The sequence below is a fragment of the Kitasatospora sp. NPDC048365 genome (genome assembly GCF_043200835.1).
Taxonomy (GTDB): Bacteria; Actinomycetota; Actinomycetes; order Streptomycetales; family Streptomycetaceae; genus Kitasatospora; species Kitasatospora terrestris.
Genome location: NZ_JBICYJ010000058.1, coordinates 1 through 50,324 on the forward strand (window position 1 = coordinate 1; position 50,324 = coordinate 50,324).

At 74.1% G+C, this 50,324-nt stretch carries 43 protein-coding genes; 18 read left to right on the forward strand and 25 right to left on the reverse strand.

The window, feature by feature from the left end; translation table 11 throughout:
• Positions 1 to 293 precede the first annotated feature (293 nt).
• Positions 294 to 1,073 carry an HAD-IA family hydrolase gene (locus ACGFX4_RS36690; RefSeq protein WP_393084482.1) on the reverse strand — a complete coding sequence of 260 codons (780 nt, stop codon included), beginning with the start codon at positions 1,071 to 1,073 and terminating at the stop codon, positions 294 to 296.
• Positions 1,073 to 1,618 (reverse strand): GNAT family N-acetyltransferase, encoded by a 546-nt coding sequence (locus tag ACGFX4_RS36695; protein ID WP_393084371.1) that lies wholly within the window; start codon positions 1,616 to 1,618, stop codon positions 1,073 to 1,075. The genes ACGFX4_RS36690 and ACGFX4_RS36695 overlap by 1 nt, the downstream gene beginning before the upstream one ends.
• Positions 1,619 to 1,705: 87 nt before the next feature.
• Between ACGFX4_RS36695 and ACGFX4_RS36700 the strand changes: the two genes are divergently transcribed.
• The gene (locus ACGFX4_RS36700) at positions 1,706 to 2,881 is read left to right on the forward strand and encodes an alpha-hydroxy-acid oxidizing protein (RefSeq protein ID WP_393084374.1); all 1,176 of its coding nucleotides are present in this window, start codon (positions 1,706 to 1,708) and stop codon (positions 2,879 to 2,881) included.
• A gap of 379 nt (positions 2,882 to 3,260) precedes the next feature.
• Here ACGFX4_RS36700 and ACGFX4_RS36705 read toward each other — a convergent pair whose 3' ends face one another.
• The gene (locus tag ACGFX4_RS36705) at positions 3,261 to 3,695 is read right to left on the reverse strand and encodes an ATP-binding protein (protein ID WP_393084377.1); all 435 of its coding nucleotides are present in this window, start codon (positions 3,693 to 3,695) and stop codon (positions 3,261 to 3,263) included.
• Positions 3,696 to 3,896: 201 nt separating this feature from the next.
• Here ACGFX4_RS36705 and ACGFX4_RS36710 point away from each other — a divergent pair, with 201 nt between their 5' ends.
• Positions 3,897 to 4,859, forward strand: coding sequence for a helix-turn-helix domain-containing protein (locus tag ACGFX4_RS36710; protein ID WP_393084380.1), 963 nt, complete (start codon positions 3,897 to 3,899; stop codon positions 4,857 to 4,859).
• Between the two features lie 65 nt (positions 4,860 to 4,924).
• Here ACGFX4_RS36710 and ACGFX4_RS36715 read toward each other — a convergent pair whose 3' ends face one another.
• The 5 genes from ACGFX4_RS36715 to ACGFX4_RS36735 form a co-directional block, all read right to left on the reverse strand.
• On the reverse strand, positions 4,925 to 5,734 hold the full coding sequence (locus ACGFX4_RS36715) for a DUF1028 domain-containing protein (protein ID WP_393084383.1): 810 nt from the start codon (positions 5,732 to 5,734) through the stop codon (positions 4,925 to 4,927).
• A gap of 361 nt (positions 5,735 to 6,095) precedes the next feature.
• A complete protein-coding gene (locus tag ACGFX4_RS36720; RefSeq protein WP_393084386.1) occupies positions 6,096 to 6,401 on the reverse strand; it encodes a GNAT family N-acetyltransferase in 306 nt (101 codons plus the stop codon).
• Between the two features lie 72 nt (positions 6,402 to 6,473).
• Positions 6,474 to 7,097, reverse strand: a complete 624-nt coding sequence (locus ACGFX4_RS36725) for an FMN reductase (protein ID WP_393084389.1) — start codon at positions 7,095 to 7,097, stop codon at positions 6,474 to 6,476.
• Positions 7,094 to 8,254, reverse strand: coding sequence for an LLM class flavin-dependent oxidoreductase (locus tag ACGFX4_RS36730; protein ID WP_393084485.1), 1,161 nt, complete (start codon positions 8,252 to 8,254; stop codon positions 7,094 to 7,096). The genes ACGFX4_RS36725 and ACGFX4_RS36730 overlap by 4 nt, the downstream gene beginning before the upstream one ends.
• 68 nt (positions 8,255 to 8,322) lie before the next feature.
• Positions 8,323 to 8,949 carry a PadR family transcriptional regulator gene (locus tag ACGFX4_RS36735; RefSeq protein ID WP_393084392.1) on the reverse strand — a complete coding sequence of 209 codons (627 nt, stop codon included), beginning with the start codon at positions 8,947 to 8,949 and terminating at the stop codon, positions 8,323 to 8,325.
• 67 nt (positions 8,950 to 9,016) lie between these two features.
• On the opposite strand from ACGFX4_RS36735, the gene ACGFX4_RS36740 reads away from it, so the two are divergent.
• Entirely contained in the window at positions 9,017 to 9,403 is a 387-nt protein-coding gene (locus tag ACGFX4_RS36740) for an RNA-binding S4 domain-containing protein (protein WP_393084395.1), read from the forward strand.
• Positions 9,404 to 9,511: 108 nt separating this feature from the next.
• The gene (locus ACGFX4_RS36745) at positions 9,512 to 9,973 is read left to right on the forward strand and encodes a YchJ family protein (protein ID WP_393084398.1); all 462 of its coding nucleotides are present in this window, start codon (positions 9,512 to 9,514) and stop codon (positions 9,971 to 9,973) included.
• On the opposite strand, the gene ACGFX4_RS36750 is transcribed toward ACGFX4_RS36745, so the two are convergent.
• The 5 genes from ACGFX4_RS36750 to ACGFX4_RS36770 all read right to left on the reverse strand — a co-directional run bounded on the left by ACGFX4_RS36750 (position 9,949) and on the right by ACGFX4_RS36770 (position 15,653).
• A complete protein-coding gene (locus ACGFX4_RS36750; protein ID WP_393084401.1) occupies positions 9,949 to 11,025 on the reverse strand; it encodes a GNAT family N-acetyltransferase in 1,077 nt (358 codons plus the stop codon). The genes ACGFX4_RS36745 and ACGFX4_RS36750 overlap by 25 nt on opposite strands.
• Before the next feature lie 170 nt (positions 11,026 to 11,195).
• A complete protein-coding gene (locus ACGFX4_RS36755) occupies positions 11,196 to 12,113 on the reverse strand; it encodes a polysaccharide deacetylase family protein (RefSeq protein WP_393084404.1) in 918 nt (305 codons plus the stop codon).
• 186 nt (positions 12,114 to 12,299) lie between these two features.
• Positions 12,300 to 13,637 (reverse strand): DUF2252 domain-containing protein, encoded by a 1,338-nt coding sequence (locus tag ACGFX4_RS36760; protein ID WP_393084407.1) that lies wholly within the window; start codon positions 13,635 to 13,637, stop codon positions 12,300 to 12,302.
• Positions 13,638 to 13,870: 233 nt separating this feature from the next.
• Complete coding sequence (gene lpdA / locus ACGFX4_RS36765; protein ID WP_393084410.1) at positions 13,871 to 15,280, reverse strand: dihydrolipoyl dehydrogenase; 1,410 nt, start codon at positions 15,278 to 15,280, stop codon at positions 13,871 to 13,873.
• A gap of 109 nt (positions 15,281 to 15,389) precedes the next feature.
• Positions 15,390 to 15,653 carry a dsRBD fold-containing protein gene (locus ACGFX4_RS36770; protein ID WP_393084413.1) on the reverse strand — a complete coding sequence of 88 codons (264 nt, stop codon included), beginning with the start codon at positions 15,651 to 15,653 and terminating at the stop codon, positions 15,390 to 15,392.
• Between the two features lie 341 nt (positions 15,654 to 15,994).
• On the opposite strand from ACGFX4_RS36770, the gene ACGFX4_RS36775 reads away from it, so the two are divergent.
• The 4 genes from ACGFX4_RS36775 (at position 15,995) to ACGFX4_RS36790 (ending at position 23,913) form a co-directional block, all read left to right on the forward strand.
• Positions 15,995 to 17,323 carry a protoporphyrinogen/coproporphyrinogen oxidase gene (locus ACGFX4_RS36775; RefSeq protein ID WP_393084416.1) on the forward strand — a complete coding sequence of 443 codons (1,329 nt, stop codon included), beginning with the start codon at positions 15,995 to 15,997 and terminating at the stop codon, positions 17,321 to 17,323.
• Positions 17,320 to 18,579 (forward strand): peptidase M20, encoded by a 1,260-nt coding sequence (locus ACGFX4_RS36780; protein ID WP_393084419.1) that lies wholly within the window; start codon positions 17,320 to 17,322, stop codon positions 18,577 to 18,579. Before ACGFX4_RS36775 ends, ACGFX4_RS36780 begins: the two co-directional genes overlap by 4 nt.
• 189 nt (positions 18,580 to 18,768) lie before the next feature.
• Entirely contained in the window at positions 18,769 to 19,584 is an 816-nt protein-coding gene (locus ACGFX4_RS36785) for a hypothetical protein (RefSeq protein ID WP_393084422.1), read from the forward strand.
• A gap of 168 nt (positions 19,585 to 19,752) precedes the next feature.
• The gene (locus ACGFX4_RS36790; RefSeq protein ID WP_393084424.1) at positions 19,753 to 23,913 is read left to right on the forward strand and encodes a molybdopterin-dependent oxidoreductase; all 4,161 of its coding nucleotides are present in this window, start codon (positions 19,753 to 19,755) and stop codon (positions 23,911 to 23,913) included.
• 22 nt (positions 23,914 to 23,935) lie between these two features.
• Here ACGFX4_RS36790 and ACGFX4_RS36795 read toward each other — a convergent pair whose 3' ends face one another.
• The 7 genes from ACGFX4_RS36795 to ACGFX4_RS36825 form a co-directional block, all read right to left on the reverse strand.
• A complete protein-coding gene (locus ACGFX4_RS36795; RefSeq protein ID WP_393084427.1) occupies positions 23,936 to 24,811 on the reverse strand; it encodes a DUF1963 domain-containing protein in 876 nt (291 codons plus the stop codon).
• Between the two features lie 68 nt (positions 24,812 to 24,879).
• Positions 24,880 to 26,241 carry a M1 family metallopeptidase gene (locus tag ACGFX4_RS36800; protein WP_393084430.1) on the reverse strand — a complete coding sequence of 454 codons (1,362 nt, stop codon included), beginning with the start codon at positions 26,239 to 26,241 and terminating at the stop codon, positions 24,880 to 24,882.
• Positions 26,242 to 26,248: 7 nt separating this feature from the next.
• Positions 26,249 to 30,067, reverse strand: coding sequence for a Pls/PosA family non-ribosomal peptide synthetase (locus ACGFX4_RS36805; RefSeq protein WP_393084488.1), 3,819 nt, complete (start codon positions 30,065 to 30,067; stop codon positions 26,249 to 26,251).
• A 209-nt stretch (positions 30,068 to 30,276) separates the two neighbouring features.
• The gene (locus tag ACGFX4_RS36810) at positions 30,277 to 30,753 is read right to left on the reverse strand and encodes a (2Fe-2S)-binding protein (RefSeq protein ID WP_393084434.1); all 477 of its coding nucleotides are present in this window, start codon (positions 30,751 to 30,753) and stop codon (positions 30,277 to 30,279) included.
• Positions 30,754 to 30,779: 26 nt separating this feature from the next.
• Positions 30,780 to 33,074: a molybdopterin cofactor-binding domain-containing protein gene (locus ACGFX4_RS36815; RefSeq protein ID WP_393084437.1), complete on the reverse strand. Its 2,295-nt coding sequence runs from the start codon at positions 33,072 to 33,074 to the stop codon at positions 30,780 to 30,782.
• Positions 33,075 to 33,232: 158 nt separating this feature from the next.
• Entirely contained in the window at positions 33,233 to 35,113 is a 1,881-nt protein-coding gene (locus tag ACGFX4_RS36820; RefSeq protein ID WP_393084439.1) for an amino acid transporter, read from the reverse strand.
• Positions 35,114 to 35,296: 183 nt separating this feature from the next.
• On the reverse strand, positions 35,297 to 37,198 hold the full coding sequence (locus ACGFX4_RS36825) for a serine/threonine protein kinase (protein ID WP_393084442.1): 1,902 nt from the start codon (positions 37,196 to 37,198) through the stop codon (positions 35,297 to 35,299).
• A 135-nt stretch (positions 37,199 to 37,333) separates the two neighbouring features.
• On the opposite strand from ACGFX4_RS36825, the gene ACGFX4_RS36830 reads away from it, so the two are divergent.
• Positions 37,334 to 37,537, forward strand: coding sequence for a hypothetical protein (locus ACGFX4_RS36830; RefSeq protein WP_393084446.1), 204 nt, complete (start codon positions 37,334 to 37,336; stop codon positions 37,535 to 37,537).
• Here ACGFX4_RS36830 and ACGFX4_RS36835 read toward each other — a convergent pair.
• Positions 37,528 to 38,913, reverse strand: a complete 1,386-nt coding sequence (locus ACGFX4_RS36835; protein ID WP_393084449.1) for a threonine/serine exporter ThrE family protein — start codon at positions 38,911 to 38,913, stop codon at positions 37,528 to 37,530. The genes ACGFX4_RS36830 and ACGFX4_RS36835 overlap by 10 nt on opposite strands.
• A gap of 110 nt (positions 38,914 to 39,023) precedes the next feature.
• On the opposite strand from ACGFX4_RS36835, the gene ACGFX4_RS36840 reads away from it, so the two are divergent.
• Genes ACGFX4_RS36840 through ACGFX4_RS36860 form a run of 5 tightly spaced genes read left to right on the forward strand, consistent with a single transcriptional unit; the run spans position 39,024 to position 42,208 of the window.
• Entirely contained in the window at positions 39,024 to 39,917 is an 894-nt protein-coding gene (locus tag ACGFX4_RS36840; RefSeq protein ID WP_393084452.1) for a LysR family transcriptional regulator, read from the forward strand.
• 26 nt (positions 39,918 to 39,943) lie between these two features.
• Positions 39,944 to 40,669, forward strand: coding sequence for a (2Fe-2S)-binding protein (locus ACGFX4_RS36845; protein WP_393084454.1), 726 nt, complete (start codon positions 39,944 to 39,946; stop codon positions 40,667 to 40,669).
• A gap of 51 nt (positions 40,670 to 40,720) precedes the next feature.
• Positions 40,721 to 41,107, forward strand: coding sequence for an ArsR/SmtB family transcription factor (locus ACGFX4_RS36850; protein WP_393084457.1), 387 nt, complete (start codon positions 40,721 to 40,723; stop codon positions 41,105 to 41,107).
• Complete coding sequence (locus tag ACGFX4_RS36855) at positions 41,067 to 41,543, forward strand: SRPBCC domain-containing protein (RefSeq protein WP_393084460.1); 477 nt, start codon at positions 41,067 to 41,069, stop codon at positions 41,541 to 41,543. Before ACGFX4_RS36850 ends, ACGFX4_RS36855 begins: the two co-directional genes overlap by 41 nt.
• Positions 41,544 to 41,587: 44 nt before the next feature.
• Positions 41,588 to 42,208 carry a TIGR03086 family metal-binding protein gene (locus tag ACGFX4_RS36860; RefSeq protein ID WP_393084462.1) on the forward strand — a complete coding sequence of 207 codons (621 nt, stop codon included), beginning with the start codon at positions 41,588 to 41,590 and terminating at the stop codon, positions 42,206 to 42,208.
• A gap of 16 nt (positions 42,209 to 42,224) precedes the next feature.
• Here ACGFX4_RS36860 and ACGFX4_RS36865 read toward each other — a convergent pair whose 3' ends face one another.
• On the reverse strand, positions 42,225 to 42,959 hold the full coding sequence (locus ACGFX4_RS36865; RefSeq protein ID WP_393084464.1) for a helix-turn-helix domain-containing protein: 735 nt from the start codon (positions 42,957 to 42,959) through the stop codon (positions 42,225 to 42,227).
• 229 nt (positions 42,960 to 43,188) lie between these two features.
• On the opposite strand from ACGFX4_RS36865, the gene ACGFX4_RS36870 reads away from it, so the two are divergent.
• Together ACGFX4_RS36870 and ACGFX4_RS36875 are read left to right on the forward strand one after the other, a co-directional pair.
• Positions 43,189 to 43,854 carry a DUF4097 family beta strand repeat-containing protein gene (locus ACGFX4_RS36870; protein ID WP_393084467.1) on the forward strand — a complete coding sequence of 222 codons (666 nt, stop codon included), beginning with the start codon at positions 43,189 to 43,191 and terminating at the stop codon, positions 43,852 to 43,854.
• A 50-nt stretch (positions 43,855 to 43,904) separates the two neighbouring features.
• On the forward strand, positions 43,905 to 44,708 hold the full coding sequence (locus tag ACGFX4_RS36875; RefSeq protein WP_393084470.1) for an alpha/beta fold hydrolase: 804 nt from the start codon (positions 43,905 to 43,907) through the stop codon (positions 44,706 to 44,708).
• Between the two features lie 34 nt (positions 44,709 to 44,742).
• Here the strand turns inward: ACGFX4_RS36875 and ACGFX4_RS36880 are convergent, their stop codons facing one another.
• Positions 44,743 to 45,510: a helical backbone metal receptor gene (locus ACGFX4_RS36880; protein WP_393084491.1), complete on the reverse strand. Its 768-nt coding sequence runs from the start codon at positions 45,508 to 45,510 to the stop codon at positions 44,743 to 44,745.
• A gap of 220 nt (positions 45,511 to 45,730) precedes the next feature.
• Here ACGFX4_RS36880 and ACGFX4_RS36885 point away from each other — a divergent pair, with 220 nt between their 5' ends.
• Positions 45,731 to 46,426 carry a type 1 glutamine amidotransferase domain-containing protein gene (locus ACGFX4_RS36885; RefSeq protein WP_393084473.1) on the forward strand — a complete coding sequence of 232 codons (696 nt, stop codon included), beginning with the start codon at positions 45,731 to 45,733 and terminating at the stop codon, positions 46,424 to 46,426.
• A 96-nt stretch (positions 46,427 to 46,522) separates the two neighbouring features.
• Here ACGFX4_RS36885 and ACGFX4_RS36890 read toward each other — a convergent pair whose 3' ends face one another.
• Both ACGFX4_RS36890 and ACGFX4_RS36895 read right to left on the reverse strand, forming a co-directional pair.
• Positions 46,523 to 46,699 carry an antitoxin gene (locus ACGFX4_RS36890; RefSeq protein WP_393084476.1) on the reverse strand — a complete coding sequence of 59 codons (177 nt, stop codon included), beginning with the start codon at positions 46,697 to 46,699 and terminating at the stop codon, positions 46,523 to 46,525.
• 108 nt (positions 46,700 to 46,807) lie between these two features.
• Positions 46,808 to 48,253, reverse strand: coding sequence for a glyceraldehyde-3-phosphate dehydrogenase (locus ACGFX4_RS36895; protein WP_393084479.1), 1,446 nt, complete (start codon positions 48,251 to 48,253; stop codon positions 46,808 to 46,810).
• Between the two features lie 871 nt (positions 48,254 to 49,124).
• Here ACGFX4_RS36895 and chvE point away from each other — a divergent pair.
• The gene (gene chvE / locus ACGFX4_RS36900) at positions 49,125 to 50,216 is read left to right on the forward strand and encodes a multiple monosaccharide ABC transporter substrate-binding protein (protein ID WP_393084495.1); all 1,092 of its coding nucleotides are present in this window, start codon (positions 49,125 to 49,127) and stop codon (positions 50,214 to 50,216) included.
• The last annotated feature ends 108 nt before the right edge of the window (positions 50,217 to 50,324 follow it).

Sequence of the window (50,324 nt, forward strand, 5' to 3'; positions counted from 1 at the left end):
TCATCGCCCGCGAGATCTACAAACACCTCGCCAGCCCACGCACCACAGCGCCACCACTCCTTCAGACCACTTGACGATCTATAGGAGCTTCCGGCACCCCCGCCCGGCAGGCACCACCGATCGATCGGAACCCCGGACCGCTCGGCGCCGCGGACCGACCCGCATCACCACCGTCCGACCGCTATCGCCGCCCTACGCGCCGCACCGCAGCACGCCCCCGCTCCCCGGCTGCAGCTCCAGCCCTGTCCTCCCCGGCTCCGGCCCGCGCTGTGACCGCACAACGCGGCAGCCGGTCAGCCGAGGAGGTCGAGCACCGGGCGCAGCCCGTCCGGTCGCTGGTCGACAGGCAGGTGGTCGACCCGGTGGAAGGCGCAGCCGAGGGCGGCGGCCGCACCGTCGGCGGGGACGTCGTCGCCGACCATCAGGACATCGCTGGGAGCCAGGCCGAGGCGGTCGCACGCCTCCTGGAAGATCGTCGGCTCGGGCTTCTGCGTCCCGAACTCGAAGGAGAGAAGGTACACGTCCACGAACTCGTCGAGCCCGTGGCGGTGGAAGATCGGACGCAGGTCCCAGCCAATGTTGCTGACCACGGCAATCGGGATGCCGCGGCGACGGAGTTCGCTCAGGACGGGTCCGGCGTCCGCGTAGGGCTGCCAGGCGTCCGGGTTCATGTGCCGGTCGTAGAGCGCGTCCGCGTCGACGGCTGCCACATCGATGGCAGCCACATCAGAGGCGGCCGCATCGACGGCAGTCACGGCGGAGGCGTCCGCGCCCACGGCGGTGGGCGGCTCCGCGGCCCGGGCGAGCGCGGCGCGGGCCAACCCGGCGTAGGCGGCGCGGTGTTCGGCGGCGCCGAGGTCCCGGATCGCCCACGCGTCGGCCAGCTCGGCGGGCAGGGTGCGCGGCGGGACACCACCCGGAAGCGCACCGAACTCCTCCAGCCGGGCGACCAGTTCGTCGCGCTCGGCGGCATCGAGGACGAGGCCCGTCGCGGCGAGGTAGCCGTCCAGCCAGCGCGCGGTCGAGTCGATCCTGAACAGCGTGCCGGAGAAGTCGAACATCACACCTTTGATCACGCCGTCGAGCCTACCGTCGTGCCGTTCCACCCCTCGCGGTCGAGGGCGTGAACGGTGACCGGCTTGCCGGACAACGTGTCCTCGCGGAGCGGGGAGAACCCGAGTCGCGCCGCCACGGCGGCGGAGGGCGTGTTACCGGGAGCGATCATGGCGGTGATCCGCGCCAGGCCGAGGGTGTCGAAGCCCCAGCCGAGCACGGCGCTCGCCGCCTCGGTCGCGTAGCCGCGGCCCCAGTGGGCGCGGGCGAAGGTCCAGCCTGCCTCGGTCTCCTGGTACTGCACCCACCAGTTGAGTCCGCAGCGCCCGATCGCCTCGCCGGTGTCGCGGAGTTCCACCGCGCAGAGGCCGTGGCCGCGCTCCGTCCACTGCTGCTCGATGGCCCGCAGCCGGTCTGCGGCCTGCTCCTCGGTGTAGGCACCGACGAAGCGGTTGACCTCCGGGTCGGCGTGCAGGCGGACCCACCACTCGGTGTCGGCGCTGGTCAGCGGGCGCAGCCGGAGCCGTTCGGTGGTCAGGACAGGATGGTTGACGATCTCCCTCATGCTCCGACCGTACGCGAACGCCGTCCGCTACTTGACGGTAGGTTCGCGGCGGGGGACGGTGGGCGTCCGCAAGCGGAAGGAGCGGCGATGGGGCCGCAGTTCGGCGATTTTCAGAACGAGATCTACTTCGAGGGCCTGTTCGGCGTTCAGCCGAAGTATCCGATGGCCTTCGCCGAGCTGGCGGAGCGGGCCGCGGCCGCGCTGCCGCCTTCGGTGTGGTCGTACGTGGCGGGCGGCGCCGGCGACGAGCACACCCAGCGGGCCAACGCAGCGGCGTTCGAGCGCTGGGGGCTGGTCCCCCGGATGATGGTCGGCGCGGCGCAGCGCGACCTGGGCGTGGAGCTGTTCGGGCTGTCGCTGCCGACGCCGCTGCTGCTGGCACCCGTCGGGGTGCTCGGGCTGTGCGCGCCGGACGGTCACGGCGACCTGGCGACGGCCCGCGCCGCCGCCCGCACCGGCGTGCCGATGATCGCCTCCACCCTCTCGGTGGACCCGCTGGAGCAGGTGGCCGTGGAGTTCGGCGACACTCCCGGGTTCTTCCAGCTGTACCCGCCGAACGACCGGGCGCTGGCCGAGAGCCTGGTGCACCGGGCCGAGCAAGCCGGCTACCGGGGCATCGTGGTCACCCTGGACACCTGGGTGACCGGCTGGCGTCCGCGCGACCTGGCCACCGGCAACTTCCCGCAGCTGCGCGGGCACTGCCTGGCCAACTACACCTCCGACCCGGTGTTCCGGGCCCGGCTGGCCGCCGCCGGCGTCGACCCGGACGGCGATCCGCGGCAGGCGGTCATGGAGTGGACCCAGGTCTTCCCGAGCCCGTTGACCTGGGACGACCTGGCGTGGCTGCGGTCGCTGACCTCGTTGCCGCTGATCCTCAAGGGCATCTGTCACCCGGAGGACGTCCGGCGGGCGCGGGACGGCGGCATGGACGGCATCTACTGCTCCAACCACGGCGGCCGGCAGGCCAACGGCGGGCTGCCCGCACTGGAGTCGCTGTCCGAGGTGGTGGAGGCGGCGGACGGGCTGCCGGTGCTGTTCGACTCCGGGGTGCGCAGCGGCGCGGACGTGGTGAAGGCGCTGGCGCTCGGCGCCACGGCCGTCGCGATCGGGCGCCCCTACGTGTACGGCCTCGCCCTGGGCGGGACGGACGGCGCGGTGCACGTGCTGCGCTCGCTGCTGGCCGAGGCGGACCTGCTGATGGCGGTGGACGGCTACCCGTCGATCGCGGCACTGCGGGCGGAGGGGGCGCTGCGGCGGCTCTGAGCGCCGAGCCGGGCGAGGCAATGCGAGGCAGCGCGGGGCATGACGAGGCAACGCGAAGGCTTATTGCGATCTAGTTGCAATAAGGAGCCGGATGCAGCAGAGTGGTGGGCGCGGGGTCGAGATCGTCTTCCCACCCGGCGCCCGCCGGTCCGCGGTGCCGGCCCCGCCACCGACCACCACCGTGAACGCGCGCCCGGCCCGGCCAGGCGCGCCGCACCGCACCGCACCGCACCGCTGCCAGGGTTCCCGGCGCCGCCACGGCCCCGACGGCGCCCGCGGCCGTTGCCCTGGCGCCAGGCCATAGCACCGGGCCATAACGCAGAGCCATAACGCAGAGCCATAACTCAGAGCCATAGCGCCGGGCCATAGCACCGCGGCGCTACCCCAGCGGGAGCCGGACCACCATGGTCTTTCCGCCCCCGTCCGGGTCGGCGTGCGAGTCCATGCCGCCGCCGAGCGCCTCCGCCAGCTCCGCGACCAGCCCGAGGCCCCAGCCGCCGCTGCCGTCCTGGTGCGGCACGGCCAGCGCCTGCGGGCAGTGCGGATGGCGGTCGTGCACGCTCACCACGAGTTCGTCCGGCCCCACGGTCAGGCCGAGGGCGGTGCTCGGCGAGTGCTCGGCGGCGTGCCGGACCGCATTGGTCACCAGCTCGCTCACGACCAGCAGCACCGTGTCGGTCAGCGGGTGGTCCGGTCCGATGCCGTGCGCGCCCAGTTCGGCGCGCACCCGGCGTCGTGCTTCCGGCACGGACGCGGGCACGGTGGGGAGGCTCAGGCCGTACCGCACGGTCTGGGGCAGGTCCGCGACAGCCATGTCGGTCCCTTCAAGCGGGGCGGTCGACCACGGGGTGGGGTGCCGTCGTCCGGCCGCGGTGGGGCTCGGCCACCCTGCCCCGCCCGGAGCGGCGGACAGACTGCCGATGACTTGTACCGTAAGGCCGAATGGCCGGATCTGCTGCGGCGAATGGTGGACAATGGCCACAAGTCGCCAGCGGAAGATCCCTATTCTGGCCGTATGTCGGACGACCTTCTGGAGCCGGTCGGGCTGGGCGCGACGGAGAGTGCGCTCTACCTCCACGTGCTGTCCGCACCCCGCTCCACCACCGCCCAGCTCGCCGAGGCGCTCAGCTCCACCCCGGCGGGCATCCGCACGGCGCTCGGCCGCCTCGTCACCACCGGCCTGGTCACCCGGCTCGCCGGGTCACCGGTCCGGTACACCGCCGCGCCACCCGAGGTCGCGGTCGACGCACTCGCCGCGCAGCGCCAGCACGAGATGGACCTGCTGCGCAGCCGGATCCGCGAACTCGCGCACAAGTTCCAGAAGTTGGACAGTTCCAAGTCCGCCGAGCTGGTCGAGCTGATCGAGGGCCAGGAAGCCATGCGGCACCGCGCCGAGCAGCTCCAGCTCGGCGCCCAGCAGGAGATCCTGATCATCGACTGCCCGCCGTACTTCGACGACCCGACCGCCAATCCGATGGAGTTCCAGCTCCTCGAGCGCGGCGTCGCCTACCGGGCGCTGTACGACGCCCCGGGGCTGGAGGGCGCCGCCCGGATGGGCTTCGTGATGGAGTGCATCGCGGCGGGCGAGCAGGCCAGGAGCCTGCCGTCGGTGCGGATGAAGATGCTGGTCGCGGACCGCCGCTACGCGATGATCCCGCTCAGCTTCGAGGCGACCGAGTCCACCGCCGCGCTGTGGGTGCGGCCCTCGCCGCTGCTGACGGCGCTGGTGACCTGCTTCGACCTGCTCTGGGAGCGGGCGACACCGCTCGGCGTCGGGCAGCAGACCGGCGAGCTCGACGAACGCGACCGGGAACTGCTGGCGATGATGGCCAGCGGGATGAAGGACGCCGCGATCGTCCGCAGCCTCGGCATCACCCAGCGCACCATGACCCGCCGGATCAGCCACATCCTGACCGTCCTGGACTCCCAGACCCGCTTCCAGGCCGGCCTCCAGGCCGCCCGCCGCGGTTGGCTCTGAGCCCCACCGCTACGCCGGGGTGGCACGGCCGGGCACTGCCGGGACGGCCGGCGCCCGGACCGCGGTCACTTCGCGGAGACGGCCCGCAGGTGGGCGAGGACGAGCGGGTCGATCCGGTCGGCGACCAGCCGGCCTTCGAGGTTCTCCACGCCCGCCCAGGTGTCCAGCGAGTCGTAGCCGAGACCGGACAGCAGCGCGCGGACCTCGGCGGCGAGGTCGCCGGTGAGGTCGAGCAGGGTGGCCGGGTCGGGGGTGCCGTGCAGGATCTCGTGGACGGCGAGCAGCCGGCGCAGTTCGGCGATTGGGTCGGTGTGGTCGTCGACCCGCAGGTCGTACGCGATGTCGCCGTAGCCACCGATGCCACGGCCGGGGTCGACGATGTACAGGGCGGCGCTCTGTCGGCCGCGACGGTCGCCGCCGGCCGCGTCGCCGGCGGCGAGGGCCGCCACCAGGCGGTCGGCGAAGGGGAGTTCGGCGGCGGCCAGCCAGACCGCCTCGGCGTCGCGGACGACCTCGGGCCCGACCAGCAGGTTGCCCTGGATCGCGTAGCCGTGGCCGGCGGCGCCGCCCGCCCAGTCGAGGCACTCCGCACCGGTGAAGGAGGCGCCCGCGCCCTCGGGGCCGACCACGCCGAGCTGGCGGTGGTCGCTCCTCGGGTCGGCGGCGGTCAGAGCGGCGACCACCGCGTCCGGTTCGACTCCGGTGCGCAGCATCGCCAGGCCCTGTTCGCGGTAGGCGACGTTGGCCCACGCCTGGGTCGCGAGGGCGCCGACGGCCGCTCCGGCGGCCGGTACCACCGCGCCGACGGCGAGGAACTTGCTGGCCACGGCGATCCCGAAGGCCGGGCCGGAACGCGCCACGATGGAGAAGGTCACGTCGGTCGACACTAGTCCGCCCGGCGCGTGGCGTCCATGTCACGCGCCGGGCGGTCCACCGGATCGACCGATCGGGCCTGCACGGGGTCGGATCCGGTCCCGGATCAGGTCCGGATCAGGACTTGATCCGGGATCGATGCAGGCCAGATCCGGGCACGACACCGGGTCAGCTCCAGGACCGGCGCACGGGTCGACACGGGGTCAGCTCCGGTCGGCACCACGTCGATGCGCGGTGACCTCCCGGCCGACGCCGATCCGCGTTCCGGACCGACGCCGACGCCGACTCAGCCTCGCCGCCGCTGCCGGGCCGACCGCAGCACCGGCGCCGGTACCGGTACCGGCACCGGGTCAACGTCCGTGCTCAGAGGCCGAATCGGCCGCGCCGGTCGGCCGGCACCAGGTCGGTGTACTCGGGGTGCTTGCCGATCCAGGCGCGGATGAACGGGCAGTACGGAAGCACGGCGAGGCCGCGTTCGCGGGCGGTGTCCAGGGCGGCGCGGGCGAGCCGTCCGCCGAGTCCGCGGCCCTCGAACTGCGGGTCGATCTCGGTGTGGATGAACGCCAGTTCACCCTCGGAGAGGTGGTACTCGGCGAAACCGGCCAGACCCTCCTCGGTGTGGATCTCGAAGCGGGACAGCTCCGGGTTGTCGCTGACGCGGGGTTCCATCTGTGCTCCCTCAGTGGGTGGTTCGGGCTAGGCGGCCGCCGGACGGTGACGCCCGACGGCCGACGGGGTGGTTCAGCCGTTCCGCAGGGCGGCCAACTGCTGCTCGAACGGGATCACCGTCTCGGCGACCCGGCCGGACGTCTGCGGCCGGTGGGCCATCAGCTCGGCGAGCTCGCCCGCCGCTCGGGCGATCCGGGCGGCCAGCCCGCCGTCCGCGGTGCCGGCCGAGCCCCAGTCCTCGGACGCCGCGTACACGGCCGTCGGCGCGACCACCGACCGCAGGTACGCGAAGAGCGGGCGCATCGCGTGCTCCAGGGCGAGCGAGTGGCGGGCGGTGCCGCCGGTCGCGGCGATCAGCACCGGGGTGCCGGTCAACGCGTCCCGGTCGAGCACGTCGACGAAGGACTTGAACAGGCCGCTGTACGAGGCGCTGAAGATCGGCGAGACGGCGATCACGCCGTCCGCCCGTTCCACCGCCTCGACCGCGCGGCGCAGCGCCGGGCCGGGGAAGCCGGTCACCAGGTTGTCGGCGATGTCCCGGGCGAGGTCACGGAGTTCGACCACGGTGACCTCCACCTCCCGGCCGCCGTCGCGCAGTTCGCGCGCGACGGCGTCGGACAGGCGGTCGGCCAGCAGCCGGGTGGAGGACGGGACGGACAGCCCGGCCGTCACCACCGCCAGCTTCAGCGCGCTCACTTCGCCACCTCCGCCGATCCAGCGGCGACCGACCCGGCAACCGACTCGGCCACGGACTCCGCAACGGACTCGCCGGCCGAGTCGGTACGCGTCGCGGCGAGGCGGGCGGCGTGGGTCGGGCCGTCGGGCACCTCGGCCGGGCGGTTCTTGGCGAACTCCCGACGCAGCACCGGCACGACCTCCTCGCCGAGCAGGTCCAGCTGCTCGAGCACGGTCTTCAGCGGCAGGCCGGCGTGGTCCATCAGGAACAGCTGGCGCTGGTAGTCGCCGAAGGACTCGCGGAAGGTCAGCGTCTTCTCGATGACCTCCTGCGGGCTGCCGACGGTGAGCGGGGTCTGGTCGGTGAACTCCTCCAGCGAGGGCCCGTGGCCGTAGACGGGGGCGTTGTCGAAGTAGGGGCGGAACTCGCGCACCGCGTCCTGCGAGTTCTTGCGCATGAACACCTGGCCGCCGAGGCCGACGTACGCCTGCTCGGGCGTGCCGTGGCCGTAGTGCGCGTACCGCTCGCGGTACAGCTCGATCAGCTTCTGGAAGTGCTCCTTGGGCCAGAAGATGTTGTTGGCGAAGAAGCCGTCACCGTAGTACGCGGCCTGCTCGGCGATCTCCGGCGAGCGGATCGAGCCGTGCCAGACGAACGGCGGGGTGTCGTCCAGCGGACGCGGGGTGGAAGTGAAGGACTGCAGGGGTGTGCGGAAGCGGCCCTGCCAGTCGACGTTCTCCTCACGCCACAACTGGTACAGCAGCGCGTAGTTCTCGATCGCGAGCGGGATGCCCTGGCGGATGTCCTGCCCGAACCACGGGTACACCGGGCCGGTGTTGCCGCGGCCCATCATCACGTCGACCCGGCCCTCGGCGAGGTGCTGGAGCATCGCGAAGTCCTCGGCGATCTTCACCGGGTCGTTGGTGGTGATCAGGGTGGTGGAGGTGGAGAGGATCAGGCGCTCGGTGCGGGCGGCGATGTACCCGAGCATGGTGGTGGGCGAGGACGGCACGAACGGCGGGTTGTGGTGCTCGCCGGTGGCGAAGACGTCGAGGCCGACCTCCTCGGCCTTGAGGGCGATGGCCACCATCGCCTTGATCCGCTCGTGCTCGGTCGGGGTCCGACCGGTGGTGGGGTCGGTGGTCACGTCGCCGACGCTGAAGATCCCGAACTGCACCGTCACCGCTCTCAGCTCCTCCTAGTTGATTCAATATTCAACCATGCAGAACGGGGTCGGTGCCAGGACTATTCCCGGAGGTCGGAGGCGGTCCCGGGGCCGGCGCTAGGGTCGGCGTCGGAGTCGGCGTCGGAGTCGGCGCCGGGGGCAGTCCCGAGGGCGGGCCCGGTGCCGAGGGTGGCGACCGCCTGCGCCAGCCACTCGGTCCAGAACGACTCCAGCTGGATACCGCCCTGCAGGACCAGGTGGTGCAGGGCGTTCTCCGCCCCGGCGCGCTCGGGCGGGAAGTCGCGGGCCTCGATCTCCCGGTACTCGGCGAGCTGGCGCCGATGCAGTTCCAGGTGGCGGCCCAGCTCCACACCGAGCCCGTCGACACCCACCACGGCGGCGGCGCGCAGCCGCAACAGCAACGGGTCCCGGATCGGCTTGGGCTCCTGCCGCTCCCCCACCCACGCCGCCAGCGCCTCCCGGCCGGCGGGCAGCACCTCGTACTCCTTGCGCGGGCCGCGGGCGTCCGCCGCCTGCGGGAGTGCGCGGATCAGGCCGGCCTGCTCCAGCCGGCCCAGCTCACGGTAGATCTGCTGGTGGGTGGCCGACCAGAAGAAGCCGATCGACTTGTCGAACCGCCGCGTCAGCTCCAGGCCCGAGGACGGCTTCTCCAGCAGGGCGGTCAGGATGGCGTGCGGCAGCGACATGCGACCGATCCTAGGCCGCCGCCCCGACCGGCCGGGTGGCGCCGCCACCGGGTCGTAGAGTCGGGGCATGGCTACGGACGAGACGACGGCGCGGGTCGACAGTTGGATCTGGGCGGTGCGGCTGATCAAGACGCGATCGGCGGCCGGGGCGGCCTGCCGCGGCGGGCACGTGAAGGTGAACGGTGACCGGGCGAAGCCCGCGCAGCACGTCAAGCCCGGGGACGAGGTACGGGTCCGGGTCGAGGGCTGGGAGCGGGTGGTCGAGGTGACCCGGGTGATCAGCAAGCGGGTCGGCGCGCCGGTCGCCGCCGAGTGCTTCGTCGACCAGAGCCCGCCGCGACCGCCCCGCACCGAGGTCCCGGCAGTGGCCGGTCTGCGCGACCGGGGTACGGGCCGCCCGACCAAGCGTGACCGCCGCGACCTGGAGCGCCTGCACGGACTGCGCCCGTCCTGAGCGGACGGCGGGAAACGGACGCCCGGAAGCGAGCAGCCGGGAGCGAAGCCGGAGGGAACAGAACTGGAGGAGCGGGAGGAGCAGGAGCGGGAGGGGAGAATGGCAGGCATGTCGCGACGTCGCAGGCCCACCGCCCCAGCTCCATCCCCTTCCTCCGCCCCCTCCTCCTCCCCCTCCCCCTCCCCCGCCGCTCCCGAGGCGTGCCCGTGCGGTCTGCCCGCGCGCTACGCGGAGTGCTGCGGCCGGCTGCACCGGGGCGAGGCGCAGGCGGCCACGGCGGAGCTGCTGATGCGGTCGCGGTTCAGCGCGTTCACGGTGCACGACGAGGCGTACCTGCTGCGCAGCTGGGCGCCGGAGACCCGGCCGGCCGAGGTGGATTTCGACCCGGAGCTGCGCTGGGAGCGGCTGGAGGTGCTGGGCGCCACCGAGGGCGGCGCGTTCCACACCGAGGGCACGGTGGAGTTCCGGGCGCACTACCGGGTGGGCCGGGAGGCGGGGGCGCTGCGCGAGAACAGCCGCTTCCGCCGCGAGGCCGGTGCGTGGGTCTACGTGGACGGCGTCGTCGGCTGAGCCCGGACTCCCCCGTCGCGCACCCGGTGTTTGAGGTCGAGCAGGGCGCCGGAGGTGCCGCGCGGGGCCAGCCAGGAGACGTCGTGCCGGTCGACGGCGCCGAAGCGGTACTTGTACGGTTCGGTGCCGCGCAGGAAGTCGAAGGTGTGCAGGCCCTGGTCGGCGCAGGCGCGGATCGCCTGGTCGATCACGGCGGTGCCGAGCCGCAGCGGGGCGAGCTCCGGCTCCCAGCCGATCTGGTAGTAGGAGAAGCCGCTGCCCCAGCGGAACCCGTAGAGGGCGCCGACGAGCCGGTCCTCCTGTTCGGCGAGCAGGAAGGCCGGGCCACGGCCGCTGCCCGAGGCGGCGGCGCGTTCGATCACCCGGGCGTGCAGGGGCCGGCGCTGCCCGTCGAAGGTGGTGGGGCGGCCGAGCGCCGCGCGCCGCAGTCGGTGCAGGCGCAGCACCCGGTCGAGGATGTCGGGCCCGGCCTGGTCCGGGGTGGCCCAGCGGAAGGTGACGCCGGCGGCGGCGAGCTTGCGCCCGTACCGGCGGACGGTGGAGCGGAACTGGCGGGAGCCGAGGGCGTCCGCGCCCGCGGTGAGGTCGGCGCGCGGGCAGGCGGCGCGGGCGACCGGGCGGGCGTGGCCGGGCAGCAGGTCGGCCTGGTCCGGGTCGAGGTCGGGCAGCCAGAGGGTGGCGCGCCGGGCCCGTTCGGCGAGGAACTCGCGGACCTCGGCGCGGCGTTCGGGCAGCGCGGGGATTCCGCAGTGGTCGGCGGCGCCGGGCCCGGAGCCGAGCAGGGTGAGGCAGCCGACGGTGAGCGGCGCGCGCGGGTGCAGCCGCAGCCGGGTGCTCAGCAGCGGGACGACCGCCTCCGGCCGGCCGTCGGCGCCGCGCCACACGGCGATCTCGGCGGGCCGGCCCGCGCCGAGCGTCTCCCACCAGGAGAGCACCCAGTCGGGCGTCATGAACCAGGAGCCGCCCGGGTCGGCGGCGACCAGCGCCCGCCAGCCGTCGACGAGTTCGGCGGGCAGGTCGGGCGTGGTGTGGATCTCCGGTGCTGCGGTCACTCTTCCCCCCAAGGAAGGCGCGGTACGGGTCGGGCGGCCCAGGCAGGTCCGGCGGTCGGCCCGGGCAGGTCCGGTCGGCCGGCTCGGGCACATCCGGTGGGCCCGGGCACATCCGGTGGCTCGGGCACATCCGGTGGCTCAGGCAGGTCGGGCGGCCCGCGCGGGCCGGGTCAGACCCCGCCGCGCATCCGGTGCACGGTGGGGTGCAGCCCGGACAGAATGGTGTCGAACCTGGCCCGTCCGGTGTGCGAGTTCACCCGAAGTCGGCTGATCCTGAGCGGCGAGGCGGGCAGCAGTCGGTCGTGCCGGTGGTCGAACAGGAAGCCCAGCCGGTAGCCGAGTTCGCGCAGCAGTTGCTCGGCGCGCTGGTCGTGGTTGCCGTTCGGGTAGGCGAAGGTGGTGGGCGGGGTGCCCAGCCAGCCGGTGAGCATGGTGTGCGCCTCGGTGATCTCGGTGCGCAGGGTGTCGTCCGCGCAGCGGTCGAGGCAGGGGTGGGTCATGGTGTGGTTGCCGATCGCCACGCCGCCCTCGCGGAGCACGAACAGCTCCTGCGCGGTGAGTTGGGGGGTGCGCGGCGCGGGAACGGCGGCGGTGGCGCGCAGTTCCTCCAGCGCGGTGATCCGCTCGGCGTCGGGGAGCCGCTTGAGGCTCGCGACCAGGGCGCCCGGCGCGAGCGGGCCGAGGGTCGTACGGCCGCCGGCGCCGGCCAGCGCGGCCGCCTCCGTCCACCAGAACGGCTGGTCGCTGCCGATCAGTTGGGGGATGACGTACGCCGCGGCCGGGATCCGGTTGCGGATCAGGGCCGGCAGGCCGTGGGTGAGCAGCGACCGGTCGCCGTCGTCGAAGGTCACCAGGACGCTGCGCGGGGGCAGCGGTCGGCCCTCGGTGACGGCGCGCTCGACCTGGGCGAGCGAGACGGGGTTGGTGGTGCGCGCCAGCCGCTCCAGCTGGGCGGCGAAGCTCACCGGGTCGTCCACCCCGTGGTACGCGAGTACCGCCAATCGGCGGGTGGACGCGGCCCGGAACGCGAGCTGAAGTGGTGAGTGGCGCAGCAGCGCGTCGGCCGCCCGCCTGCGGGCACGGCGCATGATTCCCCCCGGTCCGGTGCACAGCGGAGCGTCGCCGCCCCAGGTCAACAGAATCCCATGGACAGGTAATGCCTGTCCCAATTCCTGTGAGATTCCTGAATCCGACCGGATCTGATGGTACGTCGGACGGGCTGGACGAGCCGAGCCGAGCCGGGGCTGGACAAGCCGGGGCGGGGCGGGCCGGGGTCAGGCGGTCTCGGCGTGGATCCGGCCCGCCGCGGCCGCGGCCGCGAGCGCAGCGTGGTCGGCCGCGTTGAGGTCGGCGTAGCGGAGCGCGAAGCGGGCGATCGCGCGGTCGAAGGTGTCGGAGGAGCCGAGGTAGGCGGCGATGGCGATCCGGTCGCCGGACCGGGCGTGGGCGCGGGCCAGCGCGGTGCCGCAGACCCCGGCGTACGCACGCAGGCGGTCGGCCGACATGGTGCCGACCTCGGCGGAGCCCTTCATGTCGCGCAGCTGACGCCAGTAGAAGTGGCGGCCTCCGGGGCCGGTCATCCAGCCGAGGAAAATGTCGCCGGCGGCCTGGGTGAGGTGCTGTCCGGCCACCACCCGCCGGCCGTGGTGGTCGTAGTCGCCGGGCGGCAGGTACGCCTCCAGGACGGACGCCTCGGCCTGCTTGAGCTGGAGGATCAGCGGGTCCTTCTCGTCGCGGCCCTGGAGCAGCACGACGAAGCAGCGGGTGCCGACACTGCCGACGCCCACCACCTTCATGGCGGCGTCCAGGAAGTCGTACCGGTCGAGCAGCTCGCCGCGCTCGTCGGTCAGGGTGGCGCGGTAGTCGGAGAGCATGGCGTGCAGCTCGTCCGGGTCCACGGCGGTGCGCTGGACCAGCGGCGGGTTGTCGACGAAGCGGCGGCGGCCGTCGACCACCTCGGTGAGCTTGCCGGCGGCCTGCAGGCTGTCGCGGCGGCGGGCGGCGGCGAGCTTGGCCTCGACCTTGCGGCGCTGACCGCCGGAGCCGACCAGCGGGAGGAGCTGTTCGGCGTCGATCCGCCGGTACCAGACCGCGAGTTCGCCCTCCTCGGCGAGGCTCCGCATGCCCTCCCGGTAGGCGCGGACGGCGCCCAGCACCACCTCGCGGCCCTCCTCGTCGTCGGCGCCGTTCTCCCGGGCGGCGACGGCGAGGCTGGCGGCGAGCCGTTTGACGTCCCACTCGAAGGGGCCGGGCAGGGTCTCGTCGAAGTCGTTGAGGTCGAACAGCAGCGCCCGGTCGGGTGCGCCGAACACCCCGAAGTTGGCCAGGTGGGCGTCCCCGCAGAGCTGGACGGTCAGCCCGGTGTGCGGGCCGGAGGCGAGGTCGGCGGCCATCACGGCGGCGGCGCCGCGCAGGAAGGCGAAGGCGGAGGCGGACATCCGCCCGTACCGGATCGGGAGCAGCTCGGGCAGCCGGGCGCCGGCCTGCGCCTCCAGCACGGCGACCGGGTCGGGCCGGTCGGCGGCGGGCTCCCACTCGCCGTGCGCCGAGCGCGGCACCTGCTTGCGCGCCTGCCGCCCGTACCCCTCGCGCACCTGCACCGGCTCCGCCATCGGCTGCTCCTCCCACGCGCTCCGGCGCCCGGGCCGGCGGCAGTCTGCCGGCCGCGGACCCGGGCTTTCGGGGAGAGGTACCGCCGGGCCGCCCCCCGGCATGCGGGGAGCGGCCCGGTGGCGGACGGATTCACCCGGTCGGCCCAGGAAACCCGTCGACCCCGGGTACCCGGAGGCCCAGGGGAACCCGGGGTACCCGGAGGCCCCGGAGGCCCCGGAGGAACCCGCTCCGGTCACATGTTGATCATGTGACCGGCGAGGCCGTGGATCGCCTCCTTGACCGCCTCGCCGAGGGTCGGGTGGGCGTGCACGTTGCGCGCCACCTCGTGCACCGTCAGGTCCCACTGCTGGGCCAGGGTCAGCTCCGGCAGCAGCTCGGTGACCTCGGGGCCGATCAGGTGGGCGCCGAGCAGCTCGCCGTACTTGTTGTCGCTGATCACCTTGACGAAGCCGATCGGGTGGCCGAGGCCGTGCGCCTTGCCGTTCGCGGTGAACGGGAACTTGGCGACCTTGACGTCGTAGCCCTGCTCGCGGGCCTGCGCCTCGGTGTAGCCGAAGCTGGCGACCTGCGGCTGGCAGTAGGTGGCGCGCGGGACCATCACGAAGTCGATCTCCATGGTCTCCGCGCCGGCGATGGTCTCGGCCGCGATCACGGCCATCGACTCGGCGGCGTGCGCCAGCATCAGCTTGGCGGTGACGTCGCCGACCGCGAAGATGTGGTCCACCGAGGTGCGGCCGCGGCCGTCCACCGCGATCGCGCCGCGGTCGGTGAGCTTCACGCCGGTGTTCTCCAGGCCGTAGCCGTTGACCCGCGGCACGAAGCCGATCGCCTGGAGCACCTTGTCGGCCTCCAGCACCTGCTGCTGCCCGTCGCGCGTCACGGTGACCCGGACCGGCGCGTTCGGGTCGGAGTCGTCGATCGACTCGACCCGGGTGGAGGTGAGCACCTCGATGCCGAGCTTGCGGTACTGCTTCGCCAGCTCGACGGAGACGTCGGCGTCCTCCAGCGGCACCATCCGGTCGAGGAACTCGACGATGGTCACCTTCACGCCGTAGTTGTGCAGCACGTAGGCGAACTCGACGCCGATCGCGCCGGCGCCCGCGATGATGATCGAACCGGGCAGCTGCTCGGTGAGGATCTGCTCCTCGTAGGTCACCACCCGGTCGCTCAGGCTGGTGCCGGGCAGCAGCCGGGTGGTGGCACCGGCTGCGACGATGCAGTGGTCGAAGGTGACGACCTCGAAGCCGCCGTCGTTCAGCGCCACCTGGATGGTGCGGTCGTCGACGAAGGTGCCGCGGCCGTCGTACTCGGTGATGCCGTTCTTCTTCATCAGGTAGTGGACGCCCTTGACCCGGCCGTCGGCGACCTGGCGGCTGCGCTGGAAGGCGGCGCCGAAGTCGAAGGTGACCTTGCCCTCCACCTGGATGCCGTAGGTCTTCGCCTCCTTGGTCACCGTGTGCGCCAGCTCGGCGTTGCGCAGCAGGGCCTTGGACGGGATGCAGCCCACGTTCAGGCACACCCCGCCCCAGTACTTGGACTCGATCACCGCCGTGCGCAGGCCCAGCTGGGCCGACCGGACCGCGGCGGTGTAGCCGCCGGGGCCCGCGCCGAGGACGACGACGTCGTAGTGGGTGCTGCTCATGATGCTGTGGTCCTCCGAGGAGCGAGGCTGCGTACGGTCCCGGTCATCGTGTCAGGACCGCAGGCGGCGCGCCCAGCGTCGCTGCGGAGTGTGAGCAAGGGATCAGGGGTCAGTAGATCAGGTAGCCGGGGCGCAGGCCGGCGTCGTCGATGTCACCGGTGGCCTGCGTACGGAGTCGGCGGCTGAGTTCGTCCAGGGCGCGGGAGGCGGCGACCTCCTCGCCGATCCGGGTGACGGGGCGGTCGGCGGCACTGCGCTCGGCGGCGCCGCGGCCGGTCAGGGCGGGGGCGCCCGTACCGATCAGCCGGGCCTCGCAGGCGGTGTGCGTGCCGTCCTCCTCGAAGCTGAGTTCGACGTCCCACTGGTTGTGCATGGCGGCACCTCCTGCTACCAGCGTGGTCCCGGGTGCGGGGCCGGGGCAAGAGGTGGCAGCGCCCGGCCGGGCGGGGATGCCGCCGACCACGCGGTGACCACCGGCCGCGCGGTCGGCGGCGGCTCGGGAACCCGGGACCATTCTGCGCGAGGGCGGGGGGTGAGCGGTGGAGCGACAGGCCCTCCGGGGGCCTGTTCGGCCGCCCGGGAATCTTCCGACGATCGGCTCGTCGTTCCATCCGACATGACGTCAACTCCGGCAACAGGAAAGATCGTTGGGCCTCATTTCCTCGTGTACGGTTTCGTTCGCCCGGTATCCGTTCCGAGAGGACCAGCAATTCCGTGACAGGGGCCAACGAGCTGGACGTGGCAGTGGTCGGAGCCGGGATCGCCGGGCTGTCCGCCGCCCACCACCTGCGGGCGGCGGGGCGCGAGGTGACCCTGCTGGAGGCGAGCGAACGGGTCGGCGGCCGGATGGCCACCACCCGGCACGACGGCTACCTGGTGGACGAGGGCGCCGACACCGTCGCCGGACGCGGCCAGGAAGCCACCTGGGAACTGATCCGCGCGGCCGGGATCCCGGCGGACCGGCTCCTGGCGGTCGAGCCCGGGCTCGCTCTCTGGCGGCACGGCCGGGCCCACCCCTACCTCGCCCACCCCAAGAGCCTGGCGACCGGCGCCGGACTGTCGCTGCGCGGGCGCGCACAGTGGCTCCGGTTCGCCGCGCGCCTCGCCGCGCGCGCCCGCTCCTTCGACGCAGACCGGCCCGAGGCCACCCCGCTCGGCGACCTGACGATCAGCCAGTACGCCGGCCGCGGCGAACTGCTGGACGGCCTGCTCCAGCCGATCGCCGCGCACCGCTTCGGCTGGCGTCCGGACCGCTCGGCCGCCGCCCCGCTGGTCACCGACCTGCTCCCGGTCGGCGGCGGTGCCCGCCGGACGGCCTACCGCGACGGCATGGACACCCTGCCCCGCGCCCTCGCCGAACAGCACGAGGTCACCCTGAAGGCCGAGGTGCGGGAGGTGGTGCCGCTGCACGGCGGCGGCGCCGCGCTCCGGCTCGCCGACGGCCTGCTGCTGCGCGCCCGACAGGTCGTGCTGGCCGTCCCCGCGCCGCTCGCGCTGCGGGTCCTGGAGGACCGGGTCCCCGACGAGGAGCGGCCGTACCTGGAGGCCGGCGGCTACACGCCGATGCTGAAGGTCTCCTGCCTGCTCGACCGCCCCCTGCCGAGCCCGACCCGCAGCCCCAGCTACGCCCTGGCCGTCCCGGCCACCGAGAGCCGGGTGTGCAGCGGCCTGGTCCTGGACCACCTCCGGGCGGCGGGCCGGGCACCGGCCGGACGCGGCCTGGTCGGCATCCTCCTCTCCCCCTGGATCTGCCCGGAGCTGCTGGACGCGCCGGACGCCAGGATCGCCGAGCTGGCCTGCGCGGAGGCCGAGCGCTTCCTGCCCGGCCTCCGCGAGGCGACCGTCACCACCCTGGTCCACCGCTTCCGCCACGGCCTGCCCGAGTGCACCCCCGCCGCGCTGCGGCTGCGCGCCGCGTTCCTGCGCAGGCCGGTGCGGACGGTCGAGTACGCCGGGGACTGGGTGATGCTCCGGCCCACCGGCGAGGGCGCGATCCGCTCCGGGAAACTGGCCGCCCGGCGACTGCTGGAGGCGGCCGGATGAGCCCCGTCCCGGTATGGGCGGCGACCGGGCTGCTGCCGGTCGACTGCGAGCTGCTGCTGCACCTGCTGCAGACGCCGCCGGCAACTCCGCCGGGGCCGCACGGCGTGCGGGCCATGGAACGGTACGCCGCGGCGGCCGATCGGCTGGGGTTGGCGACGGTGCACTTCGGCTCGCCGCTGCCGGCGGAGCTGGACCGCCCGGACGTGCCGCCGGCGGTCCGCCGGGCCGTGGCCGAGCAGCCGGGGTACCTGGCGGACCGGCCCAGCCTGGTGCTGCGGCTCGGGCCGGCGCGTTCCCCGGCCCGCACGGTGATGGTCAACGTGCGGCTGGACGCCGCCCCCGGATCGGCGCCGGTCTCCTTCGACGGGCGGAGGGTCCGCGGGCCCGGCGCGAACGGCGGCGCGGGCCCGGCGGTGGCGCTGCTGGCCGGGATCCGGGCGGCGCTGGCGATGGCGCCCGCCCTGGTGGAGCGGATCACCGTGCTGGTCCAGCTGGCGGCGGGCGGGGCCGGTGGTGTGCTGGGCACCCGTCCGCTGGTGGAGCGCGGGTACGTCGGCGCGCTGAACGTCTTCTGCGAACCGACCGGGCTGCGCTGGCTCCCCCGGGCGACCGCCGCCTCGACGGCCCGGCTGCGGGTCCGCGGCGAGGACGCGGCCGCCGGCCGGACGGACGGGCGCATCGAGGCGGCGGTGCTGCTGGGCTTCCTCGCCCAGTACCTGGCCCGCGAGCTCGCCGACCGGCCGGTGCGGGTCGGTGGGCTCGCGGCCGGTCCGCTGCCCGGCGTGGCCGCGGGTGACGGCGAGTTGCTGCTGCAGCTGCCGTACGGGGACGCGGCGGCCGGTCGCGCGGCGGAGCGGGCGGTGGAGGCGGCCGTGGCCGGCGGGCTGGCCCGCTTCCGGGCGGACTTCGCCGACCTGCCCGGCCTCGCCCGGACCGCCGGGGAGTGCGCCCGGATCACCGCCGTGGACTGGCTGCAGCGCGGGCTGCCCGTCCTGGACTCCCACCACCCGGCGCTGGAGCGGCTGCTGACCCGGGCCGGCTTCGCCCGGTGGCCCGGGGAGGAGCCCGCGTTCGTCAGCGACGCGATCTGGACCGCCGGGCTGCCGGACACCCTCACCGTCCTGTTCGGCCCCGGCACCGCCGCCCCTGCCACCGGCGACAGTGGCGAGTCCGTGGACCTCGACCGGCTCGACGAGTTCGCCGACGCGGTCGCCCGACTGCTCACGGCGTTCGCCGCGTCCACCGCGGACGACTGACCGGACGACTGACCGGACGACCGGTCAACTGCCCGCCGGAGCACCGCTCATGCGGGTGATCATGGGCCGGTCGCGCCACCTGCCGGCCCGTCCCGCCCGTAGGCTCGCACGGTGACCGACTCCTGCCTCCGCTCCCCCTCCGCCGTCTCCTCCGCGCCCGTCGCGGCCGTCCGGGCCGGGGTCTGAGCGGTGGAACTCTGGCTGCTCAACCACCTCTCCACCTTCGCCCTCGGCGTGGTGGTGGTCGGCGGGATCGTCGTGCTGGCGGTGCTGGGCAGCGCGCTCACCCGCCGGTACCACCCGGCGACCGCCGAGGGCGGGCACAACGAGATGGTCGGGGTGGTGCTCTCCATGTTCGGCGCGATCTACGGGGTGATCCTGGCCTTCGTGATCGTCAACCTGTGGACGCAGTTGCAGAGCGCCGAGTCGGTCATCGCCACCGAGGCCACCGCCGCGGCGCAGATCGTCCGGGACGCCCAGGCGTTCCCGCCGGGCCCGCGCACCGAGGTGCAGGCCGCGGTGGGCAGCTATGTGCACGCGGTGGTCGAGCAGCAGTGGCCGCTGATGCGCGACGGCAGCGGCGACTACGGCCGCACCGCGCCCAAGCTGGAGGCGGTCTACCACGCGCTGCGCGGGTACGAGCCGACCACCGAGACCGAGCAGACCTTCTACGAGCAGGCGGTCACCAACCTCGACCAGGTGGTCGCCCAGCGCCGGGCCCGGATCACCCAGAGCCACCAGCAGCTGCCCGTCCTGCTGCAGGTGCTGGTGTTCGGCGGCGCGGTGGTGATCCTGCCGCTGACCTTCCTGTACGGGATCCGCAGCCGCCGCATCCAGCTGCTGTTCGTCGGCTCGGTGGCCGCGTTGATCGGGTTCAGCCTGTTGCTGGTGGTGGTGCTGGACCGGCCGTTCTCCGGCGAGCTGAGCGTCAGCCCGCAGCCGTTCAAGGACGGCTCGCTGGCCGTCTTCTGGACCGACCCGCAGACCGTGGCCACCGGCCCCTGACCCGCCCCCGCCGACCCGGCCGGACCGCACCCCGCCGACCCTCCCCGACCTCACAGGTTGCGCCCTCGCGGGTGCGGCACGCGTAACGGCGGGGGGCCGTCCGATTTCACCTGCCCGCAACAGGAGCTGCCTAGCTTGGGCCTCGAATCGGATCGAGGAGGCCAGAGGGTGGCGGCAGCGACGGCGGGCACACCGGCGGGCGACCGGGTGCGGACGGTCTGCTCGTACTGCGGCGTCGGCTGCGGGATCGTCCTGGAGATCGGCCGCGACGCGGCCGGCCGGCGCACCGCGGCGAAGGTCTCGGGCGACCCCGAGCACCCGGCGAACGCGGGCCGGCTGTGCACCAAGGGCGCGACCGGTGCCGAGCTGATGTCCGCGCCCGGCCGGCTGACCACCGCGCTGCACCGCACCGACCGGGGCGCCGAACCGGAGCCGCTGGACGTGGACGAGGCGATCGCCGAGACCGCCCGCCGGCTGCGCGCGATCCTGGACGAGCACGGCCCGGACGCGCTCGCCTTCTACGTCTCCGGCCAGATGAGCCTGGAGGCGCAGTACCTGGCCAACAAGCTGGCCAAGGGCTTCGTGCGGACCAACTCCATCGAGTCCAACTCCCGCCTGTGCATGGCCAGTGCGGGCAGCGGCTACAAGCTCTCGCTCGGCGCGGACGGCCCGCCCGGCTCGTACCGGGACTTCGACCACGCCGACGTCTTCCTGGTGATCGGCTCCAACATGGCCGACTGCCACCCGATCCTCTTCCTGCGGATGATGGACCGCGTGAAGGCCGGCGCCAAGCTGATCGTGGTGGACCCACGGCGCTCCGCGACCGCCGCCAAGGCCGACCTGTTCCTGCAGATCCGGCCCGGCACCGATCTGGCGCTGCTGAACGGGCTGCTCCACCTGCTGGTCGAAGGCGGATACACCGACCAGGAGTTCATCGCCGAGCACACCGAGGGCTGGGAGCAGCTGCCGGGTTTCCTGGCCGACTATCCGCCGGCGAAGGTCGCCGAACTGACCGGCCTGCCCGAGGAGTCGATCCGCGAGGCGGCCCGGCTGATCGGCGAGGCCGGCGAGTGGATGAGCTGCTGGACCATGGGCCTCAACCAGTCCACCCACGGCACCTGGAACACCAACGCCCTGGTCAACCTGCACCTGGCGACCGGCGCGATCTGCCGTCCGGGCAGCGGCCCGTTCTCGCTCACCGGCCAGCCGAACGCGATGGGCGGCCGGGAGATGGGCTACATGGGCCCGGGCCTGCCCGGCCAGCGCTCGGTCCTGGTGCCCGAGGAGCGGCGGTTCACCGAGGAGGTGTGGGGCCTGCCGGAGGGCACCCTGCGCACCGAGGTCGGCGGCGGCACGATCGAGCTGTTCGAGCGGATGGCGGCCGGCCGGGTCAAGGCGTGCTGGATCATCTGCACCAACCCGGTCGCCTCGGTGGCCAACCGGCGGACCGTGATCGAGGGCCTGGAGGCCGCCGAACTGGTCATCGCCCAGGACGTGTTCGGCGACACCGAGACCAACGCGTACGCCGACCTGGTGCTGCCCGCCACGCTCTGGGCCGAGTCCGACGGCGTGCAGGTCAACTCCGAACGCAACCTGACGCTGGTGCAGGGCGTCCTCGACGCACCCGGACAGGCCCTGCCCGACTGGCAGTTGATCGCCCGGGTGGCCTGCGCGATGGGTTTCGCCGAGGCCTTCACCTACGCGAGCGCCGAGGAGGTCTTCGAGGAGCTCAAGCAATTCCGGAACCCGAAGACCGGCTGGGACCTGCGCGGCGTCACCTACGAGCGGCTGCGCGAAACCCCGGTGCAGTGGCCGGCCGCCGCCGAGGACGGGCCGGACCGCAACCCGGTGCGCTACCGCAACGACGGCGTCAGCCAGCAGCTGCTGGTCCGCGAGGACGGCACCCGGCCCGCGCTGGCCTTCCCGACCCCCAGCGGGCGGGCCGTCTTCCACGCCCGGCCGCACGCCGACCCGGCCGAACTCCCGGACGACGACTTCCCGTTCGTGCTGAACACCGGCCGGGTCCAGCACCAGTGGCACACCCTGACCAAGACCGGCAAGGTCGCCAAGCTGAACCGGCTCAACCCCGGCCCGTTCGTCGAGATCCACCCGCTGGACGCGGAAGCGCTCGGCCTCGCCGACGGGGACGCGGTCGAGATCGCCTCCCGGCGCGGCCGGGCCGTGCTGCCCGCCGTGGTCACCGACCGGGTGCGGCAGGGCACCTGCTTCGCGCCGATGCACTGGAACGACCTGTTCGGCGAGTACCTGAGCGTCAACGCAGTCACCTCGGACGCGGTCGACCCGGTCTCCCAGCAGCCGGAGCTGAAGTTCTGCGCCGTCACGCTGAGCCGCTCCACCGTTCCCGTACCGGACTTCACCGCCGGAGCCACCGGAACCGCCGGAGCCGCCGGATCGGCCGCACCCGCCGAGGCCGCAGCGCCCCGGCCCGGCGGCGGGCCTGGCCCGGCGGGGCCGCTGCCCGCGCTGGCCGAGGCCTTCGGCGTCGCCGAGCTGGTGCCCCCGGTCCTGGCGGAGGACGAACGGCGGTACCTGGCGGGCTTCCTGGTCGGCGTGGCCGCCGCGCCCGCCGCCGTCGGGGTTCCCGCGCTGCCCGCCGGGGCGCCGTTCGCCCGCGAGCACGCGCTGTGGGTGGACGGGATGCTCGCCGGGCTGTTCTCCCGCTCCGCCGCCCCCACCGCCGACGCCCCGGCCCCGCCCGGCCGCCAGGTGCTCGTCCTGTGGGCCTCGCAGACCGGCAACGCCGAGGAGTTCGCCACCACCGTCGCCGGACGCCTGACCGCCTCCGGCCGCACCGCCTCGGTCCTGTCGATGGCGGACTGTCCGCCCGGCACCATCGCGCCCGGCACCGACCTGCTGGTGGTCACCTCCACCTTCGGCGACGGCGACGCGCCCGACAACGGGGCCGACTTCTGGCAGTCGCTGAACGCCGCCGACGCCCGCCGCTTCGCCGACCTGCGCTACGCGGTGCTGGCGTTCGGCGACTCCAACTACGACGACTTCTGCGGCCACGGCCGCCGGCTGGACGCCCGGCTCGGCGAACTCGGCGGCGTCCGGCTGCTGGAACGCCGGGACTGCGAGCCGGACTTCGACCAGCCCGCCGAGGAGTGGCTGACCGAGGTGCTCGGCCTGCTCGGCACCGCCGCCCCGGCCACCGTCGCGGCGCCGTCGGCGTCGCCGGCCGGCGGCCGTCCCTCCAAGGCCGCGCCGCACACCGCCCGGCTGGTCGGCAACCGGCTGCTCAGCCTGCCGGGCGCGGCCAAGGAGGTCCGGCGGTTCACCTTCGACCTCGGCGAGGACGGCCCGGCGTACGAGGCGGGCGACGCGCTCGGCGTGTGGCCGGTCAACTGCCCCGACCTGGTCGACGAATGGCTCGCCGTGACCGGCCTCGACCGGAACGCCGAGGTGACCCTCGGCGGCCTCGACCCGCTGCCGTTCGGCGAGGCGCTGGAACGCCACCTGGACATCACCAGGATCACCCCCGACCTGCTGCGGCTCGCCGCCGACCGGACCGGCGACCGGACGCTGCGCAAGCTGCTCCGCCCGGACAACAAGGGCGAGCTGGCGCAGTGGGTCTGGGACCGGCAGGCGGCGGACGTGCTCGCCGAGTACCCCGTCCGGGTGTCCGCGCAGGAGTGGGCCGACCGGCTGAAGCGGCTGCAGCCCCGGCTGTACTCGATATCCTCCAGCCCGCTCGCCGACCCGCGGCACGTCTCGCTCACCGTGTCCGTGCTGCGCTACGAGGGCCGCAGCGGCCGGCTCCGCAAGGGCGTCGCCTCCACCTTCCTCGCCGACGCCGAGCCGGACAGCCCCGTCCCGGTGTTCGTGCAGCGCTCCGCGCACTTCCGGCCGCCCGCCGACCCCGCCGTCCCGGCCGTGATGGTCGGCCCCGGCACCGGCGTGGCGCCCTTCCTCGGCTTCCTGGAGGAGCGCCGGGCCCGCGGCCACCACGGCGGCAACTGGCTGCTCTTCGGCGAGCAGCGCCGGTCCACCGACTTCTACTACCGCGAGGAGCTGGAGGAGCTGCACCGCCACGGCACGCTGACCCGCCTGGACCTGGCCTTCTCCCGCGACCAGCGCAACAAGGTCTACGTCCAGGACCGGATGCGCGAGCACGGCGCCCAGCTCTGGTCCTGGCTGCAGGACGGCGCCCACTTCTACGTCTGCGGCGACGCCAACCGGATGGCCAAGGACGTGGACCGCACCCTGCGCGAGATAGCCGTCGCCCACGGCGGCCTCGGCGAGGACGAGGCCGCCGCCTGGCTCAAGCGGCTCTCCGCCGAGAAGCGCTACGCCCGCGACGTGTACTGACCGCCGGCGCGGCCCGGGCGGCTCAGGAGCAGTCCCAGTGGTACGCCACGGGCCGGCCCGGGCAGGTCACGCACTCGAAGACGTAGACGCCGCCCGCGTCGCCGAACATCACGTCCGCCGGGCTCTGCGCCGAGTCCGGCCACGGGTCGTCGGCCCGCTCCTCGATCGGCAGCCAGGTGCGCCACGACCGGCCGTCGCACTCCCGGCTGGCCACGGTCAGCAGGTGCTCCATCGTGCCCCCGCAGTCCGGGCAGTCGGGCCAACCGGGCTCCTGGGTCCAACTCGGGTATCCGCCGAGCTTGATGCCCGGTGCTTCAGCCAGGTGGTAGGAGTAGCTCAGCCCCGTCCGGGCCCCCAGCTCCTGCAGGCGCCAGCCAACCGCCTCGGCGACGTCCTCGGGCATGTCCGCGCTCGGGTAGTCCGTCACCGCCTCGGGGTGGAGGACGCACGCGGCCGGAATGCTGTCCCGCGGCGCGTCCGCCACGGTGGCCGGCGTCGCGTCGAGCGCGGGGCCGACCGCCGCGCCGCTGCGCCGCAGCACCAGCGGCACCGGGGTGTCGCACAGGTCGACGATGTACGGGCACCAGAGCACCTGCAGCAGGTCGGTGCCCTCCGGGAAGGCGAGCTGCGGCACGTCCCGCCGCTGGATCTGGACGACCGGGACCAGCGGCACCGGCCCCTCGGTCACCGGCGCGCCCCACCCCCGGGAGTGGCTGGTGCTCGGGCAGACCGGCCACGGCTCGTCGGCCGGCCACAGCAGCGGCCCGCCGACCGAGCTCTGCTCCGGGGTCGGCCGCCCGGGCCGGGGGTGGAGCCGGATGGCGGTGCGGGCCAGCGGGGCCAGCTCCGGGAACAGCGTCTCGACGTCCACCGGGCGCGGCGGGGTGGTGCGGGTCATCGTGCGGTCTCCGTGATCGGGTGCCTGGTGCCGGAGCGGAACTCTACGGTCCGCCCCCGACACCGGGCCTACCCGAGGACCGGGAGCGGGGGGAGGGCGCCGGTGTCGAGCCACGCGGTGAAGAGCGGGGTGAGGCGGTGGGGGCTGTAGCGGGCGGCGTGGGCGGTGAAGTCGGCGGTGGTGACCACCGAGTGGCGGCGGGTGGTGGCCCAGTCGCGGACCATCCGGAAGAACGCCTCGTCGCCGAGGGCGACCCGCAGGGCGTGGACGGTGAGGCCGCCGCGCTCGTAGACCCGGTCGTCGAACATCAGCCGCCGGCCGGGGTCGCCGATCCGCAGGTCCTGCGGCAGGCCGAGCAGCTGCCGGTACGCGGCCTCGGCCTTGCGCTGGGTGGACACCCCGCCGGAGCGCTCGGACCACAGCCACTCGGCGTACTTGGCGAAGCCCTCGTTCAGCCAGATGTGCTGCCAGCCGCCGATGGTCACGCTGTTGCCGAACCACTGGTGGGCCAGCTCGTGCGCGACCAGCCGCTCGGCGCCGCGGGCGCCGTTCACGTGGTTGGTGCCGAAGGTGGCCAGGCCCTGGGCCTCGACCGGCACGTCCAGCTCCTCGTCGGCGACCACCACGGTGTACCCGTCGAAGGGGTACGGGCCGAACAGGTCCTCGAAGAGCCACATCATCTGCGGCTGCCGGGCGAAGTCGTGCTCGAAGCGCTCGCGCAGCGCGGCCGGCACGTACCCGGTCTGCGGTACCTGGCCGGTCTCCCGCTCGACCAGCGGGACCGCCCGGTACGGGCCGACGGAGACGCCGACCAGGTAGCTGGCGGTCGGCGCGGACTGCTCGTACACCCAGGTGGTGGCGGAGGCCCGGGTGGTGCGGGTGAGCAGCCGCCCGCCGGTGACCACGGTGTACGGGGACGGCGTGGTGAGCGAGATCTGGTAGCTGGCCTTGTCGGAGGGCCGGTCGTTGCACGGGTACCAGGACGGCGCGCCGACCGGCTGGCTGGCGACCAGGGCGCCGTCGGTCAGCTCCTCCCAGCCGAGGCCGCCCCAGGGGCTGCGGACCGGCCTGGGGTTGCCCGACCAGTGCACCTCGACGGTGAAGGCGGCCCCGGCGGCGGGCGCCTTGGCGGGCTTGACCCGCAGCTTGCCGCCGCGGTGGGCGTAGTGCGCGGCCCGGCCGTCGACCAGCACCCGGCCGATCCGGAAGTCGGCCAGGTCCAGGGCGAACTCGCGCAGCTGCACCGGGCCCGCTATGGCGTTGATCCGGGCCGAGCCGGCCAGCCGGTTGGGGCCCGGCCGGTAGTCGAGGGTGAGCTCGTAGCGGTGGGCGTGCCAGCGGTGGTCACCGTTGGCGGGGAAGTACGGGTCAGCGGCCGCGGCCTGCTTGGGGCTCACCGGTTCGATCTCTCCGTGCGCGGTCTCGGTCATGGCGTGGCTACTGCCAGGCCTCGATCGGGTTGCCGAGCCAGCGGGTGTCGGCCGGGACCGTCTCCGCACGCATCACGAGGGACGCCGGGCCGAGGGTGGAACGTTCCCCGATGGTACTGCCGGGCAGCACGATTCCGCCCGGGCCCAGGGTGGCGCCCTCGCGGAGGACCACAGTATCCAGCCTCATGATCCGGTCGTGGAAGAGGTGGGTCTGCAGCACACAGCCACGGTTGATGCTGACGCCGGAGCCCAGCTCGACCAGGTCGGCCTCGGGCAGCCAGTAGCTCTCGCACCACACGCCGCGCCCGATCCGGGCGCCGAGGCCGCGCAGCCACAGGGCCATCACGGCGGTGCCGGGGATCCGTCCGACCAGCCACGGGACGGCCAGCACCTCGACGAAGGTGTCGGCGAGCTCGTTGCGCCACACGAAGCCGGACCACAGCGGGTGCTCGCCGACCCGGAACTTCCCGACCAGCACCCACTTGGCGGCGATCGCCACCGCGCAGGCCACCACGCCGGCGCCGAGCACCACCAGGCCGGACAGCAGCGGGGCGTCCAGCGCGCAGAGCGCGGCCGCGGTGCAGACCGCCAGGGTGGCGGAGGCGAAGACCGGCAGCATCCGGGCCAGCTCGGTCAGGCCGCGCGCCCACAGCAGCCGGGCCGGCGGGTCGTAGGTGCGGCCCTCGTCGGCGGTGTCGGCGGAGCGCGGCAGCTTGACCGGCGGCATGCCCAGGTAGGAGCTGCCGCGCTTGGCCTTCTTCGGGGTCGCCGAGAGCACGCCGACCAGGCCGCGGTCGGGCACCGAGCGGCCGGGCGCGGTCATCCCGGAGTTGCCGAGGAAGGCCTTGCGGCCGATCTCGGCCTTTCCGATCCGCAGCCAGCCGCCGCCCAGCTCGTACGGGGCGATCAGGGTGTCGTCGGCGAGGAAGGCGCCGTCGCCGACCTTGGTGAGGCTGGGCAGCGCCAGCACCGTGGAGACCTCGGCGCGGCGGCCGACCCGCATGCCGAGCAGCCGCAGCCACACCGGGGTGACCAGGCCCGCGTAGAGCGGGAAGAGGGTCTCCCGGGCCAGGTCCATCAGCTGGGTGACGGTCCAGGCCTGCCAGCCGATCCGGCCGTGCAGCGGGTGGTGGCCGGTGCGCAGGCCCCGGCTGAGCAGCCGGACCCCGGCCAGCACCAGCGCCGCGTACGTCAGGCCGTACGCCAGCGTCGCGGGCACCACGGCGAGCAGCGCGCCGCGCAGCGCGGCCTGCAGGTCGTCGCCGGGGTGCACGAAGAGGCCGGCGACCAGCAGCGCGGGGACGGCGGACAGCAGCGGCAGGACGCTGAGGGCGAAGCCGGTCGCGCCGTACACGGCGGCCCAGCGGGGGCTGCGGGCCGGGCGCTGCTTGGGCCAGGAACGCTCGGCCTTGCCGAGCTTCACGGCGGGGGCGCCCGCCCAGCGCTGGCCGGTGGGGATCTGCCCGGTCACGCCGGAGCCGGGCGCGACCTCGGCGCGCTTGCCGACCCGGGCGCCGGGGAAGAGCGTGGAGCGGGTGCCGATCACCGCGCCGGAGCCGACCCGGATCGCGCCGATCTCCAACCGGTCGCCGTCCAGCCAGTAGCCGGACAGGTCGACCTCGTTCTCGATCGCGCAGCCCTTGCCGAGCCGCAGGAAGCCGGTGACCGGCGGCAGGGCGTGCAGGTCGACGTCCTCGCCGACCTTGGCGCCCAGCGCCCGCGCGTAGCGCACCAGCCAGGAGCCGGAGAGCGAGCCGGCGCCGACCGCCTCGGCGAGGCGCTCGGCGGTCCACAGCCGCAGGTGGACCGAGCCGCCGCGCGGGTGGGAGCCGGGCCTGACACCGCGCAGCAGCAGCCGGGCGCCGCCGGCGGCCAGCGCGATCCGGCCGGGCGCGGAGAACAGCAGCAGGGCGGCCGCACCGACCGTCCACCAGGACGCGGTCGGTGCCCAGGTGTAGCCGCCGAGCAGGTGCAGGACGTTGCCGAGGGCGAGCAGCGCCACCGTCCAGCGCAGGCCGGTCAGGGTGGCCATCGGCAGCATCAGCAGGGTCTGGAGCAGCTGGGCGCGGACCGGCGTCGGCTCGATGCTGCGGGCCTCGCCGTCCGCCTGCACGGAGCGCTCCAGCAGCCGGGCCAGCTTGCGCAGGGTCGGCTGCTGGTAGATGTCGAGCACCGACACCGACGGGTAGCGGCCGCGCAGCCGGGTGGTCAGCTGGGCGGCGGCCAGCGAGCCGCCGCCGATCGCGAAGAAGTCGTCGCCGGCGCCGCGCACCGGGGCTCCGAGCACCTCGGCCCACTGCTCGGCCAGCCAGGCCTCGGTGCCGTACAGCTGCTCGCTCGGGCCGGACTGCTCCAGCTCCGGCAGCGGCCAGGGCAGCGCGTTGCGGTCGACCTTGCCGGAGGTCCGGGTGGGCAGCTCGTCGACCGGCGCCAGCAGCGGCACCAGGGCGGCGGGCAGCTCGGCGCGCAGCCGCTCCACGGCCGCGTCCCGGTCGAAGCCGTCCTGGGTGACCAGGTAGCCGACCAGCAGCTGGTTGCCGCCGCGGGCGGTGCGCACCGCGGCCGCGGCACCGGCGACGCCGGGCAGGGCCTGCAGGGCGGCGTCCACCTCGCCGAGCTCGATCCGCCGGCCGCCGAGCTTGATCTGCTCGTCGCCGCGGCCGAGGAAGACCAGCCCCGCGGGTTCGGCCCGGACCAGGTCGCCGCTGCGGTAGGCGCGCTCCCAGCCGAGCGACTCCAGCGGGGCGTACTTCTCGGCGTCCTTGACCGGGTCCAGGTACCGGGCCAGGCCGACGCCGCCGATCACCAGCTGCCCGCTGCCGCCCATCGGGACCGGCTCGCCGGCCTCGTCGACCACCGCGAGCTCCCAGCCGTCCAGCGGCAGGCCGATCCGGACCGGGCCCTCGCCGGTCATCAGCGAGCCGCAGGCGACGACGGTGGCCTCGGTCGGGCCGTAGGTGTTCCACACCTCGCGGCCCTCGGTGACCAGCCGCTCCACCAGCTCGGGCGGGCACGCCTCGCCGCCGAAGATCAGCAGCCGGACCTCGTTCAGCGCCTCGGCCGGCCAGAGCGCGGCCAGCGTCGGCACCGTGGAGATCACGGTGATCTCCTGCTCGGCCAGCCACGGGCCCAGGTCCACGCCGCTGCGCACCTGGGCGCGCGGCACCGGCACCAGGCAGGCGCCGTGCCGCCAGGCCAGCCACATCTCCTCGCAGGACGCGTCGAAGGCCACCGAGAGGCCGGCCATCACCCGGTCGCCGGGGCCGATCGGCTCGTCCTGCAGGAACATCGCGGCCTCGGCGTCGACGAACGCGGCCGCGCTGCGGTGGCTGACCGCCACGCCCTTGGGCTTGCCGGTCGAGCCGGAGGTGAAGATGATCCAGGCGTCGTGCTCCGGCCCCGGGTCCGCGGCCGCGCCGCCCGAGGGCTTCACCGCGCCGAGCGTCCCGCCGGCGCCGAGCACCGCGTTGACGTCCGCCTCGCCGAACACCAGGTCGGCGCGCTCGTCCGGGTCCTCCGCGTCCACCGGCACGTACGCGGCGCCCGCCGCCAGCACCGCCAGGATCCCCACGTACAGCTCGTTGGTGCCGGACGGCACCCGGACGCCGACCCGGGCGCCGAGGCCGATCCCGGCCTCCGCCAGCCGGCGGCGCTGCCGCTCGACCGCCGTCATCAGCTCCGCGTACGAGAGCACCACCGTGCCGTCGTCCAGCGCGGGCTCGTCGGGGTGGGCGGCCGCGGTGGCGCGCAGCACCTCCACCAGCGTCCGGACGTCGGGCGCCGACTGCCCTCCGAACAGCGCCATCGGCGTGTCGGACACGGTCATCGGGGTGGTCATCGCAGCCATCCGGTCCTCGTCATGGGATTCCCCGGACCGACCCAGCGCAGGCGCCCCGAAGCAAGACAACCCGATCAATTCTACCGACCGATGGCAAACAACCCCGTCAGGGACGCGGCGATCCGCCGAATCCCGAGGTCGGACGCCCGCTCCCGGCACGGCTGCCGGACGGCCGTCCCGACCCGGCCGCCGGTCCGTCAGTAGCGCTGCGCGGCGGCCGTGATCGCCTCGCGGATCCGGTGGTAGGTACCGCACCGGCAGATGTTGCGGATCTCGTCGAGGTCGGACTCGGCGATCTCCCGCCCGGCCTCCCGGGCCTGCCGGACCTTGGCCACGGCGGCCATGATCTGACCGGGCTGGCAGTAGCCGCACTGGGCGACGTCGTACTCGATCCAGGCCTCCTGCATCGGGTGCAGCTCGCGTCCGACGGTGGCCGGCAGGCCCTCGATGGTGGTGACCGCGTCGTCCGGCGCCAGGTCGCCGACCGGGACGGCGCAGGGGGTGAACGCCCGCCCGTTCAGGTGGCTGGTGCAGGACTGGCAGACGCCCACTCCGCAGCCGTACTTGGGGCCGGTGACGCCGAGTACGTCGCGCAGCACCCAGAGCAGGCGGACGTCGTCCTCGATGTCCACGGTGACCCGGTCGCCGTTGAGGATGAAGGTGTGCTGGGGCACGGACTGGCTCCTAAGAGGTGCGGCTGCTAATACGTGCGGCTGCGGCCGTCGGTGGGCGACTGCGGGATCGGCGGCACGGCGGGCATCGGCTCGAAGCCGAGCGGCCCGTCGTGGTTGATCGGGAAGGTGGTCGGCATGGTGCCGGTGGCCCGGCCGTACGCGCAGGCGACCGCCGCCATCGCGCCGGCGACCGCCAACTCGCCGGCCCCGCCCGGGACTCCGGTGGTGGTCGGCATCACCACGATCTCCAGCTCCGGCGGGGTGTTCCACTGCCGGGTGTAGTAGTACTGGTCCCAACTGCCTTCCAGGAAACGGCCGTCCTTCAGGTGCAGGCTGGAGCTGAGGGCGACCGCGATGCCGTCCATGATGCCGCCCATCATCTGCGCCTCCAGACCGCGCGGGTTGACCGCGAGGCCGACGTCCACGGCGCACACCACCTTGGTCACCCGCGGCCCGGTGTACGCGTGCGGGACGCTCCGCCCGACGGTCTGCGGGCGGCAGTCGATCTCGGCGAGCACGGCGACGAAGGAGTGGTACTCGGGGTGGACGGCGAGGCCCTGCGCCGTCCCGGCGGGCATCGCGCGGCCCCACTTCCCGAGCTCCGCGACCTTGTCGAGCACCGCCCGGGCCCGCTCCTCCTTGAGGAACTGCCGCCGGAAGGCGTACGGGTCGCGGCCCGTCCCCTTCGCGAGCCGGTCGACCACCAGCTCCTGCGCGCAGCGCACGTTCGGCGAGTAGATGTTGCGCATCGAGCCGGTGTTGAAGCCGTGGTCCACCTCGCTCAGCAGCTGGGTGGTGACCCCGAAGTGGTACGGGCTCTGGGTGGTGAGCGCGAACATGGTCTCGGAGAAGCCCAGGTCCGCGACGGGCAGCTTGGCGGCCATCGCGGTGACCATCTCGCCGAGCCCGTGGCCGAAGTCGGTGGCGACCGAGGTGTGCCGCTGCTCGTACGACAGCACCTCGCCCAGCGAGTACGTCGCCCGGACCCGGGAGGTGGCCATCGGGTGGACCCGGCCCTGGCGGAAGTCGTCGGTGCGGTGCCACATCAGCCGGACCGCCTTGCCCATCGCCCGGGACACCTCGGCGGCCTCCAGCGCCGCGTCGTGGAAGAGCTTGCGGCCGAACGAGCCGCCACCCTCGACCACGTGCACGGTGACCGCGCCGACCGGCAGGCCCAGGCGCGCCGCGATCTCCTCCTGGGCGGCGATCGGCACCTTCAGCGAGGCCCAGACCTCCGCCCGGTCGGGCCGGACGTCCGCCACCGCACAGTTGGTCTCCAGGGCCGCGTTGCTGGCGAAGTGGAAGGTGAAGCGGGCGTCCACGGCCTTGGTGAGCAGCGGCAGCGGAGGCACCACCAGCGGCAGTTCGGCGGCCCGCAGCTCCTGCAGCACACCCGCCTCGCTCACGCCCTCCGCGGTGCCCGGACCCCAGTCCACGCTCAGCGCGCGGACGGCGTCGACGCACTGGCCGAAGGTCCGGGCGCGCACCGCGACCCCGGTGCGCACCGTCACCACGTCGGTGACCCCCGGCATCGCCCGGACCTCGGCGAGGTTGCGGACCGACCGCACGGTGCCGTTGATCGTCGGCGGGCGGCAGACCATCGTGGGCAGCGCGCCCGGCACCTGCACGTCCATCGCGAACTGCTTGCGGCCGGTGACCGCGGCCAGCGCGTCGACCCGGGTCCGGCCGGTGCCGATCACCTCGAACCGGGAGGCGTCCTTGAGCTCCACCGCGACCTGCGCGGTCACCGCGCTGCCCGCCCGGACCGCCAGCTCGCCGTAGCCGACGCTGCGGCCGTCCGGCGCGAGGACCGCGCCGGCCCTGGCGACCAGCCCGGCGAGCGGGGCGCCGAGCAGTTCCGCGGCCGCCGCGAGCAGCCGGCCGCGGGCCACCGCGGCGGCGACCCGGATCGGCGTGTACGTGGAGGCGGTGGTGGTGGAGCCGCCGGTCAGCTGGTTGAACAGCAGCTCGGGCCGGGCGTCGGCGAGGGTGACCCGGATCCGTTCCAGCGGCAGCTCCAGCTCCTCGGCGATCAGCATCGCGGTGGAGGTGGTGATGCCCTGGCCGACCTCGGCACGCGGCAGCGCGAAGGAGGCCGTGCCGTCCTCGTGCAGCTGCACGAGGATCAGGCCGGAGGTGGGCAGCGCCGCGTCGGTGACCAGGTCGGTCAGGTCGTACAGCTCCGCCGGACCGGGCAGCGAGGGCACCGCGGCCGCGGCCGGGCCCGCCTCCCCGAGCTGCGCCGCCACGGTCAGCGTCGACGCCGCCAGCACGTACCCCAGGAACCGCCGCCGCCCCAGCTCCCCGCCCCGGCCGTCCATCGCCCCACACCCCTTCGCCACGGGGACGCACCGACCGGCGTCCGCGCCGGAGGGGATCCTGTCAGGTACACCCCCCTCCGCGCACCCTCCCCGATCACCCCAGGAGTTGCAGCGAGGCCCGGAGGGCGACCACCGAGAGGCCGAGGGAGGCGGGGCGGTCAGCCGACGTGGACGCGGGGGCGGCGGGTGCGGTCGGGCTCGGCCTCGCGCAGCACCTCGCGGGTGACCGGCGCGACCTCGCCCTGCCCGAACAGGAAGAACCGCAGGAACTGCGCGAAGGGGTTGCCCTCGGTCCACTCGAAGTAGATGTGCGGCTGCTGCCCGGTGCGGTCGCGGACGTGCAGCAGCAGCGCGGCGAGCGCGTTCGGCACGCTGGAGTGCTGCAGGGTCAGCACCCGGTACCGGTCGTGCAGCACCTCGCCGTGCACCGTCAGCTCCGCCTCGAAGTCGGAGGGGTCGCGCACGGTCACCTCGACGAAGACCAGGTCGTCCTCGACCGGCAGAGCGTTGTCGGTGCGGATCTGGTGCGCCTTGTCGCGGTACTCGGCGAGGTCGCGGCTGTTCGGCTCGTTGGCGATCAGCCGGATGGTGCGGTGCGCGGTGTCCCGCACGAAGCGGTCGGCGACCTCGTCCAGCGTCACGGCGGTGACCCGGAGCTCGAAGGCCCGGGCGAGCCGGGAGGCGACCGAGACCAGGATGATGCCGGCGATGAAGCAGGCGCCGATCTTCACGCCGTCCGGCCGCTCGGCGATGTTGGCCGCCGTGGTGTAGACGAAGACCGCGGCGATCACCGCGAACCCGACGGTCCAGTGGCGCTGCCGGGCGGCGTGCGCGGCGATGGTCACCGCGATCGCCGCCGAGGTGATCAGCACCAGCACACCGGTGGCGTACGCGCCGCCCTGGGCGTCGACGCTGGCGTCGAAGATCCAGGTGACCAGGAAGGCGATGGCGGTGAGCACCAGCACCATCGGCCGCACCGCCCGCGCCCAGTGCGGGGCCATGCCGTACCGGGGCAGGTAGCGGGGCATCAGGTTGAGCAGTCCGGCCATCGCCGAGGCGCCGGCGAACCACAGGATCAGGATGGTCGACAGGTCGTACACCGAGCCGAACGCGCCGCCCAGGTACTCGTGCGCCAGATAGGCCAGCGCCCGTCCGTTGGCCTCGCCGCCCGGCTCGAACGCCGCCTTGGGGATCAGCAGGGTGGTGATGAAGCTGGTGGTGATCAGGGCGACGCTCATGATCAGCGCGGCGGTGGTGAGCAGCTTGCGGGCGCCGCGGATCCGCCCGGTGGGCTTCTCCTCGGTGTCGTCCGGGTCGCCCTCGATGTGCGGCATCACGGCGACACCGGTCTCGAAGCCGGACAGGCCGAGCGCCAGCTTGGGGAAGACCACCAGGGCGACGCCGATCATGGCGAGCGGGCTGCTGTGCTCGGCGGAGAGTGCGTCCGTCCAGTCGGTGATCAGACCGGGGTCGGTCAGCACCTGCCACAGGCCGACCGCGACCACCACCACGTTCAGCGCCAGGTAGACCGCGACCAGGACGACCGCCAGGCCGATCGCCTCACTGAACCCCTTCAGGAACACCCCGCCGAGCAGGGCGATCAGCACCAGGGTGATCAGCACCTGCTTGCCGCCGAGGGCGCTGCTCAGGTGCGGATTCTCCACCAGGTGGGCGGTGGCGTCGGCGGCGGAGAGCGTGATGGTGATCAGGAAGTCGGTGGCGGCGAAGCCCAGCAGGGCCAGCACGAACAGCTTGCCCTTCCAGAACGACAGCAGCCGCTCCAGCATGGCGATCGAACCCTCGCCGTGCGGGCTCTCCTGGGCCACCCGCCGGTACACCGGCAGCGCGCCGAACAGGGTGACCAGCACCAGCACGATGGTCGCCACCGGCGACAGCGCCCCGGCCGCGAGAGCGGCGATGCCGGGCTGGTAGCCGAGCGTGGAGAAGTAGTCCAGGCCAGTCAGGCACATCACCCGCCACCAGCGCTGGCCCTTGTGCGCCGGTGACTGGGCGTGCGGCCCGGGGTGCTGTTTGGCCATGTCGGACAGGCCTTCCAGCAACCAGGCGCGGAACCTGCTGCTCGTCGGCTCCCCACCGGCCGGTGCGGCGGCGACCACATGTCCTCCCGTCGGCTCCGCCGCCCCGTCGGGCGGGCGGCGGGGTCAGACTATGCGACCGCCTGACGGGAGATCAGTCGCCACGCGCCGCAGGTCAGGACGGGGTCAGGACGGCACCCGGAAGCGCTGGGCGCCGTTGCCCGGGGTGCAGGCCTGGAGGAGGGGCTGGCGTCCGGCGCCGGTGTCGGTCAGGCAGTTCTGCCCCTGGAAGTCCTTGATGTAGTACGTGCCGCCGCCGGCGTCGGCGAGCCGCCAGGAGGTGGTGTTCGGGAAGGTGGTGCCGAGCACGATCGGCGGCGGCGAGCCGTCGAAGGTGGCCTGCATGGCGAGCGCCGGCGAGCCCAGGTTGCACACCCGGAACCCGTCGAAGGAGCCGAACTCCCGCACCCAGCCGTACTGGCTCCGGCCGCCCATCACCACCGGGGTGTTGTCGGTGAGGCTGTCGGTGGCCGGCCCGAGCTTCCGGCCCGTGCCGACGTTGACGATCTCGCCCCAGTGGTCGCCGCCGCAGTTGGCGGGCCGGTTCGACCCGGGCGCGGGCGTGGTCGGCGCGGGCTGCGCGGTGCGCGTCGGGGTGGTTCCGCCGCCCCCGGCCGCCGCGCCGCCGCCTCCCCCGGCCGCCGCCCCCGAACCGGTACCCGAGCCGTTGCCCGTGCCGGAGCCGTTGCCCGTACCGGAGCCGGAGCCCGTGCCACTGCCCGTGCCCGCCCCCGTGCCCGCACCGGTGCCGCCGGCCGCGACACCACCCGACTCCGCACCCGGCTGCGTCCCGCCCGCCGCCGCGCCGGCCGCCGCGCCCGGCGGTACGTCCCCGGCCGCGGAGGGTGCCGCCGACCCGCCGGCCGCCGCGGACCCCGCCGCGGTGCCGGTGCCGGAGCCGCTGCCCGGGGTGAGGGACGCGCTCGCCGCGGGCGGCCGGCCGCCCTGGTCGGCCGCCCACGGCCCGGCCTCCACCATCCACACGGTGCCCGCGCCGACCGAGATCACCACCGGCAGCACCAGCGGCACCAGGATCCCGCGCCGCCGGGGCCGCTCGCCGCCGGCCTGCGTCGCCGCCTCCACCACCGGTGCCGCGACCGGCGCGGGCGCGGCCACGGCGGGCACCGGCTCCACGGCGGGCAGCGGCTCCACGGCGGGCGCCGGCTCCACGACCGTCCGACCGGCGGCCGCGGCCCGCGCGGCGGCGGCCATCGCCGCGGCGTCCGGGTGCCGCTCCGCCGGCTTCTTGCGCAGCGCCCGCGCGACGAACGCGCGGACCGCCGGCGGGAAGCGCTCCGGCAGCTCCGGCGCGGGCTCCCGGATGTGCTTGAGCACCACCTCCAGGACCGCTTCGCCGGTGAACGGCGGCGCGCCGGTGAGCAGTTCGTAGCAGACCGCGCCGAGCGAGTAGAGGTCGCTCGCGGGCGTCACCGCCCCGCCCTCGGCCTGCTCGGGCGCCACGTACAGGGCGGTGCCGAGCACCGCGTGGGTGGCGGTGATCTTCGTCCCGCCCTCGGCGCGGGCGATGCCGAAGTCCGTGACGGTGATCCGCCCGTCCCGGCGCAGCATCAGGTTGGAGGGCTTGATGTCGCGGTGCACCACGTCCTTGCCGTGCGCCTCGTGCAGCGCCTCGGCGGCCTGGGCGACCAGGTCGAGGGCCTGCTCGACGGGCAGCGGGCCGCGCGCGGCCAGCACCTCGTGCAGCGGCTCGCCCTCGACCAGCTCCATCACGATGTACGCGGCCGGGCCGCTGCCGGGGCCGGTCTCGCTCTCGCCGTAGTCGTGGACGTCGACCACGCCAGGGTGGCTCAGCCCGGCGACGATCCGCGCCTCGCGGCGGAAGCGCTGGGCGAAGCGCTCGTCGTCCAGCAGGGCGGGGAGCAGGATCTTCACCGCGACCCGGCGTTCCAGCACCGCGTCCTCGGCCTTCCAGACGTCGCCCATCGCGCCGCCGCCGATCCGCTCGACGAGCGTGTAGCGCCCGCCCAGCACGGTGCCCCGACCCCACATGCCAGCCCCCGTTGTCATGTCCCACTGAAGATCCATCAGCTCGCGGTCAGTCTGCCAGAGCCGTCCGGGTACACCAACGGCCGCCCCGGCGGGCGGGATCGGGCCGGTCGCAGCATGATCGCGGCGTGGGGGCCCGACCGAGAGGAGCACATCGTGAACGACGACGTGGCGGCGCTGGACGGCGAGACCGGCGCTCCCCAGGAGTGGTTCTTCTGCCTGGACCACCACCGGGTGGAGCGCGACTACCAGTGCCCGGTCACCTCTCTGCTGGGGCCGTTCCCGAGCGCCGAGGTGGCCGGGCACGCCCTGCAGCGGGCCGAGCACAACAACGCGGTCTACAAGTCCGATCAGGACTGAGCCCGTGCCCGGCGCCCCGGTCGGTCCGGGGCCGGCGCGACCTCCAGCCGGGTCCGGCGCTGCAGGCCGGCCCCGACCAGCACGCCCAGGGCGATCGCCGCCACCGTCACCAGGGTGGTGACCAGGGTGACCAGGCTCTGCGCGGTGTGCTTCAGCAGCAGCTCGGAGAAGCCGGTCAGCCCGCTGGAGCCCGGCACCAGCAGCCAGAAGCACGGCAGGAAGACCACCTGGTCCGGCACCTTGCGGTGGCGGGCCACCCAGGTCGCCGGCGGCGGCAGCAGCATCCCGGCGGCGAACGCGCCGAACGCCGCGCCGCCCACCGCCGTCCCCACCGTCTGGGCCAGGTGCACCAGCAGCAGGGCCGCCGCCAGCCAGCCGAGCGTCCGCGCGGGCGCCGAGAAGAACAGCGTGAAGCCCACCGCCATCAGCAGCACCCCCGACCAGCCGGCCCACGCCCCCAGTGTGTGCGGCGCCGGCCGTCCGACCGGGGCCGGGTCGACGATCTCGGTGCCGACCAGGATGCCCAGCGCCAGCAGCATCAGGACGTTCGCCGCGCCCGCCAGCCGGGCCACCCCGGACAGCACGTCCCCGGTCGCCAGCTCGATCGCGCCCATGGTCAGCGCGGCGCCGGGCAGGAAGGCGATCAGCGGGGCGATGACCAGGCTGCTCGGCGACTCGTGCAGCACCGGCCCGGCGAAGCTCAGCGCCAGCCCGGTCACCATGATCGCCGCCGCCACCGGCAGCACCGCGGCGGCGGCCGGCAGGAAGCGTCCCGCCACCAGCCGCAGCATCCCCACCGCCGCACCCAGCACCGCGTAGCCCACCACCGCGGGCAGCATAGCGTGCAGGACCACCCCCAGACCCACCGTCAGCAGCGTGTGCCCCGCCACCGTGGCGGTCGGGCTGAACCGCTGCGGCAGCGAGCGCTCCCGTTCCAGCGCCGCCCACGCCTCCTTCAGCGGCACCTCCTCCGCCCGCATCCGCTCCACCAGGTCCTGCAGCGCCTGCACCTGGTCCAGTCGCAGGTCGGGGCCGCTCACCGGGGCGAAGTCCAGCTCCGCGCCCGCCCCGTCGGGGTCCGTCCCGACCCGGACGAACAGCCCGGTCGGCACCACGAAGCTCCGGGCGCGGGTGCCGTACCGGGCCGCGATGTCGCCCAGGTCCGCCGCGACCGCCTCGGTCCGCGTCCCGGCCCGCAGCATCTCCACCCCGACCGCGCACAGCAGCGCCGCCAACTCCCGCAGCCACGCCTGCTCCGGGGCCTCGGCGACCGGCACCGCCACCCTCGACTCCCCCGGCGCCCGCAGGTGCCGGTCCGCGTACCGCTTGAGGCTCCGCCACGCGCCGTCCGCCCGATCCGCCGATCCCCTGCCCACCGGCCCTCCCCATCGCGTTCGAACAAGGCACCCGGACTAGGCAATACCGGGTGATACCGCCGCACACGCCCGCGCACTCCGCCACCCGGCACTCCCGTACGCTCGCCTCCATGAACGATCGGCCGGCCCTGGACCTGAACCTGCTGCGCACGTTCCTCGCCGTCCACCGCTCCGGCTCCTTCACCGCCGCCGCCCAGCAGCTCGGCCTCTCCCAGTCCACCGTCACCGCGCAGGTCCGGGCCCTGGAGGAGCGGCTGGGCGGCCCGCTCTTCGAGCGCCGGGCCCGCGGCGCCGCCCCGCTGCCGCACGCCGACGCCCTCGCCGCCCGTGTCGCCGGCCCGCTGGACGCGCTCGCCGGCACGACCGGCGGATCCCCGGACGCCGGGCCGGAGCCGGTCCGCCTCGCCGGGCCCGCCGAGTTCCTCGGGACGGTGCTGCTCCCCGCGCTCGCCCCGCTGGTCGCCGACGGCGTCCGGATCGAGGTCACCACCGGCCTGACCGACCCGCTGCTGACCGCGCTGCGCGCCGGCCAGCACGACCTGGTCGTCGCCACCCAGCGCCCGCGCGGCCGCACCCTGTACGCCGAACCGCTCGCCGACGAGGAGTTCGTCCTGGTCGCCGCCCCCGCCTGGGCGGACCGGCTGGCCGGCCGCGAGCTGCCCGGCGCGCTCGACCGCGTCCCGCCGGTCGGGTACGCCGCGGACCTGCCCATCCTGCGCCGCTACTGGCGGCACGTGTTCGACCGCCGGCTGCAGACGGCGGCCGCGCTCACCGTGCCCGACCTGCGCGGCGTGCTGGCCGCGGTGACCGCCGGCGCCGGCTGGACGGTCCTGCCGTCCTACCTGTGCCGGGCCGAACTCGCCTCCGGCGCCCTGCGGGTGCTCCACCACCCCGAGGACCCGCCGATCAACACCGCCTACCTGGTGCAGCGCCCCACCGGCTCCGCCAACCCGCACACCGCCCTGGTCCGCAAGCGCCTGCTGGCCGCCGCCCGCGCGCAGTGACCGCCCCGCCCCCCCCGGAGGCCCGCATGCACCCCGAACCGCCGCTCTTCCTGCTCGGCCGGCTCGGCCCGTACTTCACCGTGCGCGCCGGCGACGCGCCGCCGCCCGGCTTCCGGCCGCTGCGCGAGCTGTACGCACCCGGACCCGGCACCCCGCTGGCCGCCAAGTTCGGGGCCGCCGCACGGCAGTTGAACACCGGGGAGGTGCGGGTCGCCGTCTCGGTGGTGCATCTCGGGCTCGCCGCCCGGCTCTGGTCGGTCGCCCTCGGCCACGCCGCGCTCACCGGAGCCGTGCCCGAACTCGACCCGGACCTGGCCCACTTCCACCTCCCACCGACCGGACCGCTCGACCTCTGGCTGCCACCCGCGCCCGGCGCCCCGGCGCCGGACCCCGCCGAGGAACTGCACCGCGCCGTCACCACCGCCAACCTCGGCCCGCTCGCCGCCGCCGTCCGCTCCCACGCCCCGCTGGCGACCCGCCTGCTCGACGGCAACAGCGCCTCCGCGCTGGCCGGCGCGGCCCGGATGATCGCCGCCGACCCCGTCCTGCGGCAGGCCGGCGCCGCCCGCGCCGCCGACGCCCTGGTCCGCTCCCTGCTGGACCGCCCGCCGCTGCTCGGCACCGGCGTCCTCGCCCCCGCCGGCCCGCCGCGCTTCCGGCGCACCTCCTGCTGCCTGTACTACCGCGTCCCCGGCGGCGGCATCTGCGGCGACTGCGTCTTCGACCGGGCACCGGCACCGGCCGCCCGATAATCCTCAACCACATGGTTGAACGTCCACCGCGGGGCGCGTATCGTCAACCACATGGTTGAAGGTGCTCCGGCGCTGGACGCGGTCTTCCACGCCCTCGCGCACGACGCGCGACGGGACATGCTGCGCCGGCTCGCGGCCGGCGAGCTCACCGTGGGAGAACTCGCCGCGCCGCTGCAGATGTCCCTCGCGGCGGCGTCGAAGCACGTCAAGGTGCTCGAACAGGCCGGGCTGGTGCAACGGACCGTCACCGGCCGCCGCCACCTGTGCCGCCTGCGGCCCGGCCCGCTCTCCGACGCGGCCGCGTGGCTGCGCTTCGCCGAGCGCTTCTGGGACGAGCGCCTCGACTCCCTGCAGGACGTTCTGGAGCAAGCGACCGCTCTCGACGAGGAGGCCCAGCATGCCGTCCGCCACCGTTCCCTTCCCGACGATCAGGCGTGAGCGCACGCTCGCCGCGCCGCCGCACGCCGTCTACCGGGCCTGGCTCGACCCGCAGCTCGTCCGCCGGTGGCTGGCCCCGGGCGGGCCGGCGCCGGTCCGGGCCGAGATCGACGAGCGGGTCGGCGGCCGCTACCGGGTCCACCAGCCCCGGCCGGACGTGCCGGTCGACGGCTTCGAGGCCGAACTGCTGGAGCTGGTGCCGGACGAGCGGATCGTGCTGCGCTGGGGCTTCACCGGCTCCGGCCGCGAGGAGGGGCCGCACTTCGACTCGCTGCTGACGGTCACCCTGCACCCGGCTCCCGGCGGCGGCACCCGGCTGGTCCTGCTGCACGAGCACCTGGGCGCCCTCGCCGAGGCCCTGCCCGAGGCCGCCGCGCAGGCGGCCGGCGGCTGGGACGCCCTGCTCGACGGCCTGACCGCGGCGGTGGCGGCGTGAACCCCGGCGTGAACCCCGGCGTGGAACCCGGCGTGGAACCCGGCGTGGAGCCCGACGCGAACCCCGACCTGCGGCCGGCCACCTCGACGCTGGCGGAGCTCGTCCGCGCCGTCCGGGACGAGCAGCTCGACCTGCCGACGCCCTGCGGCGGGCTGACCGTCGGCGAACTGCTCGACCACATCGACGGCCTGTGCGGCGCGTTCGCCGCCGCGGGCACCAAGACGCAGCACCCGGACGGCGGCCGGGCCCAGGTGCCGGACGCGTCCCGGCTCGGCACCGACTGGCGGGAGCGGCTGCCGCGCCGGCTGGACGCGCTCGCCGAGGCCTGGCACCCCGCGGCCGCCTGGGAGGGCAGCACCCGGATCGGCGGCGGCGAGATGCCCGCCGCGGCGGCCGGCGCCTCCGCCGTGGACGAGGTCCTGGTGCACGGCTGGGAGCTCGCCGTCGCGACCGGCCGCCGCTACCCGGGCGAGGACCCGGCCCTGGCCGGGGCGGTGGCCGCGGCCCTCGACTGGGTCCACTCGGTGGTCGACCGGCAACCGGACGGCATCCCGGGCCTGTTCGGCCCGCCGGTGCCCACCGCCGACGACGCCTCGCCGTTCACCCGGCTGCTCGGCCTGACCGGCCGCTCCCCGGCCTGGCAGCCGGCCGGCGCCGAGGGCTGATCCCCGCGGGGAGCGCCTACTCCGCGTCGTCCTGGGGCGGGGCCGACCTGGTGTGGAGGACTTCGCGGGCCTGCTCCGCGGCGCGGGTGATGCTCTCCGAGATGAAGTCCACGAACCGGGCGATGTTCTCCAGCCGCTCGGCGGCGGGCGTCTCCGGGCCGAGGACGGTGACGCCCTGCCGGGCGGTGGCGACGAGTTCGGCGGTGGAGCGGGCGGTGGCCATGGTGGAGCGGTACCAGACGTCGTCGTCGACGATGTACCGCTCCCGGCGCCGCTCGTCGCGCTCCCGCCGGACCAGCCCCTGGCTGTCGAGGAAGGCGACCGCCTTGGAGACCGACGCCGGGCTGACCTGGAGGCGCTGGGCGAGCTCGGAGGCGCCGAGGCTGCCGGTGTCGCTGGTGTAGAGCGAGACCAGGATCCGGGCGGGCATCTTGGACATGCCCGAACCCATCAGCACCGTGGTGAACACCTCCTCGTACGCGCGCACCGCCTCGGAGTCGCGCCCGTACGCCTGCGCGGGCGCCTTCGGATCGCGCGCGGCCGCGGGCCGGCGGCGGTGCGCGCGGTGCTCGGTGGCGCGGTGGGCGAGGTCGGCGCGGTAGCCGTTGGGGCCGCCGTTGCGCATCACCTCGCGGGTGACCGTCGAGGTGGGCCGGTCGAGGCGCCGGGCGATCTCCGCGTAGGCGAGGCCGTCGGCCAGGCCCAGCGCGATCTGCTGGCGTTCCGGCTGGGTGAGTCTGCCTCCCGGCATCGCGGTCTCCTTCATGGTCCGTGGTGTCGGCCAGCATAGCGTTCACTCCCATTCCATTGCAACGCACACGCGGCCTGACGTTGCGTTATTTCCAGCCCCATTGCAACAATTTCACCGCCTTCACCTGCATAGATGCCTCAATAGCGCAACGAATCCGTTGCCAGTTCCCTGATCGCAACGTAGCGTTTCCATCATCAGAAACGCCGATCCGCAGAGACGGGAACCAGAGATGCAGACCTTCGCCACCACCGCCCCGATCACCACCGTCATCGACCTGCCGGCCGGCCGGATCCGCCTCGTGGCGGGCGACCGCGCCGACACCACCGTCGAGGTCCGGCCCGCCGACGCCGCGCGGGGCCGCGACGTCACCGCCGCCGAGCAGATCTCGGTCGACTACGCCGACGGCGTGCTGCGAATCGCCGCCGCCCCGGCCCGCCACCAGCTCATGGGCCCCACCGGCAGCGTCGAGATCACCGTCCGGCTGCCGGCCGGCTCGCACGTCGAGGCGAAGGTCTCCGACGCCGACGTGCGCGGCACCGGCCGGCTCGGCGACGTGACCCTGACCGCCGACCGCGCCGCGGTCGAGCTCGCCGAGACCGCCGCCGCCCACCTCACCGTGCTGGCCGGCAGCATCACCGTCGGCCGGCTCGGCGGCCCGGCCGGGATCAGCACCGACCACGGCGACATCGACGTGGCCGAGGCGGTGCACGGCGCGGTCGTGCTGCGCACCCGGTCCGGCGACGTGACGGTGGGCGCCGCCCGCGGCGTCTCCGCCGTCCTCGACGCCGCCACCGGCCACGGCCGGATCGGCAACGCCCTCCGCAACGACGGCACCCCCGGGCTCACCATCAGCGCCACCACCGGCCACGGCGACATCACCGCCCGCAGCCTCTGAGCCCCCACCACCCCCGACTCCCCCACCACTCCCGAAGGGCACCGAATCCCATGAGCAACGCGCACTCCCCCTGGTCCGGCACGGTCGCGATCGAGGACACCGCCCTCGCGGTCACCGACACCGGCGGCACCGGCCGCCCGGTGGTCTACCTCAACGGCTCGTACGCCGACCAGTCGCACTGGCGCCGGGTGATCGCCGAACTCGGCGACGGCTTCCGGCACATCACCTACGACGAGCGCGCCCGCGGCAGGTCCCGGACCTCCTCGGACTACTCCTTCGAGGCCTGCCTGCGCGACCTCGACGCGGTGCTCACCGCGCGGGGCGTGGAACGGCCGATCCTGATCGGCTGGTCCTACGGCGCGGCCCTGGCGATCCACTGGGCCGCACGGCACCCGGACCGGGTCGCCGGGGTGGTCTCCGTCGACGGCGCACTCCCGCACGAGTGGCTGACCGAGGAGACCAAGGTGCAGATCCGCCGGCTGTTCCGTCGGCTCAGCCCGCTCTTCCCGGTCGCCCGCCGGATCGGCATGGCCGCGCGGATGAGCGCCGCGCAGCACGCCGAGATCAACATCGAGATCAACGAGCTGCTCGCCCCGGCCGCCATCGACCCGGTCTTCGACCGGGTGACCGCACCGGTCCGGTACGTGCTCGCCACCGGCGGCAACCTGGGCGGCGAGGCCGAGCTGATGGAGTCGATCCGCGCCAACATCGACCCGGTGCTGGCCCGCCGGCCGAACTTCCGGGTCTCCGCCAAGGTGCCCAGCAACCACTCGAAGATCCTGCGCAAGGACTTCCGGGCACTGGCCGAGGCGGTCCGCGAGGTCGCCGCCGTCCGGGAGCTCCCGCTCGGCTGAGCCGTGGCGGACGGCCCCGCCGCCCGCCACGGTCCTACTCCCGTACGGTGTCCGCCAGTTGCCGGGCCAGCACCGCCGGCGCCGTCACCAGCGAGGGCCCGTACCAGGTCAGGTGGCGGCCGCTGACCAGGGCCGCCGGCACCCCGGGGAAGGCCTCCGGTCCGTCCGTCGCCGTGAAGCGGTACGGCTCGTCCGGCAGCACCACCAGCTCCGGGCCCGATGCCCGCAGCTCCTCCAGCGGAACGGCCGGGTAGCGCTCCGCGTGGTCGGCGTACAGCTGCTCGACGCCGAGCCGGCGCAGCAGGTCCCCGGCGAAGGTGTCGCGGCCCAGCACCATCCACGGCCGCCGCCAGATCGGCACCACCGCCCGGACCGGCTCGCCCGTCGGCCGCGGAAGTCCGGCCCACGCCCGGCGCGCCTCGGCGAGCCAGGGCTGCGCGGGCAGTCCGCACGCGCCGACCAGCATCCGCTCCAGCGAGTCGAAGGCCTCGTCCAGCGTCCGGACCACGGTCACCCAGACCGGCACCCCGGCGGCCCGGAGCGCGTCGAGCTCGACCGCCCGGTTCTCCTCCTCGTTGGCGACCACCAGGTCCGGCCGCAGCGCGACGATCCGCGCCACGTCCGGGTTCTTGGTGCCGCCGATCCGCACCACGTCCAGCTCCGCCGGGTGGCTGCACCAGTCGGTGGCGCCGACCAGCAGGCCGGGCGCGCTCTCGGCGATCGCCTCGGTGAGCGAGGGCACCAGGGACACCACCCGGCGCACCGCGCCGAGCCGGACCCCGGCGCCCAGGTCGTCCCGCAGCAACCGCTCCCCGCCGGCGGCGGCGGACGCGTCGTCGGGGGCGGGGGCGGGTGCGGAACCGGTGGCGGACACGGTCCGACCCTACGCCACCCGCACCGCCGACCCATCGGTCGCCCGATGCCACCCATCGGCCCGCGCATTGGCGGGCCCGCGGGCACCCGGCCTACGGTCGAGGACGTACCCGTACCGACCGCGCACCAGACGAGCGGAGCAGCACCCGATGTCCAAGATCCTTTTCGTGATGACCGGCGCCGACCACTGGACCCTGGCCGACGGCACCGAGCACCCGTCCGGCTACTGGGCGGAGGAGGCGGTGACCCCGTACGAGGCGTTCACCGCCGCCGGGCACCAGGTCGTCGTCGCCACCCCGGGCGGGGTGGTCCCGACCGTCGACCGGGGCAGCCTGTCGCCCGAGGCCAACGGCGGACCGGAGGGTGCCGCCCGGATCGAGCGGGCGCTCGCCGCCATGCCCGAGCTGCGGCAGCCGATCGGCCTGGACGAGGTGAAGCTCGACGAGTACGCGGCCGTGTTCTACCCGGGCGGCCACGGCCCGATGGAGGACCTGTCGGCCGACCCGGAGTCCGGCCGCCTGCTGGTCGACGCGCTGGCGTCCGGCCGCCCGCTGGGCGTGGTCTGCCACGGGCCGGCCGCGCTGCTCGCGGCGGTCACCGCGGACGGCACCAACGCCTTCGCCGGCTACCGGGCGACCGCGTTCAGCAACACCGAGGAGACCCTGGCCGGCCTCGCCGAGCGGGCGAAGTGGCTGCTGGAGACCCGGCTGGTCGAGGCGGGCGTGGACGTCCGCACCGGTGAGCCGTGGGCCCCGCACGTGGTGGTCGACCGCAACCTGGTCACCGGGCAGAACCCGGCCTCCTCCGCGCCGGTCGCCGCCGAGCTGCTCGGCAAGCTGGCCTGACCGCCCGGACCGGCCCGGACCGGCCGCGCACACCGCCCGGAACGCACGGATGCCCGGCAACCCCTGGGGGTTGCCGGGCATCCGCCACTTCTGCGGTCACTGCGGAGGTTCGTCGCGGAACTGCTCCTTGGCCTTGTCCTGAGCCATGTCGACCTGGCCGCTGTACCGGCCGCCGGTCTTCTCGTCGGCCATGTCGCCGGCCTTGTCCACGGCCTTCTCGGCCTGGTCCTCGTGGCCCTTGAGCATCTGCTTGAGCTTGTCCATCATCGACATCCTGGTGCCTCCTCGGCGGTGACCCCCGCTCCCACCTTCACCGCAGGAGCAGGGGTCCGCCCAGGTAGTACGCCATCCGTGTGACGGACGCCGGGCCCGGGGGCCGGGTCAGACCGCCGGGGCCGGGAAGGTCGGGTACTCGACGCCGGAGACGTGCTGGACGACCCGGACCACCTGGCAGGAGTAGCCGAACTCGTTGTCGTACCACAGGTAGAGGATGGCGTTGTCGCCCTCCACCTTCAGCGCACCGGCGTCCACGATCGAGGCGTGCCGCGAGCCGATGAAGTCGCTGGAGACCGCGTCCGGCGCCGTGGTGAAGTCGATCTGGCGCTTCAGCGGCGAGGTCAGCGAGATGTTCCGCAGGTACTCCAGGACGTCCTCGCGGTCCGTCTCGGTGGCCAGCTGCAGGTTCAGGATCGCGATCGAGACGTCCGGCACGGGGACGCGGATCGAGCTGCCGGTGATCTTCGCCTTGAGCTCCGGCAGGGCCTTGGCGACGGCCGAGGCGGCACCGGTCTCGGTGATCACCATGTTCATCGGCGCGGAACGGCCGCGACGGTCGGCCTTGTGGAAGTTGTCCAGCAGGTTCTGGTCGTTGGTGAACGAGTGGACGGTCTCCACGTGGCCGCGGAGCACGCCGTACTTGTCCGCCATCGCCTTCAGCGGCGGGACGATCGCGTTGGTGGTGCAGGACGCGCAGGAGATGATCTGCTCGTCCGGCTTCACGGTGTCGTGGTTGACACCGTGCACGATGTTCGGGACGTCGCCCTTGCCCGGGGCGGTCAGCACGACCTTGGCGATGCCGGGGCGCAGGTGCTTGGACAGGCCCTCGCGGTCGCGCCAGCGGCCGGTGTTGTCGATCAGGATCGCGTCCTTGATCCCGTACGCGGTGTAGTCCACCTCGGACGGGTCGTTGGAGTAGATCACCTGGATCTCGTTGCCGTTGGCGACGATCTTGTTGTTGGCCTCGTCCACCGTGATGGAGCCCGAGAACTGGCCGTGGATCGAGTCGCGGCGCAGCAGCGAGGCGCGCTTCACCAGGTCGTCGCCACCGCTGTTGCGGACCACGATCGCGCGCAGCCGCAGGCCGTTGCCGCCGCCGGCCTTCTCGACCAGCAGACGGGCCAGCAGGCGGCCGATCCGGCCGAAGCCGTACAGCACGACGTCGCGGCCCTCGCGGCGCTCCAGCTTGTTGTCACCCAGCGCACCCGCCACCGCCTGGGCGGTGAACTCCTCCACCGACAGACCGCGGTCGTCGGCCTTGTACATCGCGGCGAGCATGCCGATGTCGATCTGGGAGGGGCCGAGGTCCAGCGTGGTGAGCGCGCTCAGGAACGGCAGCGTCTCGGTGACCGACAGCTCCTCGCCGTCGATCTGGCGGGCGAATCGGTGAGTCTTCAGGATGCTGATCACCGACTTGTTCACCAGGGAACGGCTGTGGACCAGGACGTTCACGTCCCGCTCCCGGTGCAGTCGCCCAATGATCGGGATCATCGACTCCGCGATCTCCTCGCGGTTGATCCAGTCCGTGAACACGTCGTCGTTGACAGTCACAAGTCCATCTTTCGAGCTAGAGGAGGGTGGGGCCATGTTAACGTTCGAGCCTTTTCCGCTGACCAGCGGCCTACGTCACACTCCGCTGTGTCCGCCCGGCCGGTCCACCGACCCGCTCGGCGCCGACCGGCAACTCTCCCGCCGCTGAGCTCGGTTGACGGGCTGTCGACCGGCTGCACGGGACGGTCCCGCCGGGAGGTCGACGTGGCCGAATTCACAGCAAGGCTGCGGACCCGACTGTCACCGAGAGTGCCGGGCCGGACGCCCGGCGGCGGGGGAAACCGCTCCCGCCGGTCCGGTGCCGCCTCGTACGATCGCCGCCGCCCCGCGCTGTCCGCGACGGAGGACGGCGGGCCCGCACGGAGGGGGACGGGCCTGCAGGTGGCGGTGGCCCTGCTGCTGTCCGCCTCGGGCACGCGGCGGCGGGGGCGCGGCTCAGCCGCTCGACCCTCGCGCTCACGGACAGTTCCGTCCCGGTGGCGGACACGGCCGGCCCGGTCCGGCGCTCCCCCCGGCGCACCATGCTGCTGGGGCACCCCGGCCGTCACCTACGCCAGCCGCACGCTGGAGCTCCGCATCGGGAGCGGGAAGGCCGACACCGGGCCGGGCGCCGCCGTCCGACACCTGGTCGCCGCACGGAACCCGGCGGCGCCCGCCGGCCGGGTCGCCGCCTCATGGCGGACCGCTCCACAGCCGCTATTGTTAACGCTAACAATTGTCCCGTCAACCCTCTCCACAGGCGCCGCTTGTGAGACCCAACGGTGATCGCGGCAACCCTTGACGGGGTTTCTGTGAGCGTTAACACTCGTGAAACGCCGAGGCCGCGCGCCGATCGCGGCACATCACTGGAGGAACTGTGCGCAAGCTTTCGATGGCCCTCGCCGCTGCGGGCCTCACGCTGTCCCTGGCCGCCTGCGGCCAGAGCGCCAACGGCGTCGGGGACGGCGCCTCGGGCGCGGCCAAGGGCGACGCCAAGGGCGGGCTGGTGGGCATCGCGATGCCCACCAAGTCGTCCGAACGTTGGATCAACGACGGCAACAACATGGTCAAGGAGTTCCAGGCCAAGGGGTACAAGACCGATCTCCAGTACGGCGACAACGTCGTGGAGAACCAGGTCGCCCAGCTGGAGAACATGATCACCAAGGGGGCGAAGCTCCTGGTGGTCGCCGCCATCGACGGCTCCTCGCTCAGCAACGTGCTGCAGAAGGCGGCGGACGCCCACATCCCGGTGATCTCCTACGACCGGCTGATCCGCGGCACCAAGAACGTCGACTACTACGCGACCTTCGACAACTACAAGGTCGGTGTCCTGCAGGGCACGTACATCGCCGACAAGCTGGGCCTGAAGGACGGCAAGGGCCCGTTCAACGTCGAGCTCTTCGCCGGCTCGCCGGACGACAACAACGCGACCTTCTTCTTCAACGGCGCGATGAGCGTGCTCAAGCCGTACGTCGACGAGAAGAAGCTGGTCGTGCAGTCCGGGCAGACCGCCTTCAACCAGGTGGCCACCCTGCGCTGGGACGGCGGCGTCGCCCAGTCCCGGATGGACAACCTGCTCAGCAAGTCGTACACCTCGGCCCGGGTAGACGCGGTGCTCTCGCCCTACGACGGCATCTCGATCGGCATCCTGTCCTCGCTCAAGGGCGTGGGCTACGGCTCGGCCGGCAAGGCGCTGCCGATCGTCACCGGGCAGGACGCCGAGCTGGCCTCGGTGAAGTCCATCATCGCCGGCGAGCAGACCCAGACGGTCTACAAGGACACCCGCGAACTGGCCAAGGTGGCCGTCCAGATGGGCGACGCGGTGCTCACCGGCGGCAAGCCGGAGGTCAACGACACCAGCCAGTACGACAACGGCGCGAAGACGGTGCCCGCGTACCTGCTGCAGCCGGTCAGCGTCGACAAGGAGAACTACTCCAAGGTGCTGGTGGACAGCGGCCAGTACACCGCGGACCAGCTCAAGTAACGGACCGAAGTGGGGGGGGGGGGGGGGGGGGGGGGGGGGGGGGGGGGGGGGGGCGCCCCCCCCCCCCCCCCCCCCGCCGCGCCCCGCCCCCCCCCGCGCGCGCCGCGC

Excerpts from the sequence above, each read along its gene's own strand:
- ACGFX4_RS36695 (WP_393084371.1), bottom strand. The coding sequence starts at position 1,618 with ATGAGGGAGATCGTCAACCATCCTGTCCTGACCACCGAACGGCTCCGG.
- ACGFX4_RS36700 (WP_393084374.1), top strand. The coding sequence starts at position 1,706 with ATGGGGCCGCAGTTCGGCGATTTTCAGAACGAGATCTACTTCGAGGGC.
- ACGFX4_RS36705 (WP_393084377.1), bottom strand. The coding sequence starts at position 3,695 with ATGGCTGTCGCGGACCTGCCCCAGACCGTGCGGTACGGCCTGAGCCTC.
- ACGFX4_RS36710 (WP_393084380.1), top strand. The coding sequence starts at position 3,897 with ATGTCGGACGACCTTCTGGAGCCGGTCGGGCTGGGCGCGACGGAGAGT.
- ACGFX4_RS36720 (WP_393084386.1), bottom strand. The coding sequence starts at position 6,401 with ATGGAACCCCGCGTCAGCGACAACCCGGAGCTGTCCCGCTTCGAGATC.
- ACGFX4_RS36735 (WP_393084392.1), bottom strand. The coding sequence starts at position 8,949 with ATGTCGCTGCCGCACGCCATCCTGACCGCCCTGCTGGAGAAGCCGTCC.
- ACGFX4_RS36740 (WP_393084395.1), top strand. The coding sequence starts at position 9,017 with ATGGCTACGGACGAGACGACGGCGCGGGTCGACAGTTGGATCTGGGCG.
- ACGFX4_RS36745 (WP_393084398.1), top strand. The coding sequence starts at position 9,512 with ATGTCGCGACGTCGCAGGCCCACCGCCCCAGCTCCATCCCCTTCCTCC.
- ACGFX4_RS36755 (WP_393084404.1), bottom strand. The coding sequence starts at position 12,113 with ATGCGCCGTGCCCGCAGGCGGGCGGCCGACGCGCTGCTGCGCCACTCA.
- ACGFX4_RS36760 (WP_393084407.1), bottom strand. The coding sequence starts at position 13,637 with ATGGCGGAGCCGGTGCAGGTGCGCGAGGGGTACGGGCGGCAGGCGCGC.
- lpdA (WP_393084410.1), bottom strand. The coding sequence starts at position 15,280 with ATGAGCAGCACCCACTACGACGTCGTCGTCCTCGGCGCGGGCCCCGGC.
- ACGFX4_RS36770 (WP_393084413.1), bottom strand. The coding sequence starts at position 15,653 with ATGCACAACCAGTGGGACGTCGAACTCAGCTTCGAGGAGGACGGCACG.
- ACGFX4_RS36780 (WP_393084419.1), top strand. The coding sequence starts at position 17,320 with ATGAGCCCCGTCCCGGTATGGGCGGCGACCGGGCTGCTGCCGGTCGAC.
- ACGFX4_RS36795 (WP_393084427.1), bottom strand. The coding sequence starts at position 24,811 with ATGACCCGCACCACCCCGCCGCGCCCGGTGGACGTCGAGACGCTGTTC.
- ACGFX4_RS36800 (WP_393084430.1), bottom strand. The coding sequence starts at position 26,241 with ATGACCGAGACCGCGCACGGAGAGATCGAACCGGTGAGCCCCAAGCAG.
- ACGFX4_RS36805 (WP_393084488.1), bottom strand. The coding sequence starts at position 30,067 with ATGACCGTGTCCGACACGCCGATGGCGCTGTTCGGAGGGCAGTCGGCG.
- ACGFX4_RS36815 (WP_393084437.1), bottom strand. The coding sequence starts at position 33,074 with ATGGACGGCCGGGGCGGGGAGCTGGGGCGGCGGCGGTTCCTGGGGTAC.
- ACGFX4_RS36820 (WP_393084439.1), bottom strand. The coding sequence starts at position 35,113 with ATGGCCAAACAGCACCCCGGGCCGCACGCCCAGTCACCGGCGCACAAG.
- ACGFX4_RS36825 (WP_393084442.1), bottom strand. The coding sequence starts at position 37,198 with ATGACAACGGGGGCTGGCATGTGGGGTCGGGGCACCGTGCTGGGCGGG.
- ACGFX4_RS36840 (WP_393084452.1), top strand. The coding sequence starts at position 39,024 with ATGAACGATCGGCCGGCCCTGGACCTGAACCTGCTGCGCACGTTCCTC.
- ACGFX4_RS36845 (WP_393084454.1), top strand. The coding sequence starts at position 39,944 with ATGCACCCCGAACCGCCGCTCTTCCTGCTCGGCCGGCTCGGCCCGTAC.
- ACGFX4_RS36850 (WP_393084457.1), top strand. The coding sequence starts at position 40,721 with ATGGTTGAAGGTGCTCCGGCGCTGGACGCGGTCTTCCACGCCCTCGCG.
- ACGFX4_RS36855 (WP_393084460.1), top strand. The coding sequence starts at position 41,067 with ATGCCGTCCGCCACCGTTCCCTTCCCGACGATCAGGCGTGAGCGCACG.
- ACGFX4_RS36865 (WP_393084464.1), bottom strand. The coding sequence starts at position 42,959 with ATGCCGGGAGGCAGACTCACCCAGCCGGAACGCCAGCAGATCGCGCTG.
- ACGFX4_RS36870 (WP_393084467.1), top strand. The coding sequence starts at position 43,189 with ATGCAGACCTTCGCCACCACCGCCCCGATCACCACCGTCATCGACCTG.
- ACGFX4_RS36875 (WP_393084470.1), top strand. The coding sequence starts at position 43,905 with ATGAGCAACGCGCACTCCCCCTGGTCCGGCACGGTCGCGATCGAGGAC.
- ACGFX4_RS36885 (WP_393084473.1), top strand. The coding sequence starts at position 45,731 with ATGTCCAAGATCCTTTTCGTGATGACCGGCGCCGACCACTGGACCCTG.
- ACGFX4_RS36890 (WP_393084476.1), bottom strand. The coding sequence starts at position 46,699 with ATGTCGATGATGGACAAGCTCAAGCAGATGCTCAAGGGCCACGAGGAC.
- chvE (WP_393084495.1), top strand. The coding sequence starts at position 49,125 with ATGGCCCTCGCCGCTGCGGGCCTCACGCTGTCCCTGGCCGCCTGCGGC.